Genomic DNA, 51,370 nt, shown 5'->3' with positions numbered 1-51,370 from the left:
CTGGGGAGTACGGTCGCAAGATTAAAACTCAAATGAATTGACGGGGGCCCGCACAAGCGGTGGAGCATGTGGTTTAATTCGATGCAACGCGAAGAACCTTACCTACTCTTGACATCCAGAGAAGCCGGAAGAGATTCTGGTGTGCCTTCGGGAGCTCTGAGACAGGTGCTGCATGGCTGTCGTCAGCTCGTGTTGTGAAATGTTGGGTTAAGTCCCGCAACGAGCGCAACCCTTATCCTTGTTTGCCAGCACGTAATGGTGGGAACTCCAGGGAGACTGCCGGTGATAAACCGGAGGAAGGTGGGGACGACGTCAAGTCATCATGGCCCTTACGAGTAGGGCTACACACGTGCTACAATGGCGCATACAGAGGGCGGCCAACCAGCGATGGTGAGCGAATCCCAAAAAGTGCGTCGTAGTCCGGATTGGAGTCTGCAACTCGACTCCATGAAGTCGGAATCGCTAGTAATCGTAGATCAGAATGCTACGGTGAATACGTTCCCGGGCCTTGTACACACCGCCCGTCACACCATGGGAGTGGGCTGCAAAAGAAGTGGGTAGTTTAACCTTCGGGAGGACGCTCACCACTTTGTGGTTCATGACTGGGGTGAAGTCGTAACAAGGTAGCGCTAGGGGAACCTGGCGCTGGATCACCTCCTTAACGATAAGATTATTGCGATGAGTGTTCACACAGATTGATGGTTTATGTAGTTTAAGAGATGGAACACCCCCCAAGGTGTTCGCCTAAGTGTCCCGTTCGTCTAGAGGCCTAGGACACCGCCCTTTCACGGCGGTAACAGGGGTTCGACTCCCCTACGGGATACCATCTTTAAGTGTTCTTAATCCTTTTAAATGGAAAGTAGAATCTTTAAAAATGGTTTCGAAAGAAACATTGCTCTTTAACAATTTGGAAAGCTGACGAATAACAACAATCCCCTTATCTTTTAGATAAGCGTTGTTATTCAAATAAAAGTTCTCAAATCCTAGTGATTCTTTTTCAATAAAGAATGATTAGGTACCAACACACATTCAAGTGTTCTTGGAAACAACATAACTTCGGTTGTGTTTGTTCACTTTTTGCTTCTGCTTTTTTATAAAAAGCGGAAATAAAGAGTTATTTGAGTCCGGCAAAATCAAAGCTATCTCGCTCATTCAAATAATGAGATAGCGACTTTGGTTGTTTAACGACAGCGCCAAGATTTCTTTTGAAACTCTTTGGGGTTGTATGGTTAAGTGACTAAGCGTACACGGTGGATGCCTTGGCAGTCAGAGGCGATGAAAGACGTAGTAACTTGCGATAAGCCCAGATTAGGTAGTAACAACCTGTGAGTCTGGGATGTCTGAATGGGGAAACCCACTAGCATAAGCTAGTATCATTAACTGAATACATAGGTTAATGAGGCGAACCGGGGGAACTGAAACATCTAAGTACCCCGAGGAAAAGAAATCAACCGAGATTCCGAAAGTAGCGGCGAGCGAAATTGGATTAGCCCTTAAGCTTTTAGCGCGTCAGGTGAAGAGTCTGGAAAGTCTCGCAATAAAGGGTGATAGCCCCGTAACCGACAACGTGCAATCAGTGAAAACGAGTAGGGCGGGACACGTGATATCCTGTCTGAATATGGGGGGACCATCCTCCAAGGCTAAATACTCCTGACTGACCGATAGTGAACCAGTACCGTGAGGGAAAGGCGAAAAGAACCCCTGTGAGGGGAGTGAAATAGAACCTGAAACCGTGTACGTACAAGCAGTAGGAGCCTCCTTTGTGGGGTGACTGCGTACCTTTTGTATAATGGGTCAGCGACTTATATTCAGTAGCAAGGTTAACCGAATAGGGGAGCCGTAGAGAAATCGAGTCTTAACTGGGCGTCGAGTTGCTGGATATAGACCCGAAACCAGGTGATCTAGCCATGGGCAGGTTGAAGGTTGAGTAACATCAACTGGAGGACCGAACCGACTAATGTTGAAAAATTAGCGGATGACTTGTGGCTAGGGGTGAAAGGCCAATCAAACCTGGAGATAGCTGGTTCTCCCCGAAAGCTATTTAGGTAGCGCCTCGGACGAATACTACTGGGGGTAGAGCACTGTTAAGGCTAGGGGGTCATCCCGACTTACCAACCCTTTGCAAACTCCGAATACCAGTAAGTACTATCCGGGAGACACACGGCGGGTGCTAACGTCCGTCGTGGAGAGGGAAACAACCCAGACCGCCAGCTAAGGTCCCAAAGTATAGCTAAGTGGGAAACGATGTGGGAAGGCTTAGACAGCTAGGATGTTGGCTTAGAAGCAGCCATCATTTAAAGAAAGCGTAATAGCTCACTAGTCGAGTCGGCCTGCGCGGAAGATGTAACGGGGCTAAGCTATACACCGAAGCTGCGGCAATAACTTTTTAAGTTATTGGGTAGGGGAGCGTTCTGTAAGCCGTTGAAGGTGAACTGTAAGGTTTGCTGGAGGTATCAGAAGTGCGAATGCTGACATGAGTAACGATAAAGGGGGTGAAAAACCTCCTCGCCGGAAGACCAAGGGTTCCTGTCCAACGTTAATCGGGGCAGGGTGAGTCGACTCCTAAGGCGAGGCCGAAAGGCGTAGTCGATGGGAAACGGGTTAATATTCCCGTACTTCTTACAATTGCGATGGGGGGACGGAGAAGGCTAGGTGGGCCTGGCGATGGTTGTCCAGGTTCAAGTGCGTAGGCTGAAGGTTTAGGTAAATCCGGACCTTCTTAAGGCTGAGACACGACGTCGAGCATCTACGGATGTGAAGTCATTGATGCCATGCTTCCAGGAAAAGCCTCTAAGCTTCAGATTGTAAGGAATCGTACCCCAAACCGACACAGGTGGTCGGGTAGAGAATACCAAGGCGCTTGAGAGAACTCGGGTGAAGGAACTAGGCAAAATGGTACCGTAACTTCGGGAGAAGGTACGCTCTTAGCGGTGAAGTCCCTAGCGGATGGAGCGGCCGAGAGTCGCAGATACCAGGTGGCTGCAACTGTTTATTAAAAACACAGCACTGTGCAAAATCGTAAGATGACGTATACGGTGTGACGCCTGCCCGGTGCCGGAAGGTTAATTGATGGGGTTAGACTTAGGTCGAAGCTCTTGATCGAAGCCCCGGTAAACGGCGGCCGTAACTATAACGGTCCTAAGGTAGCGAAATTCCTTGTCGGGTAAGTTCCGACCTGCACGAATGGCGTAATGATGGCCACGCTGTCTCCACCCGAGACTCAGTGAAATTGAAATCGCTGTGAAGATGCAGTGTACCCGCGGCTAGACGGAAAGACCCCGTGAACCTTTACTACAGCTTGGCACTGAACATTGACCCTACATGTGTAGGATAGGTGGGAGGCTTTGAAGACGGTACGCTAGTATCGTTGGAGCCGTCCTTGAAATACCACCCTTGTAGTGTTGATGTTCTAACTTAGACCCCTTATCGGGGTTGAGGACAGTGCCTGGTGGGTAGTTTGACTGGGGCGGTCTCCTCCCAAAGAGTAACGGAGGAGCACGAAGGTGGGCTAATCACGGTTGGACATCGTGAGGTTAGTGCAATGGCATAAGCCCGCTTGACTGCGAGAATGACAATTCGAGCAGGTGCGAAAGCAGGTCATAGTGATCCGGTGGTTCTGAATGGAAGGGCCATCGCTCAACGGATAAAAGGTACTCCGGGGATAACAGGCTGATACCGCCCAAGAGTTCATATCGACGGCGGTGTTTGGCACCTCGATGTCGGCTCATCACATCCTGGGGCTGAAGTCGGTCCCAAGGGTATGGCTGTTCGCCATTTAAAGTGGTACGCGAGCTGGGTTTAGAACGTCGTGAGACAGTTCGGTCCCTATCTGCCGTGGGCGTTGGAAGATTGAAGGGGGCTGCTCCTAGTACGAGAGGACCGGAGTGGACGAACCTCTGGTGTTCGGGTTGTCATGCCAATGGCATTGCCCGGTAGCTAAGTTCGGAATCGATAACCGCTGAAAGCATCTAAGCGGGAAGCGAGCCCTGAGATGAGTCTTCCCTGGCACTTTAAGTGTCCTAAAGGGTTGTTCGAGACTAGAACGTTGATAGGCAGGGTGTGTAAGCGTTGTGAGGCGTTGAGCTAACCTGTACTAATTGCCCGTGAGGCTTAACCATACAACACCCAAAGGGTTTTGATGGACTCAAAGCAAGAACAGATTGAATGTGTGAGAATTTGAACAGCTTTCCAGATTTTTACCTTTAGCTTTTTAAAGCTGAAAGTAAGCAAGAATTTTGCTTGGCGACCATAGCGTTTTGGACCCACCTGATTCCATTCCGAACTCAGAAGTGAAACGAAACAGCGCCGATGGTAGTGTGGGGCTTCCCCATGTGAGAGTAGGTCATCGCCAGGCTTTAATTATGTTTTCAGACCCTTTTGTTAATAGAAAGCCTGAAAGCAAAACTAGAACCTAGCGTTATTTGAGTAAGACTAAGTTTTAGTAACAATTTGTGGAGAGATGGCTGAGTGGTCGAAAGCACCGGTCTTGAAAACCGGCAACCGTTAATAGCGGTTCTAGGGTTCAAATCCCTATCTCTCCGCCACTATTCGAAACCCCAGCAGAAATGCTGGGGTTTTTCTTTTCTAGTTATCTCCTTTCTCAGTCTACTTTGTCTGTCGTCTCTTGCTATTTTCTTTTAGCCCATCCTGTTCTGCACTGATTAAATATCAATTTCTGTTATGCTCAAATCACACACCGCAATCAAGAGTCTTACTATGCTCAACGACGTTAACCTTTCTGATATTCGCTCCTTTGTCTTGATTGCCCAGTTGGGTAATTTTACTAAGGCTGCGGAAGCACTGAATGTTTCACGCTCTCATGTTTCTCGCCAGATATCGGCATTAGAAGCTCAAATTGGTGTTAGCTTGTTGACTCGAACGACTCGTTCGTTGAAGTTGACCTACGCAGGTGAACGCTTTTATAAACAGTGTGAAACCGCATTGATGCAAGTTGAACAGGCACTTATTGCTGCGATAGATGATACGGAGAATGTGCAAGGGCATATCCGCGTTAATAGTGTCGGTGGTCCATTAGGGGAAGATGTTGTTGCCGATTATATCGCGAAGTTTATGCAGCAAAATAAACACATCACCGTTGAGTTGGATTTTTCGAGTCCACGAATTGATTTGATTGAAGACCATTTCGATGTTGCTTTTCGTATGGGAGAACTCGCCGATGCTAACTTTATCGGTAAACATCTGAGAGATATCGAGATGGTGACACTGACAAGCCCTGAATACATCGCGGCTTATGGTGAACCTGAGCACCCCAAAGACCTATTAGCACACCGTATTCTTCGTGGCTCAGTCACCCGCTGGAGCTATCAAAATATAACCAGCGATGAGAAGCAAGAAGTAGCCGTAACGGCTCACCTTGTGTGTAAGAACGGCAGAGCATTGATCGCGGGGGCCGTTGCGGGAAATGGCATTATCCGAGTCCCTATGATGTATTGCAGACAAGAGATTGAGCAAGGGCTACTAGTGCCTGTGATGGAACAGTGGCAGATTACGCCAGTACCGTTCTATGCTATTTACCATCGCGATAAATATCAGCCGAAACGACAGCAAGCCTTTATTCAGTTTATGCAGGATCAGTTTACGCGTAATTAGCTGATTATTGTTTCCATATGGAAACAGTAATTTGATCTGCATCCTATATATCAACACTGATGAACCTCGTAATATCTGCAGCAACAAAACGGCAGCATACAAAGATTGCTGCTAACCTCATACCGTCAAATGATGATAAATGCTTTGGAGTAGATGATGAAACAATTAGTTGTTATTACAGGTGCAAGTTCTGGTATTGGTGAAGCAATCGCGCGTCGTATGAGCGATGCTGGTCATCCACTTCTTCTTATTGCCCGTCGCATTGAGCGTCTAGAAGCGCTTAATCTGCCGAACACGCTATGTGCAAAAGTAGACGTTACTGACAAAGCCTCTTTTGAAGCTGCCATTGCTAAAGCAGAAGAGACATACGGAGCAACAGATTGCATCGTGAACAACGCGGGTATGATGCTGCTAAGTGAACTCGTAGACCAAGATGCCGCTGAGTGGAAGACAATGTTCGATGTAAACGTCATTGGACTAATGAATGGCATGCAGGCGGTATTGGCGCCAATGAAAGCGCGCAAGTCTGGTACTATCATCAATATCAGCTCAATTGCGGGCCGCAAGACCTTCCCGAACCATGCTGCATATTGTGGTACTAAGTTCGCAGTGCACGCCATTTCTGAAAATGTGCGTGAAGAGGTGGCTGATTCTAATGTTCGCATCACTACGATTGCCCCTGGTGCTGTAGAGACTGAGTTGCTTTCTCACACCACTTCTGATGATATCAAGAATGGCTACGAACAGTGGAAAGAGAGCATGGAAGGTATTTTAGTTGCTGATGATATCGCACGTACTGTTGAGTTTGCTTACCAGCAACCTCAAGGTGTGTGTATCCGTGAGATTGTGGTTGCCGCGACCCGTCAACAGCCATAATGGAATGCATATAGGGCTCATTGCCATTGATTGTTAAGCGCCTATCTTTATTATTGAAAAGCCCGCCGCGGGCTTTTTTCATTTCTATCATCGATACTTTTTCCTCTTACCCTTCTCTTTAGATGTCTTGTTATCTTGGTTAGACTGTTGCTTTGTATTGCCTGGCTTATTTGGGAGTTAAAGTGTCTAAGTTCTCATCCTCATTACCTGAGAGTATTGAGTTGGATGGCGAAAGGTTCTGCGTTGTTAACCATGAAATCATCCAACCGTTGTGGAGTGACTACGGCTATCTTGTTCGTTGTTTTATTGAACATCCACAGATCCCAAGTGTTATCTTAAAGTCTATTCAGTTGCCCTCAGAACCTGCTATAGCGCACCCAAAGGGATGGAATACACCGGCTTCGCATCAACGTAAGCTCGATTCTTATCAAGTAGAATTTAACTGGTATAAGAATTATGCATCACAGCAGCCTTTAGATTGGGTTCCACAATGCTTAATGGCGACCAAAACCAATCAACGTTTAGACTTAATTCTTGAAGACCTTAAGTTAATTGATTGCGCCAATAGCGTTGAAATGCCCTCTCAACGGCATATTAAGTTAGCTATCGAGTGGTTAGCATGTTTCCACGCTTACTGGCTTGGTTGTGCGCCAGAAAGGTTATGGTCGCGCGGTACCTATTGGCACCTCGGCACAAGGCAGAATGAATTTGAAGCGATGCAGCAAGGGCGTCTAAAACAGGCGGCACCGGATATAGCAGAGCGAATATACTCTTGTCGCTACCAAACTTTGGTACATGGTGATGCTAAGTTAGCTAACTTCTGTTTTGATAATGCTCTCTCCAAAACGATGGCCGTGGACTTTCAATATGTGGGGCAAGGTATCGGTGTTCAAGATTTGGTTCTACTGCTAACCAGCGCACTGGACTTTACGGATCCACAACTGTCTATTGAACCATGGGTTGATTACTACTTTGAGCAACTAGAAGCTGCAGTCATTATTTATCACCCCACCATAGACAGTTCAGATTTAGAACGTTGCTGGCGTCCTCTTGTCGGTCTCGCTTGGGCAGACTTTCAGCGCTTTCTGCTTGGTTGGAGCCCGACACATTGGAAAATTAATCCATTTACACAAAACTTGGTGAGTGTTGCTTTAGACAAACACGACCTGTAAAAAAAGCTTCCGATAGGGAAGCTTTAATATGGATCTGAGCACGCCAACTAACTGACTAGCGTTAGTGCTTTTCTTGATACTTCGCCAGCGGCTTTGGTCATATTCTGGTTTTCTAGCGCATCGGCAAGATAGGCGTAATCAGATACGTCGGGGCGTAGGGTTAATGCCGCCTCAAACTGTTTCTGAGCGTCCTGCCAACGAGACTCCCTTAAGTACAGCTGACCCAATGAACTGTGTACGGACGCATTCTTTTCCGTCTTACTAATGACTTGTTCCAATAAAACAATCGCAGGATGGCGATCCGCTAGGTTTAAGCTCGGTATTAATTCGTAGAGCTCATTGATGTGTTGCTTCTTAGTGCTCTCTTTAATTACAGTAAAAGCTTTGTCGTCCGCTTTACGGCTGATCAACAGTTTGACAAAGCATTGAATGAGATGAGATTGCTGTCGCATCTTTTTAGTAAGCGAATTCCAATAGGTCACTAGACCTTCACTACCTTGTTGACCCGCAATATCGTGCATTTGACCACATACGGCTCTCAGTTCAAGTTCGCTCTTTTCGCTATCATCAATCAGTTTGCTTTTCTTTAAGCTAGGCAATAACTCCACCAAGGGTTTCCACTGATTTTGTTTGATGTAGGTGGTTTTTAGTAGATCCTGTACAACCTTATGAGATGGGTGGGAGATAGCCAATGTTTCCAGTGTACTTTGAGCGATCTGATAATTTTCTTCTCTGATTGCTTGTTTTGCTCTTGTCAGTTGTACGGCAAGTTCGGAGTTTTTCTGTTGAGATGCCAGGTCTAAGTAATGCTGACACTTTTCTTTATCCCCTTGTCCCAGAGCGGCTTCAGAAGCGACAAGATAGCAAAGCAACGGCATATCGTGATAACTAGCCCATCGAGTTACCTTTTTCTCGGCTTGTTTCCAGTCACCCTCGAGAAGTTTTAGGATCCCTTCGTTGGTAAAGCGTCGAGAGCGACGCATTTTACGCACGCTGAAATAGTTAAAGGTTGAGGTGCCGGCGTACATCAATTTTTTAAATAGGTACTCAAGGAAAAAGAGTACAGCCAGTGCCGCTATCACGAAGATAACAAGTGTTGTCACACTCATCTCTATGGTTTTATTAGCAATAGAAATCAGCACATAACCTTGCTGACCGGTGTATTGAGTTCCAACGAAGAGTCCTGCCCCCAATACGATAAAGAGGAAGATAATTCGAATCATTATTTATCCTCCGTGATCATGGTAGTCACTTCACGTCTTAGGCGCTGTGAGATGATATCGGCAAGTACGGATTGGGTTTCGAGCTTGACCGGGTAATCAACGTTGATGTTCTGCCCTTCGAGTTTATCTAAAGCCGCCATAAACTGGACCACTTGCTGGCTCTCTGGGTCGAAAAACTTGCTCGTCCAGTCTTTAGCTGTCGCTAAAGAGGTTTGATACATTTCCCCTTGTTCGCGATAGACAGCACGAATAGCGGTTTCTACTTTTGCCTTAATGTTCTCTTGTAGATAGAAGTGTTGGGTTGGAGACAGCAGTGGGATGACATTGCCATCACGAGAACGGAAAGTGATAAAGTGATCGGAAAAATCTTTCAATGATGTGGTCAGATTCGCTTTCCAGTCAGTGACGTCACTAGAAACCTGTTGCTTCTCAACCTTTTCTGCTTCAGGGAGAATGGCGTTAGCTAAAGGCAATTGGTCGACTTGGTTTTGCAGCGCAATCAATCTTAGCACCAGACCGTCTCGGTCTATAATTGGCACGGTGCGAAGTTTTGTGATGTCGTTAGCCATAGATTGACGCAGCGACATCAAACTTGGATCGTTCAGTGCTGCGATACGCTGGTCGGCACTTTCCATAAGGCGAGTGGCACTAACGACATCATGCTCAAGAAACAGCTTTCTACCTGCAAGTTTGACTAAGTAGTCGGCTTCAGCCAATAGCCAATCATTTGGACGGCGACCTTTGACATCGGCAACGGCAAGTTGCAGGCTTTTGATGCTTTTCTGTTGCTGGTTAATCTCGACTTTAACTTTTTCGGTCGCCGCTTGCGCTTGTTCTACCGTCTGTTTTTGAGCTTGCGAGATGGTGTTATCTATTTGACTTTGAGAGGCATTGAGTCTTGCTTCCAAACTATCAATTTTAGCTTGATATTGGTCAGCTTGCTTCTGCATCAAATAGGTCAGCCCGCCACCGAAAAGAATAACGAGAATAATAGCAAGCGTACCGAGAGTGTTGCCTTTCTTTGCTGGCTTTTCTGTAGGTTTTACTTTGGCTTCTTTATTGAGTTCTTTGGTCTCTTCGACCTCAGATGCCTCAGTATTTGCGGTTGACGTTTCTGGTTCGCTTTGACCTTTGTCCTCAGTTGGTGCGGTGACGGGTTGTTTCTCATTAGACAGTTTGGTTTCGTCTTTATTTTTATTCGTCATGCTGAAGTCCTGTTGCTAGACGCTTTAGCGTATCGAGTGTTATTGAGTTTGAGGCACCGTGCATGTTAATTACATGCTCAAATCCTTGGGCCTTAGCTAAACAAGCTATCCGTTCGCTGGGAACGAGTAGCAAAAGTTGTTCGAGCCACTGTTTCTCTGGCTCGGACGTGGCGGATACCAGATGAGTGAGTTGCTCGCCACTGGTGACAACGACAGTATCGACGCCTTTTTGTCGCCACTCCTCAAAGGAGTGACTGGGTATCGGAATCAAATGTCGTTGATATACTTCTAAATATTGGACGTTAGCCCCTAAGTTAGTCAAGTGACTATTAATCAACTCTCGCCCACCGACACCTCGAAGTATGAGTATGTTTTTGCCTTCTACGTCCTGAAGTTGACGCATAGTAACGAGGTGCTCACTCTCTCCTTGTATCGGGTAGTGTACTTTTTGTGGTGTTAGTTTGCTTAATTCTTGTGCAGTTTTTTGACCAATGCCGATATATGTCGCCCTAGTAGACCAATGTATGCCAAGGTTGGAAAATAGCTGTTCACTATAGTGAACAGCATGTTGGCTGACGGCGATAACAATGTCGCAGTTCTCAATATAAGTGATATCGAGAGAGGGGGCTGGATTGAGCTTGATAGCAATCAGTGGATGATGAATAGCATCACCACCCAACTTGATGATGGACTGAGTTAACTCTTGCCCAGCGCGCTCTGGACGGGTTACCAGCACAGTCATCTAGATTCACTCGTGGTCTTGGTATAGGCGCTCTAAAATCTCTTTTGCACCTTCGTTAAGGAGTTGCTTGGCGAGAGTGGTACCAAGAACCTCAGCGTCTTGACGTTTACCCTGAATCTCGCCGCGAACAATTTGAGTACCGTCTGGCTCACCGACTAATGCTTTAAGATGAATATTGTCGCCATCAATAACCGCATAACTACCGATAGGAACTTGGCAGCCCCCCTCGAGTGTCAGGTTCATTGCTCGTTCACAGCGAACGCGGTCAGCGGTTTCTTGGTGATTAAGTGGTTCTAGCAGTTTAATGAGATAATCATCGTCTAGACGGCATTCGATGCCTACTGCTCCTTGACCAACAGCCGGTAATGAGACTTCGGGTTCGATAAAGCTACGAATTCGGTCTTCTAACTCAAGGCGCTTGAGTCCTGCCGCTGCGAGGATAATCGCATCGAAGTCACCGTTATCAAGTTTGCCTAATCGAGTACCGACATTACCTCTTAGCTCTTTGATATTGATGTCCGGGCGCAGTGCTTTGATCTGACATTGACGACGTAAGCTACAGGTGCCGACGGTTGCTCCGTGTGGTAATTCATCAAGGCTAGGGTAGGTATTGGAGACAAAAGCATCTCGTGGGTCTTCGCGCTCACAGATAGTGACTAAACCTAGCCCCTCAGGAAAGTCGACGGGAACGTCTTTCATCGAATGCACTGCGAGATCGGCTCGTCCCTCAAGCATGGCTAGCTCAAGCTCTTTGACAAACAAACCTTTGCCTCCCACCTTAGCTAACGGCGTATCTAAAATAATGTCGCCTTTGGTCACCATAGTGACCAGTTCAACATCCAATCCAGGGTGTGCTGCGATGAGTGCGTCTTTAACAAAATGAGCCTGCCAAAGCGCGAGTGGGCTTTTGCGGGTGGCAATTTTAATCGGTCTGGCATGCGTCATAATTTTCTCTTTGATACGTCTAATGAGTCTAATTGGGTGTAATCCTATCACTGTCCAGTAAGAATAATGAATCATTTCCCAGAGGCTAGGTTTCTCTAACTGATTTAATAGCTTGGGGATTACTCAATGTGTGACTCTTGTCTCATTTGTTGTGGAAGCGGTTGATAGAATTATCCGCTATGATTTGTGCAGTATGCCGAAACGGTCAATGTTCCAATCGCTGTATGTTGTACCGCGATTTGCTTTACCATACATAATAAAAATGATACATTGATCACGTTTTGAAGTGTTGTTTGCTCAAAACCTACGCATTAAAACAACGATACTGAAACTAGGATTACCCTTTGCAGGCTTACACTCACACAATTATCCAACGGCTAGATAATCTTAATCAGCAGCGTATTGATCGTGCGCTGGCGCTGATGGACCTGCAAGGCCAAACCGTTTTCCATCTTATCCCTCTGTTATTTAATTATAACCACCCTGTTGTCCCAGGTTTTTTCAATGCCGAGACGCCAGCGGGTCTGCATAATTTTGTCGCTAATCCAACTCAGCAAAAGTTCATCGATGATACAGAAGTCGCGCTTGGACAAGCATTGCCGCAACCAGAGCAAAGCCAAATATTGGGTCTTTATACGATGGGCAGTACCTCGTCTATTGGTCAGAGTACATCGAGTGATTTAGATATTTGGGTTTGTATCGCCCCAGATATGTCGACTGAAGACAGAGAGAAGCTGAGTAACAAATGCTTACTCATCACTGATTGGGCGAAATCCCAAGGGGTTGAAGCTAATTTCTTCTTAATGGATGAACAGCGCTTCCGTACCAATATTTCAGAAGAGATGACAGGGGATAACTGTGGCTCTTCTCAGCATTTACTCTTGCTAGATGAATTTTATCGTTCAGCGGTAAGGTTGGGTGGACAGCGTCTATTGTGGCAAATTGTCCCGCCTGAGATGGAAGAGTGTTATGAAGAATACGTTGCGCAACTTTGCGCTGGCGGCGAAGTTGACTGCAGTGAGTGGATCGACTTTGGTCGTTTAAATCGCATCCCAGCGGAAGAGTATTTTGGCTCCAGTTTATGGCAGCTATATAAGAGTATCGATTCGCCTTACAAATCGGTGTTAAAAGCCATCTTGTTAGAGGCATACTCTTGGGAATACCCAAATACTCAACTATTAAGCATTGACACTAAGCGACGCTTTTTTGCCAATGATCCTGATTTGTACGGGATGGATGCCTATTATCTGATGCTTGAGAAAGTGACTCGCTACTTAGAGAGGGTGGGTGACGAAACGCGTTTGGATTTAGTGCGTCGCTGCTTCTATCTTAAAACTCATGAGAAGTTATCTCGTGAGTCTGGAGTGGGCTCTGTCGCTTGGCGTCGTGAAGCACTGCTGCAGATGACTCAGGACTGGAATTGGTCTCAAGAGCTTATTGAAGAGCTGGATAACCGACGCAATTGGAAAGTTGAGCAAGTCGTCGTTGTCCACAATGCGCTGCTTGAAGCTCTGATGCTGAGCTATCGTAATTTGATTCAGTTTGCACGCCGTAATGATATTACCTCGGCGATCAGCCCTCAAGATATCAGCATTCTAGCGCGTAAGCTGTATGCGGCTTTTGAAGAACTGCCAGGCAAGGTGACCTTGTTGAATCCGCAAATTTCGCCGGATCTGCATGAGTCAGACCTTACCTTTATCGAGGCAGCTGCGGGTCGAAACTACAAGTCTGGATGGTATCTGTATAAGCAGCCACTGATCCCTGAAAAAATCATCGGTCAGCCACCGTTAGAGCATCACGAGTATCTAAGTAAACTTGTGGCGTGGGCATTTTTTAATGGCTTGATCACAGAAGCGACCAACCTGAACTCCGTAGTGCGTGAAGCGCAGATTGATATCGATAAGTTTTACCAAATGGTGAGTGACTTACGCAATACTTTCTCGTTACGTAAACATCGACCAAGCTTACAAGCGCTGGCGAATCCTTGTGCGATTAGCCAGCTTGCGATGTTCATCAATTTTGAAAATGACCCAACCAGTGAGATCCCCATCAAGGCGAATAAAGTCGATCCTAAGGATATCGATATTTTGAGCTTTGGTGAGCAAGGTAAGAGTTTAGTGGGTTCTGTTGATTTGGTTTACCGCAACTCTTGGCATGAAGTAAGAACCATGCACTTTGTTGGCGATACGGCCATGTTGGATGCGTTAAAGACCATTTTAAGTAAAATGCACCAAGATGCGCTAGCACCAGAGTCGGTCGACGTGTTCTGCTACAGTGAGAACCTGCGTGGTGTATTGAGAAATACCGTTTATCAACTGCTAGCTGAGTGTATTGACCTGCGTTTAAAACCCCTTGACCAAGAGAAACGCCGACGCTTTAAGGCGATCAAACTCGCGAATGAAATGTACGGCTTGTTCTTCGAACGTCGTGGTGTATCGGTTCAGAAACTGGAAAATTCAGTCGATTTCTATCGAAGTATTTCTTCCAACAAACTGAAAGGCTCACCTCTGTTTATGTTGGATAGAGAAGACGCGTATCAGCTACCTGAGATTGTCGATGGATTTGCGAGTGAAGGCTTGATTCAGTTCTTCTTTGAGGATACCGAGCATGGCTTCAATATCTATGTGCTTGATGAGAACAATCAGGTTGAAGTGTACCATCAGATGCGTGGCAGCAAGGATGAGATGATCACCAGTGTGAATAACTTCTATACATCGAACGTGAGTCAGTCTGGTGAGCAGGCAGCGAAGCAGATCAATTTCAATCTGCCTCAATATTATCAGATAGTTCATCCAGAAGAGGGCGACGCATACATCGTTCCTTATCGTAACGATACCTCTCCCTCGACTAAGAACTCAAAAGTTGTCAATGCCTAGAGCTCGGCTCTAGGCCCAATCAATCTCTTCATCAGCGTGTTTGACGCACTCTTGTTTAACCATCTCGATCAATTCCAACCCGGTCTTTGAACAAACCCAAGTATCCTCGATCAATTTAAAGTGAAAACCACCCGATTTGGAAGCCAACCAAATCTCATGCATTGGTTCTTGGCGGTTAATAATAATCTGACTGCGATCTTCAAATTCTAGTGTCATAACATTGCCAGACACCTCGTAATCGATATCTGCTTCAGAGTCATCAATCATCTCTTCGATGATTTGCATCTTTTTATCGACAAGTTGATGAAATTCCGTGTCGTTCATTTCAGTGTTCCTATTGCTTTTCTCATTCTTGGTGCGATTATAGGGGGCATTGAATTAATTATCACGATCAACGCTATGAAAAAGACAATCTCTGCTTTTTTTATTTTAGTTGCGGTGACGTTATCAGGGTGCGGTCAAATGGGACCTCTTTACTTACCTGATGAAGCACCACCAACCAACTCGCAAGCACAATAGCAATATCAAGAATTAAGGGATACAAGCATTGGATTATTTTAACTATCAGGACGATGGTCAACTTTGGGCCGAAAATACGTCACTTACACAACTTGCCTCTGAGTTTGGTACACCTCTTTATGTGTATTCGCGTGCGACGCTAGAGCGTCACTGGAATGCCTTTGATAAATCAGTTGGCGACCATCCACATCTTGTTTGTTATGCAGTTAAGGCAAACTCTAATCTTGGTGTTCTGAATGTACTTGCTCGCCTAGGTTCTGGCTTTGATATTGTATCTGGTGGTGAATTGGAGCGTGTGGTTGCAGCCGGTGGCAATCCAAAAAAAGTGGTGTTTTCTGGTGTGGGTAAAACGGCACAAGAAATGCAGCGTGCGCTAGAGCTTGGTATTAAATGCTTCAATGTAGAATCAGAGCCAGAGCTAGAACGACTGAATGAAGTGGCAAACAAGATGGGTGTTGTTGCGCCAATCTCGCTACGAATTAACCCGGACGTTGATGCAAAGACGCACCCTTATATTTCTACTGGCTTGCGTGATAACAAGTTTGGAATCGCTTTTGACCGTGCGCTTGAGGTATATCAGTTTGCGGCTAGCTTGGAGCACCTCGATGTTAAAGGCATTGATTGCCACATTGGCTCTCAGTTAACCGAGATTGACCCGTTCATTGATGCCACAGATCGTCTTTTAGCTTTGATTGATAACTTGAAAGAGAAAGGCATCAATATTAAGCATCTAGATGTCGGTGGTGGTTTAGGTGTGGTCTATCGTGACGAACAACCGCCTCAGCCTTCAGATTATGCCAAGGCTTTGCTTGCTCGATTGAATAATCACCCTGATCTCGAACTGATTTTTGAACCGGGTCGAGCCATTGCAGCCAATGCGGGGGTTTTGGTGACGAAAGTAGAATTCTTGAAGCACACAGAGCACAAGAACTTCGCGATTGTTGATGCGGCGATGAATGATTTGATGCGCCCTGCCTTATATTCAGCTTGGCAAGACATTGTGCCTGTTGCTCCTCGCGAAGGAGAAGCGGTGACTTACGATTTAGTCGGTCCAATTTGTGAAACCGGCGATTTTATTGGTAAAGACCGTCAATTGGTGCTTGAGGCAGAAGACCTTCTGGCAGTTCGTTCTGCTGGTGCATACGGCTTTGTGATGTCTTCAAACTACAATACTAGACCGAGAGTCGCCGAGATCATGGTGGATGGCGATAAAGCTCACATTGTTCGCCAAAGAGAATCGCTCTCTAGCTTGTGGGAACTCGAAGCGCTTTTACCGGAGTAATAATAGTTTTATGCATTTTCACTTCTCTAAAATGCACGGTTTGGGCAATGACTTTATGGTTGTTGATTGTATTACTCAAAACGTGTTTTTTTCACCAGACTTGATTCGTCGCTTGGCGGATCGTCACACGGGAGTAGGTTTCGACCAATTGCTGATCGTGGAAGCACCTTATGATCCGGAAACGGATTTTCACTACCGAATCTTTAATGCTGATGGTAGTGAAGTAGAGCAGTGTGGTAACGGTGCCCGCTGTTTTGCTCGCTTTGTGCAAATGAAAGGCTTGACCAATAAATACAGTGTCAACGTCAGCACCAAAAAGGGCAAAATGGTGCTTAAAATCGAAGAAAATGGCTTAGTGACCGTGAATATGGGCAAGCCAGAATTTGAGCCGAACAAGATCCCATTCAAAGCCAAACAGAAAGAAAAAACCTATATTCTACGAACTAATGACGCCACGCTGTTTTGTGGTGCGGTGAGCATGGGGAATCCTCATGTCGTCACTGTAGTTGACGATGTGGATACCGCTAACGTAGCAACCTTGGGACCCAGTTTAGAGTCCCATGAACGCTTCCCTGAGCGCGTTAATGTAGGTTTTATGCAGGTGATAAGTCGCAATGAGGTCAAGCTCAGAGTCTATGAGCGCGGAGCGGGAGAGACTCAAGCATGCGGCAGTGGTGCTTGTGGTGCCGTCGCTGTGGGTATTGCCCAAGGCTTGCTAAACGAAAATGTTAAGGTTCACTTAACTGGCGGTGATTTAGATATCTCTTGGAAAGGAGAGGGGCATCCTTTGTATATGAGAGGTGCTGCCGCTCATGTCTTCGATGGTCAGATATCTTGTTAAGTCAATAACAGAAAAATCATGTTGCCTGCCTCTTCCGGCGACATTTGGTTATACTAACGGCGGGTCAGCACCTCACTGACCCGCTATTTTTATGTCGGAATAGAAAGTGTTATGTCGGAAAAGAAAGGGACCGTTTTGTCTGAATTTGAAGCCAATTATCTAACTGAAGAAGTGATCGCTCAATATCTCGCGGATCATCCAGACTTCTTTAAAGACCGAGAGTCGTTAGTTGAGACCCTGTCCTTACCTTGTCATCAACAAGGTACGGTTTCATTAGTTGGTGTCCAACTGCAAAGACAGCGCGAACGTATCGAGGCACTAGAAGAAGAAATCACGACCTTAATGTCTCTGGCAGCACGCAACGATAAAACCTTTTATGAGTTTATGGCTCTGCAAGAGGCGCTATTGAAGTGCAGCAACTTGCCGAGTGTGGTGAGGGCGATTGAAGCCACTGCCCATGACTTAGGCTTGAAAGGCTATGTCAAACTGTTAAACCATAAGGACGACACTCATGCTATCTCTATGGAAAACTGGCAACGCTTTAATACTAATCATTTGAATGGTAAAGCGGCCTATTTAGGACGACTGAGACAGGCAGACCGACAGCTATTATTTGGTCAACACCCAGTGCCAGAAATGGGCTCTTATGTTGTCATGCCTTTGAAGCGTCAGTTTGCTCAAGGTTTCTTGATTTTTTCCAGTGATGAAGGTGGGCATTTCCAACCTGATATGGATACTCTATTCTTAAGACACTTGGCTATGCTAGTTTCTTACCTGTGTGAGAGCCTAGAATGGCAATCAAATGAGGATGTTCATGTCGAATCCCACACTGCCTGACGGTCTTGCTCAACCCCTTGAGCGTTTTTATCAATACCTACATAGCGAAAAAGGCTTAAGTCTGCATACCCAGCGCAACTATCGCCAGCAACTTCATACTATGGCAGAACATTTGGCAACCATGGGGGTGAAAAATTGGCAGCAAGTGGATGCTGGTTGGGTAAGACAACTAGCCAGTAAAGGCATGCGTGAGGGAATGAAAGCCAGTAGTATTGCTACTCGACTCTCGTCACTCAGAAGCTTTTTTGATTTTCTTATCTTGAGAGGTGAGTTGAGTGCGAACCCTGCTAAAGGGGTCAGTGCACCAAGAAAGCAGCGCCCTTTACCCAAAAATCTCGATATTGATGAAGTCACTCAGTTACTTGAGGTGAATGAGGACGATCCTTTAGCCATTCGTGACCGTGCCATGATGGAGTTAATGTACGGTGCTGGTTTGCGCCTAGCTGAGATGATCTCGATTAACGTTAAGGACATTAACACCTTTAGTGGTGAAATCCGTGTCATCGGTAAAGGTGACAAGGAGCGTAAAGTTCCGTTTGCAGGCAAAGCGACCGAATGGGTGAAGAAATGGCTGAAGGTAAGAAGCCAGTTTGCTAAATCGGAAGAGAAAGCACTGTTTGTCTCTAAGCTTGGGCAGCGAATTTCCCATAGAAACGTGCAAAAGCGTATGTCGGAGTGGGGACAAAAACAGTCCTTAGCGAGTCATGTCAGTCCCCATAAATTGCGCCATTCGTTTGCGACTCATATGTTAGAGTCGAGCAGTAACCTAAGGGCGGTGCAGGAGTTGTTGGGGCATGAAAATATTTCTACGACTCAAATTTATACCCACCTTGATTTTCAACACTTAGCTCAAGCGTACGATCAGGCTCACCCAAGGGCTCATAAGAAAAAGGACGACTAAATGCGCTTTTATCGCAATATACCGACGGTTCAGGCCATGACCTTTGATCTTGATGACACCTTGTATGATAACCGCCCTGTCATCCAACGAGTTGAGACGTTAGCGGCAGAGTGGCTGTTTAGCCAACATCCAATCAGTCAAAACTGGACCAAGCAGCAGTGGCAGGACTGTAAACAGCAGGTTTTAAAGCAAGATGACACACTTAAACACGATGTTACCCGTTGGCGCTTTCAGCAACTAAGACAGGGTTTGGGGCATTTGGGTTACGATGATCCTAAAGCTCAATCCGTAGCACAGCAGTTGATCGACATGGTGTTAACTTGGCGCAATGAGTTTGATGTTCCATGTGAAACACACGACGTTTTATCTCAATTGAGTCGCAATATGCCTCTTGTCGCTATTACCAATGGCAATGTTAACGTAGAGAAGATTGGCTTGAGTCACTATTTTTCATTAATACTTAAAGCGGGTCCTGACGGTCGGGCAAAACCAGAGGCGGATATGTTTGATAAGGCGGTTGAGTTTCTAGATCTGCCCAAGCAGCGTATTTTGCATGTCGGCGACCACTGTGTCACGGATGTGGGGGGCGCGAAAAGACATGGGCTACTTGCCTGCTGGTTCAATGATAGAGGCGTGACGCCATTAGAAAGCTCAAGGCTTAAGGTGTTACCTGATATTGAAATATCCTCGCTATCATCTCTATTAACACTACTTCCTTAACGACGACTCTACTCACCAGTGATAACACGGATAGATAGCACCGCAGTTATACGGTGCTATTTTTGTACTGATGACCACTTCGTTCCGCTTGGAAGCAAGCTAGGTAATAATTAAAGAAGGTCATCATCTTGTCTGATTGAGAGGCGTCACCGAGCTGTTCTACCATCTGAGCCGCGACCTCGTAAGTGCATAAATTGCCTTTCTCTTGATTACGTCTCAAGGCGTAACTTGATTCAGTATTACTGCTGATCATCACCTTAGGCAATTGCTTGAGTTCAGGTGTTCTATTTAGCATTTTTTTCGCTTCCTGCCAGGTAGCGTCAAGCACAATAAACTGTGCTTGAGCGATCTCATCAACCGATAAGTCATTGAAGGCGCGACTGTCGTCATCAGGAAATAGCAACATGGGGATACGATCGCTTGCAAGCGCCTGAATAGGCTGTTTGCGTTGCCAGATCTCTACTTCGCAGTGCTTCAATACCTTTTTTGCCAAATGACCAGTGTTCGTAGCTCGGAGTAACTCGTTCTCATGGGTGAGCAAGGTGATATAAAGATCACAAGCGATCTTGGGGATCGCTTGGCAGTAGCAGTTGTGGATAAGTCCACACTGTTTACAAGCGGCGATCATTGAGCCAAGCTCTTGAATAGCACTAAGCCGCCATCAGCGATGGGGTAGAGGATCTCTCCCACCCTTTCATTTTTGGCGATCAGCTTGTCAGCCTCCAAAGTAAACACCCGTTGAGAGACCAAATATTGTTGCTGGTGCCTTGTCATAACCACCAGTACTTGTTTGTTGTTGATCTGCTGCCAAAAGCCACGCTCTTCAATGGCGGGAGTATTGTCACTATATTCATACCGCACCAGTGCCGAATGATCGGTATCTAGATCTAGAGAGACGCTAACCCCCTGTGATTGCGTTGATTGTGCCGTGTAGTTTCCACTCCAGACAAGTGTTGGATCTTGGTTAGATAAGGTTGCACACCCTTTGTAATTGCCGTCGGTGACCGATAGAGAAGCCGCCCAACCGTATAGAGAATCACTCATACCATCCTGACATATCTCATGACTCATGATGAGATTGGCATTGTCGAACTCATAGCGACGGTAATCCGTTGAGCGTTGTGCTTGCTTGAGGAGCAGATTGGTTTTCTCGCCCCCCATCTTAGAAAATTGTGCCTGTTCAGCCTTTTGAAACTCTAATGACCAAAAAGGCTCATTACCAAACACACGGGTCGAGCGCAAAGGCGTCTTACAACGGTTTGGATTCTCAGCGGATAATATATTGATCTGTTCAACCACAAATCGAGCGGTGTAATCGGAGTCAAAGCCTCGGTGGCTTGGTGCTTCAAGATGCCCAATGACTTCCGCATACATCGGCTGGTAAGGAGAGGTGGTCAAAGCGGCGGCTAGGGGTTTGATGTCTGCGGGCAATTGCAGCCAATATTGATGTTGGCTGCCACAAGGCTGGATGGTTTGTACTTCATGACCGATCACCGCCTGACCTCGCAATACAAAAGAAGGGGTGGTAATGGAATCAGGTTGTGCAAGTTCTGCCAATGGTGTTTCAGAGATGTTTTCATCTCCTTGAGGCTTGAATACAGAACACGCTTGCAGCAGTATAAGCGGCAGAATAGTGAGCGCAATTCGCTTAAATTTCATAGTGATTTTCCTGAATCCATTTTACGGTGTGAGTAATTTTTATTATGGCATATTGGTTATTTAAAACAGAGCCCGACGAGTTCTCGATTGACACACTACGAGTTAAAGACGTAGCGTGTTGGGAAGGGGTGCGTAATTATCAAGCACGGAATATGATTCGAGATCAGATTGCTGTGGGTGATTACGTGTTTATTTACCACTCTTCTTGCAAACAGATAGGCGTCGCGGGTATTGCTCAAGTGACCAAATCCGCGTATGTGGATCACTTTCAGTTTGACCCAAGTAGTGACTATTTCGATCCCAAATCCGATCCCGAAAAACCACGTTGGCTAATGGTAGACATTCAGTTTGTGGAAAAGTTTGCTCGAATTGTTCCACTGAGCTTGCTCAAGACTCTGCCTGAGTTGCAGGACATAGCACTAGTGAAACGGGGAAACCGACTTTCTGTCATGCCGGTTTCCGAATCTGAATGGCAGGTGATTTTAAAGCAGGCTCGATCACTCTAAAGAGTGTACAACGCTGTTGTTGTAAACTCATTGCTTTAAAAAACTAATGACTTCAAAAAAACTAATTGCTTTCGAACTATGGCTTTCAAAACTATGGCTTTAAAAACGACCATTGGAGCGCTATCGCTGCAGTAGGTGCTGCTCTAAGTATTGGGCTACCGCATCGTGCTGGTTGGAGCCGATCACTTCATTGTCAGGTAGTGCGGCTTTCACTTTGTTATGTGCCGTCTCCATAACCAGTCCTTTACCTGCCATAGAGAGCATTTCGACATCATTCATGCCGTCACCAAATGCAATGCAGTGATTGAGTTCGAAGCCTAATTTCTGCGCCACCATATCCAATGCATGACCTTTCGAGACACCACTCGCCATTACTTCCAAACACCAAGGGGTCGAGAAAGCAATCGCCAGTTGATCACCAAACGCTTGCTGGAGTTTAGTCTCAATGCCCACCAAATAGTCGTGGTCGTGCTCGGGATGAGTAACGAATATCTTAGCAATCCCCGCGGTTGGTGCATTGGCGGAATCGAACATCTGATAGCTATAATCTTGGTCAGCATGGTATTGGCGCAAGTGTTCATCTTCTCGGCTTACCCACCAGATATCATCTTGGTAGATATGCACCATCAGATGCGGCTCCGCCATGATATTCACGATTGCCTGAACCATTTCTGGTTGGATGTTCTCTGCTAACATCAGGTTATCTTCAATATCGTGTACGCGTGCGCCATTTGAGGTGATCATGTAGGCAGGGATCCCAACGGACTGTCGAATGCCTGCAACATCAATATGGTGTCGACCCGTGGCAAAAATAAAGTTATAGCCTTGTTGATGAAGCGCTTTGAGGGTCTGTTTAGCATAGTCACTTAACCGATGGTTGGGTGATAGCAGCGTCCCATCAAGATCAGAAGCAACAATTTGGATGGACTGATGGTCAAAAGAATCGTTAATTTGGCTCATAATGTTCTCTATTTTAAACCCAGTCCAAAGTTGCGGGGAATGACACTGGACCGGGGATTTTGAGGGTATGTTATTGAAGCAAGACCATTGTATAAGAAACGGGTAGCAAGAAAGAGGGTAAACCTATTATGGTGAGACTTTCCCTATTTTCTGATGGAGCTGCGCTTAGCTTATAAAAAACTGACTTATCGCTTCCAATGCAGGGTTACGATATTGGTCGGCTTCAAACAATATTTCATGTTTCGCTTCGCTCACAGAGAGCAATTGACACGAAGAATTGCTGGCTTTGAGTTTAGAGATAAACTCATCTTGAGCTTGGTTGCTCACAATCGTGTCAGCCCCGGCTTGAACTAGCAGTAGAGGGATAGTGATTTGTTCCGAGTGCTGGAGGCATTTTCGGGAAGAAACCAAGCCTTGCCAAACCCAGCGAGTACTTGGACCACCCAGTTTCATCTTGGGCTTTTGCTCATACAACTCGCGGAACCAACGATAGCGAACCTCACTTTGTGATAGCGGGTTGTCAGCAAAAGGTTTTGGGTTGTAACCCTTGTACCCGGGCGCGTAGGTAGGTTTTGAGTTGCCGTAGGTCATCGCTTGAGCCACTAACGCGGCGATGGGTTTGAGATACCAAGCTAGGTTAACCCCATACATAGGGGCACTGAGGGCGATTTTACTGAATGGATGATGGGCACGAGTCTGAATGTAACGCGTGGCTATGTTGCCGCCCATAGAATGAGCCAGTAGATGGCATTGTTCATATTGAGCTAGATTGAAGAGTTCAATGATCTCGTCCATATCCTGTAGATAATCATCAAAGCTTTCCACATGTCCCATTTCTGGATTGGGTGCCATACGGTCGGATAAACCTTGTCCTCGATGATCGAACGAGTAGATGTTATACCCTTGTTGAAACAGATCAAAAAACAGCTCTTGGTATTTATAGCTTGATTCAATTCGCCCATTGACAACAAAAATTGCCTTAGTGTTTGCTTTGTCAGTGATATGACACCAGAATACATTTACCTTATCACGTGTCGTATGAAAACCTTCTTGGCGTTTTGCCCAAAATGGTGCAATCTGTTTCATCATAACGTCAGTGAAATTATGTTCTTGAGTAAAGGTAAAGTGATCGCCAGTTGATGTTGTCATGGGTGATTCCGTTGTTTGATTCTCATAAAAGCGACGCATATTGAATAGGTTGTGGGTCATCGCTGGTGTCTACCGCCTAAGGATAAGATGAAAATCGTAGTAAGGAAATGAAATGGATTATCATATTTGGCTCGCTTATGTCGTTACCGCTATCGTATTTAGCTTAGCTCCGGGGTCTGGGACGGTGAACTCTATTAGTAATGGTATTAACTACGGAACCAGAAAGTCCTTAATGGCGATAGCGGGTTTACAGCTTGGTTTGTTGTTTCATATTGTTCTCGTTGGCGCGGGTATCGGGGCGATTGTGGCTAAATCTGCGATGGCTTTTACCGTCATTAAGTGGGTTGGCGCGTTTTACCTAGTTTGGTTAGGTATTCAAAAGTGGCGTGATAGAAGCGCCTTGACTACTCAGATAGAAGATAAACCGCTATCCGCATTCTCGATGTTAAAAACCGCTTGTTTTATTAATCTCACCAATCCCAAGTCGATCGTCTTTTTGGTGGCACTTTTTCCACAATTTATAGACCCGAAAGGTGATCAAGCTAACCAACTTCTTATCTTAGGCGCGACAACTATTATTATAGATGGCATGGTGATGCTTGGTTACACGTCTCTTGCTGCGCAAATGGGACGCTTTATTCGCTCACAGAAAGCGATGACAAGAATAAATAAGTTATTTGGCTCCATGTTTGTTGGCTGTGCTGCGTTGTTAGCCACAGCTAAAGCTTAGATTAGGAAGTTATGGAAGCATTCACTACTTACGTTGCAAGACAACCTATTTTCAATGCTCGTTCAATGACCATTGGTCATGAGTTGCTGTTTCGCGATGGCGAAAACAATGCTTTTCCCACCCATGTAGCGCCAGACCGTTCAACCTATCGACTAATTGCAGAAAATTATCTATCGGTAGGGCAAGAGGATGATTCTAAATCTCGATGTTTCATTAATTTTCCTCATCAAAGCTTAGTTCGACGTTTGCCACTCAGTCTTCCCAAAGACACTATCGTGGTTGAAGTGCTTGAAACTTGTACTCCAAATGATGAACTGCTCGAGGCTGTCCGTGAGTTGCGCCAAAACGGCTACTTGATTGCGCTTGATGATTTTGCTTTTAGCGAAGAGTGGGAGCGATTCTTACCTTTTGTCCATATTGTTAAGCTTGATGTGATGGCTATGGGGATAGATAAAGCCTGCGAGTTTGTTGTGAAGCAGCAAAAACAGGGAAGCTCACGCCGTTATCTCGCTGAAAAAGTGGAAACTGACCAAGATTTTCAAGCGGCGAAGCAGGCCGGTTTTAGTTTTTTTCAAGGGTTCTTTTTTAGCAAGCCGATCATAAAAAAACAGGTTTATGTGAGCTCAGAACAGGTGGTTGCCATGGAGTTGTTCCATCAAGTGTGCCTACCTGAAGTGGACTTTGACCGCATCGAGCAAATTGTGTCTAAAGATGTGACTCTGTCTTATAAGCTACTCAAGTTTGTCAATAATATGGGCAATCGACTGGAGACAGAAATCTCATCATTTCGTCAAGCACTCGTCTATCTTGGGCAAGAGCAGTTAAAGCTCTTTGTGTCTCTGGCTGTCGCTTCTTTTGTTTCTCGTGGTAAACCGAAAGCGTTGTATGAACTCTCTCTACAGCGAGCGCACTTTTGCCGCTTAATGAGTCGTCATGAAGGGTTGCGCTCACATAGAGAGCAGGCTTTTATGATCGGTCTATTTTCAATCCTTGATGCCATTATGGACATTCCGATCGCTCAGCTGATGAAAAAAATCCCTCTTGCGGAAGATATCAAGATGGCTTTGCTACGACGCGAAGGACCGTATGGTCAGCTATTGTTGCTTGGTGAGTGTTTTGAATTGGCTGATTGGCAAGGTATGGAAAAACTCAGGGTGCAACTGGGTGTGACTCAAGATGATGTGTTTGCTGCGTTGGCAGATGCTCAGAACTGGACTCAAAAAATGCAGGCTGCTTCCGTTTAGTCGTTATAGTGAGTTTCTTTCGACTAACCGCTCTCAGCTCGTTGAACTTAACCAACAGCGTTAAACCAACGGAGCTGACCGTTCCTAAGTTATTTGAAACTTGAGTTATTTGATATTTAAGCTATTTGATATCTAAACTACTTGAAGTAAAAAATCGTGGAAGGAGTACTATTTCCTTCCACGATTTTTAATGGCTCTGATTGGCTGGTAAAGCATCTAAGATATTTTGATAAGCGACTCGATGGGCTGTCTCTGTAGGTAGTGCATTGAGAAGTGGGAACCAAAGCGCTAATGAGGTGTATTGGTAATCAAAAGAGCCAACAACATCACTGCCGATCATAAACCTATCCGGATAGTCGTTCACCAGTTTAAGCCAGCGTTTGTCTACTTTCCCTTTTGGTATCATTACATCCGCCAAGGACCAAGACGCCAATATTGATAGGTTGGGGTAGTCCGCAAGCAACTTAGAGACGGTAGAGTACAGGAACGCCATATCGAGATTACGTGTTAGTGTCGCTGTAGTGCCGGCATGCGCCCAAATAAAGTGAGTGTCTGGGTGCTGATGCAGCACCTGCTTTAGCTCATCAAGATAAATAGGCTGATTTTCTCGCTGGGAAGTGATGTTGGTGTGCAACAACACGGGAAGTTGATGCTTGGCGGCTAGCGTGTAGACCTTGGTCAAGGCTGGATGATTCGCTCTTGGCTTCTCACCTGGTGTTAATGCAGTCAATAAATCATGTCGCGTAATAATTTCACCAATGCCTTGCCAAAATCCGGGACGATATTCAAGCTCTCGCTCGATATGCTCTGCGGCATTGAGGTCGGTGGTGTTAAAGCCACTTAAGAATGGATGCAGCCGTTTTTGGTCATTTTTAGCAAGAGACTCAATTCCGCGAGCCACTAACTCGTCAGTGTATGAATAGTAATAAACCGGCGTATCATCCCCATAAACAAAGCGCGGTGGCATAGGCTCGGTGCTAGACCACTTTTTGATAACAGGTAAGCCCATGACGATGGAGTGTTCTATATTTAACTTATCCATGTTCGCGATTAGAGCTTGTGTGCCCGCGCTATTTTGGAAGTAGTCAACGAGGTGTACCTCGGCATCATTGATTTTGCCTTGATAGTTTTTTGCGCTGCAAGCTGGAACTATTGCCAAACTAAGTGTCAATATAATGAGTCGATTAAGGGAATGTTTGATCGACATAGAGGTATCCTTACACATTGGTTTGAAAGGTAAATTATCACGACCTTGATGTGGGTTACATCTTTACTTGAATTTACTTAGCTTTAGTCGAATTTTGGCTTTATTTGGGACACAATGATGGAAGTTGATCATCATTGACCACTTAGGCAATGGCCATGATTGAGTGGTAGGAGGAATACGATGTCCGACATTGAACGAGTAGTACTAAGAACAAAGCGTCTTGAAAAGCTGCTTCGTCAACAATATCGAGCCGATGGCAAGGGATTACACCAGTTGGTCACCAGTTGTGAAGAGCGTTTACCGCATCATGTGATCAGTAAGCTGCGTTATATTGCTACGATAAGAAACAAGGTTGTACACGAAGACGATTATAAACTTGAGGATCGCTCCAGTTTCTTGCAGGCCTGCGATGAGTGTGAACAAGAACTGACCCCAAGAAGCAGTCGTTTTATATGGAAAACAGCGGTGGGCTTGATGGCACTCATTACACTCATTGCGCTTGGGTTTTATTATATCCACTGGGAAAAAGTGCAGCATATCATTCTTAAATAATCCTTTGATGTAGCAATAAAGTAGACTCGGTGGTCAAAGACTCGTTACGTGAGAGAGTTCGTCTGGCTCTCGTCTGATTCACACAGTATTAGCCTTTGTTTACCTGATCTAATTGTATAAAAAACCACACAAATCATAAGATAAGTACCATTTTTCATTATTTAAGCTGGACATCACAGTAAGGCCTCATAAACTGGTCGAACTGTGATGTGAAAGGCGGGCTTATGTGGAGTTGGTTAGCGATCTTTTTATCGTGTTTGTTATACCTATTTGCGATAGAAAAAGGCGATAAAACCCGCTGCATTATTTTTAGTTTCCTTTCTCATAGTTTGCTACTTATTCAAATGATTAACAGCAACCCTCACGATCTCTCATGGGGATGGTTTGTCGCGGCGCTCGCCGTTTTCTCGATCAGCAACCTAATTTGGCACGTTTATCACTTAAGAAATATTACTGTGATCGGCTTTTTGGTCGGTGCCTTGATGTATGCAGTGGCATTTGCCATTCCGTTAGATAGCCAACAACTTGTCTTGTGGTTTCCTGTACTGTTTCTCTGCGTTGCCATTGTGACTCTATTGATGCTGCTTCCCAAGTTAGAGTCGTTGCTTATACCCACAACAGTGATGACACTCTGTTTATTGACTTTGGTATGTATGGCGGGAGAGGCTTGGTTAATCGATAGTACAGCGCATGCTTTCTTGGGTTTTGTCGGATCGTTAGTATTGGCGTTGACGGCGATTCTATTTGCTCTCAACGGCTATCGATTCCCGACAAAGCAGGCTCATTATGGGTTAGTTGGCGGGTATTATCTTGCCCATACCTTGATGGTCGCTTCGATATTTGCCTAGCCGATTTGCGCTAGATCATCGCCTTATTATTGCTAATCGCTATGATTCTAGCTTTAGAACACTTCAATTATAACGTTCCAATTATATAGGCACATCATGTCGACAAATGTTCATGCTCACAAAGTACTTAATCTTCTTAAACAACAACCAATGACTCGTGAAAGCTTAGTCGCTGAGGTCAAAGAACAATTTGGTGAAGAAGTCTCTTTCCACACCTGTAGCCGTGAAGGATTTGATTTAGATTCGCTATTTAGCTTTTTTGTTCAAAATCAGAAAGTGGTCGAAAAAGAAGGGGTTTGGCATCTAAACCTAGAGCGTGTTTGCTCTCATTAAGCCTTGTGTGATTATTGTTAAGATAAATAGCCGATTTTAGCTCAGCCTATTGATAATAATGATTTGATGAATGCACCTGTGAACCACTTCAGTATACAATGGCGGCTTTTATTCGCTAGCAGGCTTTACTCATGGATATTCTATCTGCGGCTACCATGCTGTTTCTTATCATGGATCCGCTGGGCAACCTTCCGATTGTCCTCTCTATTCTTAAACACCTAGATCCCAAACGCCGTCGAAAGGTGTTGATTCGAGAACTCTGCTTTGCATTAGTGATTTTGATGCTTTTCTTGTTTGCAGGTAAGAGCATCCTTAGTTTCTTACACGTTGAGCCTGAAACCTTAAGTATCTCCGGCGGTATTATTCTATTTATCATTGCGATTCGGATGATATTTCCTCAGGCTGGCAGCGTCACAGGGTTGGCGGCAGGTGAGGAACCATTTATTGTTCCTATGGCCATCCCGATGCTCGCCGGTCCCTCGGTGATTGCGTCACTTCTGTTGTTGTCATCTCAAAATCCAGATGCATTACAAGAGATGTCCCTAGCGGTCTTGCTTGCCTGGGGAGCGACCTTTTTGATTCTTATGTTCTATGACTTTTTTAATAAGCTGTTGGGTGAACGAGGCTTAAAAGCAGTAGAAAGGTTGATGGGGTTATTACTGGTCATGATCTCCACGCAGATGTTCCTGAATGGAGTGAGGAGCTATATTGGCGGTTAAGGAAATTGCTGGTTAACGAAATGGTTGGTTAACGAAATTGACGGTTAACGAATCTGCAAATCCAATGGATTCAATCTAAAACAGTAAGGCCACCTCAAAAGGTGGCCTTACTGTTTTATTTATTCGCTTTTGTCTTCGGCGGGCGTTTCTTCGGCTGGTGCCATCATATACTTTTGGCGTATATCCAGCAGTGCAAAGATACCAAAAATCAGTATGGAGTACTTTTCCCAAGAGGATAATTTCAACTTGTCCCCAAATGCGCCTAAGAAGATCAGCGTTTGTAAACCATGCATCAGGAATAGAAATGCCCCCATAATGTAAAGGGCAATTGCTCCTTTACCGGGAAACGGATAAAAAATATTTAAAATCAGGATGAACCAAATAAAGGCAAAGCAAAGCTTGGCGATGGTAAGTAATACTTTCACTGTGAATTCCTCTCGAACAGTCGGTAGCTCACTTGGCCCGCTGTCTTCTCTTTTAACATATCCCAATGCTCTGGGATGATATCGAGTTGTAGCTCTTTTTCGGTTTCGATATAGATTAAAGCATTATCGGTCAACCAACCATTCGCTTCTAATCGTTCGACCACCTCAGGTAACAACCCTTGACGGAATGGCGGATCGATAAAAATAACATCAAACCCCTCACTTTGGGGACCTTGCGCCAAGAATGTCAGCGCATCTTGATTAAAGGCTTGAATATTATCGGCTTTAACGAGTTGGATATTACTTTTAAGTTGTTGGTAGGCTTGCGAATTGAGTTCAACCATAGTGACGGAATCGGCTTGCCTTGATGCAGACTCAAATCCTAAACCACCAGAGCCAGCGAACAGATCCAACACCTTTGATTGCGGTATATCTTGTGCTAACCAATTGAACAGTGTCTCTTTAACGCGGTCCGTCGTTGGACGTAACCCTTCTGCGTCATGAACCGGTAGCTTTCTACCGCGCCATAAGCCACTGATGATGCGTACATTCCCGGTTGGGGATGGTTTTTGTGATGGAGTTTGCCTACGACGTCTAACCATAGATTTTTTGACCGCCAATAAAGTGTTACTATATCGAGTTAAAATTAAACTTGAAGTGATGAGAAGCGAAGTGTATCAATCTCTTTGCCAACTTATTACTGCTTTATAGTAAATATTTCAAATTTCATCCCACAAGGACGGATAGCCCTTTCTTGTGATGCGGTGAAATCGAGCTGCAATCTCACGACAGATAGCATTTAGGATAGTTTTAGATGACAGAAAAGAAAAAACGCGGATTACTTTCGTGGCTTGGTTTCGGCGACGAAGAGCAGGAACAGGCGAAATCACCTTCCGTTGAAGAGAATCAAGCTCAAGAAGAGGCTTCATCAGAAGAGTCGAAGCAGGTTGTAGAACAGCCAGTAGCAGAAGAACAACAAGAAGAACAAGATGTTGAAGCGCAACATATTGAAGAAGTGGTTGTTCAGGACGATGAATTAAAAACTGAAGAAACAGAAACAGAAACAGAAACAGAAACAGTCACGCGAATCCAAGAGCAAGAGAAGCCCACCGAAAGCTTCTTTGCCCGTTTGAAGCGTAGCCTAAGCCGAACCAAAGCGAATATTGGCGCTGGCTTTTTTGGTCTGTTTAAAGGCAAGCAGATTGATGATGAGCTGTTTGAAGAGTTAGAGGAGCAGTTGCTGATTGCCGATGTGGGTATGAACACCACGGTGAAAATCATCGACAACTTGACGGAGAAGGCATCCCGTCGCGATCTTAAAGATGGTGAAGCACTTTACGGTCTGCTAAAAGAAGAGATGGCGGAGATCCTTGCTCAGGTCGAAAAACCACTAGAAATCGACAATAAAAACAAGCCATACGTCATCTTAATGGTTGGTGTAAACGGCGTGGGCAAGACAACGACCATCGGTAAGCTTGCCAAACAGTTCCAGTCTCAAGGTAAGAAAGTGATGTTAGCAGCGGGGGATACGTTCCGTGCTGCTGCTGTCGAGCAACTGCAAGTGTGGGGCGAGCGTAATGACGTTCCTGTTATTGCTCAACATACGGGTGCAGATAGCGCGTCTGTTATTTATGATGCCATTGAAGCCGCAACGGCTCGTGACGTCGACGTGGTGATTGCAGATACCGCAGGTCGCTTGCAAAACAAAGCAAACTTAATGGAAGAGTTGCGTAAGATAGTCCGCGTAATGAAAAAAGTGGATGACTCAGCACCTCATGAGATCATGCTGACCTTAGATGCGGGCACAGGTCAAAATGCCATTAGCCAAGCTAAGTTATTTAGTGATGTTGCTCCAGTTACGGGTATTACATTGACTAAGCTTGATGGTACAGCAAAAGGTGGTGTTATCTTTGCTCTTGCAGACCAATTCCAGATCCCTATTCGCTACATTGGTGTAGGGGAAGGAATTGATGATTTGAGACCATTTGAGACTCAAGACTTTATTGACGCGTTATTTAGCCGAGAAGACTAAGTAAAAATCAGGCAAAGCCTCGCTTTGCCTTGAGCGGGCATCCAAATCAGAGGAATGATTAGGTGATCAAATTCGAGCATGTAAGCAAAGCGTATCGTGGCGGGCGTCAAGCTCTGCAAAAGGTAGACTTTCATCTTAGAAAAGGTGAGATGGCCTTCTTAGGTGGTCACTCAGGAGCGGGTAAAAGTACGTTAATGAAGTTGATATGCGCAATCGAAAGACCCACCGATGGCCGTATCCTATTTAATCAGCATGATATTAGTCGCTTACCAACTAAGGACATTCCTTTTTTGCGTCGCAACATTGGTATTGTGTTTCAAGATCATAGATTGCTTATGGATAAGAGTGTCTTTGATAATGTGGCTTTGCCCATGCGAATTGAATCTATCCCTGAACATGAGATCAAGCGACGGGTAAGCGCGGCTTTAGATAAAACGGGATTGCTCGATAAAGCTAAATGCTTACCGACACAGTTATCGGGTGGTGAGCAGCAGCGTGTTGGTATTGCTCGTGCAGTGGTGAATCGCCCTGCCGTTCTGCTTGCTGATGAGCCTACTGGTAACCTTGATCCTGAATTATCAAATAAGGTCATGCAGTTATTTGAAGAGTTTAACCGTGCGGGTGTCTCTATTCTGATCGCGACTCACGATATTCATTTAGTACGCTCCAGACCGCAATATCGTTACCTAGAGCTTAACCAAGGTTTCTTGAGTGAGGTGAGTGATGGTGTCTAAACAGAGAAGAAGCAAGCAGGGTAAGCAGCGACTCAAACCAGAAGGTTTCTTTTCCACTCAGTCGAAGCAAGCCAAAAGTGCATTTCAAACGCTTTGGAAACGTCCACTTGGTCATATTCTGACTCTCGCGGTGATAGCGATGGCACTGAGTGTGCCGAGTTGTTTATATCTCGTCGCGAAAAATATCCTCGCCGTGAACGCGAGTGTCACCTATCAATCTCAAGTGACCGCTTTTATTAGTGAAGGCACACCGGATGCTAAGGTTTTGGTGGCGAAAGATAAAATAGAGACTTGGGATGAGGTTGCCAGTGTTACCTATATCACGCCAGAGCAAGGCTTGGTGGATTTGAGTGAACACTCAGGACTTGAGCAAGCCGTCAGTATGCTTGAAGGTTATGTGTTGCCAGGCGTGTTATTGATTCAACCTAAAGATTTAACGGCAGCGACGGATAGTGCGCTGGTGGAAAAACTGTCTAATTTTCCCGACATCACTGATATTCGACGCGATAAAGATTGGCTTGGTCGTTTTGATGCGATTAAACAGTTAGCGCTGGTTGTGGGTGGCATCTTTTCGGTGCTCATGTTCCTTTCCGTGGTGCTTATCGTTGGCAACACTCTCAGATTTAACGTGTTAGCGAACAAAGAGTCGATTCAAACTATGAAATTGATTGGCGCAACCGATGCGTACATTCTTCGTCCTTATCTCTATACTGGTATGTGGTTTGGTTTACTTGGCGCTATTGTCGCGTGGGCGTTAACAGCACTCGTAACTGTATTAGCCAACAATGCCGTCAGCGAACTTTCCTATCTTTATGACAGCGACTATCGTCTTCTCGGTCTCGGCTGGGATGAGTCTCTTATCATCTTGATGACGGGATTGTTTCTGGGAATGGGGGCTGCTAGCCTCTCAGCAAAACGTCATCTAAAAGAGATTGAACCTGTTTAAGGGTTGCCTGTCTTACTATGAGCGAAATGCCGTCAGTAATGTGCCTAAGCATGGGTGCTGACGGGTTGTGACAATATTGAAACCTAATCTTGCTAGACTATTTTGTACCCATTGGCACTTGTGAACTATCAACGATTGTGCATAATAACTAACCCCTTTGTTGAAATTTACCGTCACTTGACTAAAGTAACGGGCAAGTAAACAAAGTGTCCTGATGAAAGATATACGAGGAAGTGAATGGCAAACCAAGCGTATTCGATGGCTTTAGTAACGCAAGACAGTCTAGACAGCTATATCCGTTCTGCGAATGGATATCCTATGCTGACGGCTGATGAAGAGCGTGAACTTGCGGAAAGATTACACTACAACGGTGAAATTGATGCTGCGAAAGGCTTGATCCTTTCTCATCTACGATTTGTTGTTCATGTCGCTCGCGGCTACTCTGGCTACGGGCTACCAATGGCTGATCTTGTTCAAGAAGGCAACATTGGCTTGATGAAAGCCGTTAAACGCTTTAACCCAGAAGTGGGCGTGAGACTGGTTTCGTTCGCCGTGCATTGGATTAAAGCTGAAATCCATGAGTATGTATTGCGTAACTGGCGTATTGTTAAGATTGCCACGACCAAAGCGCAGCGTAAATTGTTCTTCAACCTACGCAAGTCTAAAAAGCGTCTGGGTTGGTTTAACAACGGTGAAGTTGAAACGGTTGCCAAAGAGCTTGGCGTCGCGCCTGCTGAAGTACGTGAGATGGAATCTCGCTTGGCGGCTCAAGACGCAACGTTCGAAATGCCGACCGATGATGATGACGCAAATACTACTTACACCGCTCCAGCGCTTTATCTTGAAGATAAGAGCTCGGATTTGGCAGAAGACTATGAAGCCCAGAACTGGGAGAATCATACCAACAATCGCCTGAGTCATGCATTGGCCACTCTGGACGAGAGAAGTCAGCATATCGTGCGCTCTCGTTGGTTGGATGATGATAAGTCCACCTTGCAAGATCTCGCGAATACTTATGGTGTATCTGCTGAGCGAATTCGTCAGCTTGAAAAAAATGCTATGAAGAAACTGAAGTCTGCGGTTGGTGAGTTTTAGTCACCAACCAAGTCAACTAATCCAGTTATTACGGTAATCACAATCATATTGTGGTTACCGTTTTTGTATGAGTTGCATTTATTCTCTTCAACCGTACCCCAATTACCTCTGAATTCTGCATATTGAGATAACTTGGGTATAACAATTAATATCTATAGAAGGTATACTTTAAGCTTGATATATCGTAGCCTGTAAAGTATAACCACTAGTTTAGTGGGATATATTTTTATTCCTGTTTGCTGATGGACTTTAAGCTTAAATTAAATTATCAATAGCTATTCATTTTTATTTCTCCCTCCCAATTCCAACTCTCCTTCATTTTATCCTATATAGCGACCACTCTTGTAGGAACTTTCCTTCATTTAATATCGCAATGAGGAAGGCTTATGTAAGTAAAAGATGAAAATAGTACCTTTTCGTACATGTACTATTCCCAATTAAGTTATTAACCGTTAGATTTCGTGCTGAGGATTATTGGGTTAACCCAGTTTGCTTATTTGATTATCGTTCTTATAGCAAAACGGTTTAGGGCAATTTAATTATATTCTCCAAACAAGTCGATGATTTCGATGAGTGGGTTTTGTTATTAATAGTTTTAATGAAAATTAATGTGTTAGATTGAAACTTAATTTTAAATTAAGTAAGAAGGGTACTTTTATGAAAAAACTTGGTTTAGCTGCGCTGTCTGCCGCTATGGTAGCGTCTTTCTCGGCAAGCGCTTCAACGACTTCAGCAACGGCAAGCTGGCAGGGTGTTATCTCAGGTATTGTCGCTGGTGAAACGATTATGATTACTGGTAGAGATGGCGCAGAAGTGGTGCCAATCGGTCAGCTTATGCGTAATACATCAGGCTCGTTGGTAGGTCCTGATATTCAGCTGGAAGCATGGACCAATACAGGTACTGCTGCTACCCCTGTTCCTGGTGAGCTTATCGAAGTCGGCACTACGATCAACGACGATATTGCGGGCGGGGCAACAGCATATTCAGGTCTTGAGTGGCAAGTTACTGATATTGCTACCTTTGTTGAGGGCGCTCCAGTTAATGGTATTGGTTGGACTGTGAACAACGGCAATACAGAAATCGCAGCGTTTGACGGCATGGGTGCCCTAACGTCAGGTACTCTTGCTACTGATAACATCATTAAGGTGAATGTTGCTTCAAGCGATGATACTGCAACTAAAAATGTGATCGATAGCCATTCTGGCAAGGATGCAGCGGTTTCAGTCACGATCGTGCTTACTGGTAGTTAATTTTTCCGCACTATATGATCTGGGCGCATTGCCATGCGCCCATTTATTCTCGTTTTTATCACTGTATTGGGTGCGATTTTAGATGGATATTCTTAAAAGTTTTTTCCGTTGTGAATCGTTACTGGTTTGTAGCGTGAGCTTTGGCATTGTAGTGATGCCTGTGCAAGCGATGCAGACTCGCCAGTTAGACGTTTCAACGAATATTGACCGTTCAATGATGTTAGCTGATACCGTCACACTTGAATTTGATCCAGTGAGCGCCACGCTATTATTTGATAAAAATGCAGGCAAGTTTTTTGACCAACATTTTTCTCTGGCAATTAATAGCACACTCGATAGCCAAGATGATTATGTACAAAATGGCTATCAACTGACTCTTACCGAAAATAACTCTACTTGCTACGACAGCATTAGTAGCACGAGTGCTACGGCGATTGCTGGCTATGAGTCTATTGCAACGGTACATCTCGACTCATTATCTAATCCGATGGTGCTCAATTTCGCCAAGGACATTGCCGCTTTCGGTACTGGCACCACGGCTGGCGTAAAGGCAGCTTCAGAACACTCGATCATTTTGACTTATCCCGTTATCAATAATGATAACGTTCGTTATTGCGAGGGTAATTTTGTCTTGGGGTTTAGATATAACCTATGAAGCCGTTAATTATCGTCTCTTTGAGTGCCATTGTTTCCATAATTTCTGGTTATTCAAATGCCTATGAGAATGTTCCATCAGGGTTCGAGTCTTTTTATGAGCTTAAGTATAAGCAAGTTAAGTTGCGTGATCCTAACGGAAATTATTCCACAGTCAATTTAGAGACTAATCAAAACCATATTCGTCTTAGTCATGATAATCATGATCGCGATTCAATTCGAGAAACCTTACTGTCGTCTAATATTAATCAAGACACGGTAGGTGTGATTGTGTCTGATTTACAACAAGGTATTGATGTTGACTTCAAGCAATGCAGTAAAATAAATATTTCTAAGTGCACACTGCTTCCAGATGAATATGAGTTCTTGTTTGATAACGAAAAGAATTTGTTATTGTTGTTTGTTAACCCCAAACGACTTAATGATAATAATCATTCATCGCAAGCCTTAGATTATTATCAGCCTTATAATCCACAATCGGCAATAATTAATCATCTTTCACTTAATGCGGATAAATTTTCAGGGTCAGACGCTTCATTTCGTGTCAATGATGAGGTTTATGCCAACCTTGGCTACGGCTATCTGCATGCCGATATGCAGTATCAGTCTGTCAGTGAAGAATTTGATCTGTACACGCTAGCCTACCATCTTGATGTTGACAATATGCACGTTAGAGCGGGTCAGTTTCGTAGCTTTGAGCCACTGAATAGTACCGACTTTCTGCGTAGTGCTTCTGCGATCAATGGAACCAAAGAGATCGCCGTAGAAATCGGGAGTTCAAAGAATCTTCTGAGAGGCAAAAGCAACCAATCTAAAGTCTTATATTACTATGCTCCCGCTGTGGGTCGTGTTGTTGTGCGCGATACGACCAATGGTCGTTATTTGGTAGAGCGTAATACCGAGCAGGGGCAACGAGCGTTAAGTTACTCGGAGCTTCCGTATGGTGTGTATGAGGTCGAAGTTGAAGTGCGCAATGGTGAACAAGTTCTTTCACGAGAAACGCATACTATTTTTAATAATCTAACAGACGATTTGGCCGTCAACGATGTTGATTATGCACTTTCGGCTGGAACCTTAGAGAGTAATAACTACTGGGGGGCGGGAAGCACAATCGCGTTTGGTCGTGGTCTGTTTTCGACTAAATTGCATCATTCGACACTCCTTGGTACTGGCTTGATAGTCAGTGATGAAGGTCAGGTTGCAAGTGGTGGTCTATCAGTCGATAGCCCTTGGAATATCAATTTTGACACCGTACTGAATTATGCTTCCACCCACGAGCGTCACTTCAACGCGACGGTTAATGTTGGTCGCCTTGGACTGAGTTATCAACGTTTAAGGGGCTCGGACGAGAATAACTTAGCCAGCACTTTGTTTGGCTATGGCGATTATGAACGTTGGTATGTGAACTATGGATACAGCGTCAGTGGGGTTGGTTTCTTGCGATTCAGTGGTTCTTACAGCCAGCAAGATAGCGAAACCACAGGTATTGAGTATGAATCAACCAACCTAAACACAGGGCTATCTTCACAACTGAACAGTTGGTCACGCATTAATGTTGATCTGGGCTATCAAACTGAAAACGTTATCAAAAGCTTTGATGATGGTGAATTCTATGGCTCGATTTCACTATCTCTGAGTCTAGGGACGCCTGCTGAGTTGACGTGGAATACTCAGTTACATAGCAAGGGACAGGGTATTGATGTGGTTCGTAACAGCCTGACGGCAAATCGTATCTACAATACGGAGTCTACTAATGTTCGTGGCTACGCAGGGCATACTTATCAGGCTGAACGAGGTGACTATTATGATGCGTCTCTATCTGGTCAATATGATAACGACCGTGTCGCTTTGAATGGTTATCTAACCGCAGATAGCAACAACTATAACGGCGGTTCTATTGGATTTAAGACATCAACCATTATGACAGATGGTGATTTGTACCACTCATCGACTCAAGCTTCCTCCTATGCCGTTGTCGACTTGCGACCTACGTCGAGCCTGATTGATGAAAATGAGGGTCTTAAAGGGCATTTAATGGTGGAAGGTGAAAATGGAAATTACCAACGACATGTTCTCTATCGTACATCCACGGCAATTCCTCTGTCTGAATACGGACAGTACCAACTGGACTTAGATACCAGTATTGCTGACTTGCATAATGTGGGTGAACGCTATGTGGACGGTTATTCATTTCCAGGTGGTGTGGTTAAGATGGATGCCAATATCGGTATAACCAAGCGTCTTGTTGCGGGCTTTACCGATATCTTTAACCGCCCAATTCAAGAGCTCTCTTGTAAAGGTATTGGTTGTGTCGATGTGACGCCACTTGTTGATGGAGTGTTCAATATTACGGTGTTGAATCAACAGCCCTTTCATCTGGTCAATGATGATTACGTTTGCGACTTAAATGTCCAGATGTCAGCTAAAGTGAACTATGGCAACAACTACTGCTTCCCAAGTTTATTGTTGGGACAGATTAAGCGACTTACGGATCAAGAAGGAAACAGCAAGGTGATTCAGTACCTAGGCGACTTCCATCAAGATTCCGATATTGCCGAAGCATTGGAAAGGCTGAGCAGCAGTAACATCATGGTGTATTTACAGGAGCATCAGTTCTATTCTTCTATATACATCACATACGAAGATCAAACCTTAATTACTATGGATCAAGCGGACGTGATCGAGTCTCTACTTAGATTTGCTCGAACCGATGAGTCTGTTGATTTAACGCAAAATTAGTGAGGCAATATGAAAAAAACGATATTCACAGCGTTTGGGTTCGCTGCATTGACGCTATCGAATGCGCTTTATGCGATGAACATCGACAAGATGTTGGAGGTGGCTGACAAGGATGGTAATGGGGCTTTTGTCATGGCAAATGACAAGTCATTACCTTACTTCATAGAAAGTGAAGTAAGCGAGCTATTTACAACAGAGCAAGGCACCATAGAGCGTGTTAAGTACGACATTAACAATATTGATGAGTGGGAAATTGCCGTCAGCAACCCTCGATTGGTGATAGAACCGGGTAGAACGCGAAGTATTGGCGTAAAGGCAATTTGTGGTGATAAGTGCGATCTGTCAGAAGATAAAACCTTTGAAGTGACTTTAGTCCCTAAGCCTTATGTGCCAAAGGGAGAAAAGTCCGAGCAGACGGTCACGGTTTTCGTGGGCTACTCAGCAGTGTTTATTATTCCAGCGAAAGAACCGAAGTTGGCTTATGACATCACGCCGATGGGCAAAGACGTGAAAATCCATAACAAGAGTAACACCATGATTAAGGTCGTGATTGATAATTGTAATGGAGAGCATAGCTTGGATTGTCGTCGAACTTACATCTTAATCAAAGGTCGAGCTAAGATACTACCACTGCCACCAGAGGCGGTGGGTAAAGCACTCAATGTCACCGTGTATGACCATTCAGAGCGTCATAAGGAGCAAGTGACGGTTGCTAATTCAAACTAGTAGGTAATGACAATGAGAACAGCGAGCAAAGCATTTTGGATGGTCAAAGCGATAGTGGCTTCGATTTTGTGTGCGCCATTATGGTTGCACGCTGCAACACTCAATATCACCGTTCAAGGCGATTCTGTGACCTATGAAAATGCGAATACCTTTAGTGGTGATATTTACCGAGTCACATCGGCTCAGTCCTATGCGGGACTAGAGCCGACCAACCGTTGGTTTCCATCTGCAACGAAAACAACGCAGACGCTAACATTGAATGGACTGAATGGGGAAACCGTCAGCACGAACATGACTTTGCACGGTTTCGAATATGATTGGGGAGGCGTTTCCCTGACTTCATCAGCGAATACTAATACGGGATTGGAGCCTGGTTTCTGTACCACTAGTTCCACTTCAAGCTCGACGCTGGCGGTATATTCAACCTCAAGTGGTGATACGACGTGTGCTTCATCCATTGAATTGAACAATGCCGCTGCGTTTCAAACGCCTTTCTTTTTTGTCCGTCCACTTTTTAGTGTTGATGATTTAATGACGGCATTGAGCGGGAAGCCAGAAGGCACTTACTCGGCAACATTTCATGTTTCTTTTAAATATTATTACTACAACCAACAATCGGTTCTAACTTACCGTACTTTGTCGATGCCAATCACGCTGATGGTGACGTATATGCCCAATATTTTGCGGTCGTTAAACGTTTATTCCCCTGATGCGGGAGTGATGGAGCCGGAGTACACGCCATCAAATGTGAAAGGACAAACAAGCTATAAAGTTGAAGCGACAGGTTATTTTAATAACGGTCTAAAAATGCAATTTGATACCAGTAAAGATTATCAACTCATGCATGAAGGCGGCGGTAACGGAGCAACCGATAAGATCCCTTACTATATCACCTGTTCAACCTGTTCCGATTATCAACAAATCGTCGTCGATGGAACGGTGACAACGGCTGTGGGAGCCAATAGTGGTGTGGTGACTGCGCCCACTGGAGCCGATAAAAGCACAGTCAACTATGAGCTCACAATTGGTTATGAAAATCGGACCATTGACCAAGTAAAAACAGGTCAATACAGCGATTCCTTTACGGTGCTGTTTGCTGTGGATCTTTAACACGCTTTGAGCGTTGATGAACAATAAAATGTGGTTGATGGTTATTGAGTCAATAAGGGCTGAGATCAAACGATCTTAGCCCTTACTATTTAAGGACGATATATTGCAGATAGGGTGTGGATAAGTCTGTGATAAAATTATTTGGAGTTGAGCAAAAAACGCCATTAGGTAAGCCTTGAGAACAAAATATGAGATGGGGATAGTTTTGTAATTGCTCACAGGAAGATCAGGATCATCACTATATATAGTGGATCGATCGAGAAAAAGTTAGCTTATCAACACAATCCACAAACTTACCCACAACTGGTGAAAAACTATCCACCAATGTTAAACCATGAATGACTTGGGGTCATTATTAGCACTGAATAGTGATAAGATGATGATTCAATAATAAACATTATATCAGCATGAAATTCTGTGCAGTATTGCCAAAAATAACCTCATGCAAGAAGGAGAAGTCACTCATGGAACAGTTTCAACATATTGATGTGTTTCAAGCTCAACAACTCATTGAACAAGACACCGATGCGCGTCTTGTCGACATTCGTGATCCTCAATCGTTTCAGGTCGCTCACCCTGTTGGCGCTTTTCATTTAACCAATGACACTATGGTGGAATTTATCAACCAGACCGAGTTTGAGTCTCCGGTTCTGGTCATGTGTTACCACGGTATTAGCAGTCAAGGTGCAGCTCAATATTTGTTAAACCAAGGCTTTGAACAGGTTTACAGCGTCGACGGTGGCTTTGAGGCTTGGCATCGTGGCAATTTACCGATAGAGAAGATAGAGAAAATAGAGAAGTAGATATGATTCGTCTTATTGTTGTGAATAATCCCAGAATGGCTCAAGGCTTCATTGATTACATGGCGTCACGGAATATTGATGTTCAAATGATGCCTGAAGGACAGGGGCAGTTTGTTCTTTGGTTAGTTAACGATGAAGACCAATTAGAAACCGAAGCCGAACTCAAACAATTTCTGCAACAACCTAATGATGCAAAATATTTAGCCTCGTCTTGGGATATGGCCGAAAGCCGGAAAAATACCTTTCGTTATCAAGGACCCAGCTTGCTCTCTTATGTGCGAGCTAAGGCTGGAGTATTCACACTGGCTATTATGGTGTTGTCGATAGTGGTTTATGGTTTGCAGTCGATAGGCTTTGGTGAGTCTGTTTTTTCGCTATTGCACTTTCCATCATCCGAGGCGGAAGTTTTACAGGTGTGGCGCTGGGTCACACATGCAATATTACATTTTTCAGTGACCCATATTGTTTTTAACTTGCTATGGTGGTGGCAGTTTGGTGGCGACATTGAACAGGAGTTGGGCAGTAAAAAACTACTGGAGATCTTTCTGGTTTCGGCGGCAATATCAGGCTTGGGACAGTACTGGTTCAGCGGCATTAACTTTGGTGGGTTATCGGGCGTTGTCTATGCCCTGATGGGGTATTTGTGGATACTGACCTATTATAGAACAGACATTCAACTGACTATTCCAAAACCTATCATCGGCTTTATGCTGGTGTGGTTAGTGCTTGGCTTTGTTCAACCTTACCTAGCCATCGCCAACGCCGCACACACACTAGGTCTCGTGAGTGGTATGGCGCTAGGTTGGATAGACAGTAAAAGGCTGAAACGTTACTGATAGATATACTTGGTAAACAGGAGATCGGTAATCACGCTCTTTCCCGTTTCAGTGAGCAGCAGATTATTTAAGGTTTCAACTAGATGGCGTCGAGTGGCTTCTCTTCCTGCTAGGGACTTAATGACTTCAGCGTTTTGGCGACCAAGGTGTTCTATGACCGCATCGCGAATAAGAGGCTGATGATGTTCTACAACGGCAAGGTAACTTGAGTCTGCAACCATGATGTCGATACGCACCTGAACATACCCCAGTTTTTTACCTTCGGTATAGAAGTTGGTGGTTAGGTCGGGTTCTAGCGTGAAGTACGCCAGTTTTGCCATAGGCTCTTGTGTAGCATTAGCAAACGTCGACGCCGTCAAGCCAAATATAAGGAAAAATTGGACTAGGTAACGTTTACACATATTTTTTTCTTAAACCCCTGCAAGCTGATATTCCGTATGCTCGTTCTTGTTACAATAGCATGAGACATCTAGAATAGATAAAATTTTTGAACGTCATACTCATTAGTTCAATTGAACAGGGATTGTACGTTTTAAGCGCTTGTTGTTGAATAGCAAAAATGAATAAATCAGTATCTGAATATCGAAAAATTATAAATCAAGCACAGTGGCAGACGCCTGAACAGTTCCAATTTGCTAGCGAACATGTCAAGCAATGGTTGATGGAGCAGGGATCGTTAACTCATAAACTGTTGCAGCAATGCCAAAATCTAACCGTTGATGTCGTGACTAATGCTCAATGCCAAATTGCAGATATTGCTCCGTCGGAGAGCGAGTTATTAGAAGATACCCATTGTTGGTTAAGAGAAGTTGTGCTGCATGGAGATAGCGTTCCATGGTTAGTTGGTCGCACTTTAATGCCTGTTTTAGGGATGGAAATGGGAAATTATAATCTATCACATCAAGGGAACACGCCCTTGGGCGAGACCGTCTTTGCGAGTCAAAATACAGCCCGAGATGCGTTGGAATTAACGCAGGTGACGGTTGATGGTATGCCGTTATACGCACGTCGCTCTCGTATTTGGGTTGATCAGACGCCGATGCTGGTGACAGAACTATTTTTACCCGACGCGCCCATCTATATTGCGGAGAGTCATGAATGGAGCTAGTGAAAGCAAAGGCGTATTGTCGATTGATGCGAATCGATAAACCGATTGGCTCTCTGTTGCTTCTCTGGCCTACGCTCTGGTCGTTAATACTGGCTGCTCAAGGGATCCCCGATCTCCATGTGCTGCTGGTTTTTATTGCTGGTGTTATTATGATGCGCAGTGCCGGTTGTGTCATTAATGACTTTGCCGATCGCAAAGTGGATGGTCATGTTGAGCGAACGAAGGCTCGACCGATACCTTCAGGAGATGTTTCTTCCAAAGAAGCTTTAGCTCTGTTTATTGTTTTAGCGCTACTCTCATTTTTATTAGTGCTGACCATGAATACACTGACGATTAAGTTGTCAGTGGTGGGGTTGGCATTGGCGTTCATCTACCCATTTATGAAGCGTTTTACCCATCTCCCGCAGTTGTTTTTAGGGTTAGCATTTAGTTGGTCTATACCGATGGCATGGGCTGCACAAACCAACGAAATCGGCTCCATGGTTTGGTTATTGTTCGTGATAAACGCTTTGTGGACCATTGCTTATGATACCCAATACGCCATGGTGGATAGAGAGGATGATTTAAAAATCGGCATCAAATCAACAGCAATCCTTTTTGGGCGTAGAGATAAGTTGATTATTGGTGGACTGCAATTAGCCACTCTGTGTTTATTGATTGCAGTGGGCGACTACTACCAAATCAGCACGGCTTATTACTGGAGTCTATTGGTGGCGGCGGGCTTGTTCGTTTACCAACAGTGGTTGATTCGTCATCGAGATCGAGCGCAGTGTTTCCAAGCGTTTCTCAATAACAACCATGTGGGCATGGCGGTAACGGTGGGCTTGCTGGTGGCTTATCTATAATTATTGATGCAGCTAAGTCGACAGTCTGTTTCAAAGACAAAGAGGCCACTGCTAAGCAGTGGCCTCTTTAATTGCAGCCCATTAATGACAGTGAATTAATTCGCAGCGAGATAATTACAACGAAATATCAGGCTCAGGTGATTCGGTTTGATGCACGCTCTCTTCAATGGTCAGGCGTACCTCTGGGTAGAGCAACGAGTAAAGCAACTGCGCTAATTGCTCAGTTTTCTCACGATGACACTCGCCATCATTGTCTAAGTAATCTTGTTCTTTAAGGGTGCTGAATAGTGCAGAGAACACACCTTTATCAAAGAACTCTGGTGCGTTGATACCATGCAGTCGACCAAGGCGCTGTGCAATCTCTTGGCTCTTTTGCTCAAGCTCGGTCTTATCCAGTTCAGGGTAAGTGGCTAATAGGTCGAGCGAGATAGAGTAGCGCTGTAAAGTTTCCGAAATCGTGCGACCTAACAACATCAATGGCTGAGTATTGGATTGGTTAGTCCAAGCAATACCCTCTTCAACATAGATAAGCTTTTGCGCTTGCAGTTCGTCAAGGATCCGATCCGTCATTTGCTCCAACTCATCCTCTTTGATGCTCAAAAACAGCTCTTTTTTAAGGAAAGGATACAGTTGTTGGACATTGTGCTTAATGGTTTCGACCGGTAACTTGCGCATTCTAATCAGGATCTGCGCCACCAGTGATGGCAAAGCAAACAGATGAATAATATTGTTGCGATAGTAGGTCATCAGGATAGATTGATCTCTATCCAGTGAAATAATGTCGCCCAGATTATCCGACTCGATAACAAACTTATCTAACGACTCAGCATGTTCGACTAATTCCAAAGCCGATGATGTTGGCATGGTTGCTGTGCTTGAATAAGGCACATTTTTTAGCAACGCTAAGTAGCACTCAATCTGATTGATGAGACTATCGCGAGACAAAGCGCGTTGACGTGACGCTAACAAGGCAGTGGCACACAGTGTCAAAGCATTGGCTGCTGCCGCGTCGTTGATATTGGTCATCATCTTCGTCGCTAAGTTGTTGACAGCTGGAGCCAACCATTGCGGTTTCTCGCCCCCCATCGGGTTAATATCTTTGGTCCAGTTTGGTGCTTGTTCATTCAAGTATTGATTTAACGGAATCGGCTCACCGAAGTTGACATAACCTTGTCCGAAGTTGCGGAGCTTGCGAAGCGTTCGAATAATTTGGCCGGCATTTTCTTTCTCTTTACGCTTACCACGCAGTTCCTTAGCGTAAGTGCTTACTTCCATTACGTGCTCATAGCCAATATAGACTGGCACTAGCGTCACAGGGCGATTCAGACCTCTTAGCATGGCTTGGACGGTCATTGCCAGCATCCCGGTTTTTGCCTGCAATAGACGACCCGTGCGCGAGCGACCGCCTTCGCTGAAATACTCCACTGAATAGCCTTTAGCAAATAGCTCAGCCAAATATTCTCTAAAGATGGTTGAGTAAAGCTTGTTGCCTTTAAAGCTACGGCGAATAAAGAATGCGCCGCCGCGTCTAAAAATAGGACCGGCTGGGAAGAAGTTGAGGTTAATACCGGCGGCAATATGAGGCGGAACCATGCCTTCTTTGTATAAGACGTAGGACAGGAGCAGATAGTCCATATGACTTCGGTGACAAGGCACATAAACAATCTCATGACCGTCTTGTGCCAGTTTACGCACCGTAGAGGCATTGCTGACATTAATGCCTTGATAGAGCTTATTCCAAAGCCAAGTCATGATGCGATCGCCGCTTCTGACTAACTTATAGGAGAAGTCAGCCGCAATCTCGTCCATGATCTGTAACGCCTCTTTATGTGCTTTTTCTACTGGCACATTGTTTGCGCTGGCATGGTCTTGAATCGCTTGTTCAATGACTTGAGACTTTAACAGACGATTAAATAAAACCTGTCGATTGGGTAAATTCGGACCCGAGGCGGCCAACTTCTGTCTTGAGAAGTGAATCCGGGCAACGCGCGCCAATTTATGTGCGATAGATTGGTCGGTACCGTGAGCGTCGGCCATATAACGTAATGACACCACCGGACTGAAGCGAATCATGCAGTCACGGCCAGATGACAACACAGCCATGGCTTTCTGCATGCCATTCATCGGCTGTAAATAAGGCTTAGCTTGTTCTTCACGACCTGGTTTGCGACCCCAAAGTACGGTGGTTGGTACGACTTGAACATCCAATTGCTTGTCTGTTTCGTGCGCCTTTAACAGCTCAGAAAATAGGGCAATGGACTCATTGGGTACATCTTGGTCGCTGCCAATTAAGGTAGGCTGTGAAGCAATAAAAACAAATCGACTGCGTTTTTCACCATTGAGTTCGATGGGTTCGAATGGGTCTGTTAAACCTAACGCCAGCGCTTGTTTACGTAGAGCCAATAGATCCACTTTGGAACTGAAAGGCAGTGCGTAAACAATTGGTTTGGAGATATCTATGTTGAGATCTTCAATCGGATTCGATGGGATAGCCGTTCCTTTCACAAGCACAGACATAGGCAGCTTGAGAAAAGATCGCAGTAATGATTGTCCTGAAGACATAAAGGTTCACAGCCTCAATTTATTCATAGAAACAATGTCTAGGATTACATCAGAATACGATCGACACTGATGTAATCCTAGACACTAAAATTAATGCTCGCCAAGCATACCAGAAACTGGTCTTACCTTTGAGTGAAAAAAGTCTTTACACAAAACTTTACCGAATAATTTCCGTCGCGCTGGCGGGCTCAACAGGCATTGAGCCCATTCAGTGCGCATATTAAAGCTAACGGCTTGATGATGCAGTTAAAAAATAAACAATTCCCGTTGCAATTCACACATTACTGGATATACTCACAGTTAACTGTATAAAAAGACAGGTGACTTATGAAGCCCTTAACGCCCCGCCAACAGCAAGTATACGACTTAATTAAAGCTAAAATTGATGATGCTGGCATGCCGCCAACCCGTGCAGAAATTGCCAAAGAATTGGGTTTTCGCTCGGCGAATGCTGCAGAAGAACACCTAAAAGCGCTGGCTCGTAAAAAAGCGATTGAGATCATTCCAGGTGCTTCTCGAGGTATCCGATTGCTGATTGAAGAGGCGGCGAATGAAGATGCTGGCTTACCTCTGATTGGTCAAGTTGCTGCCGGTGAGCCTATTTTGGCGCAAGAACATGTAGAAGCACACTATCAAGTTGACCCTAATATGTTTAAACCTCAGGCGGACTTCTTGCTTAAAGTGCATGGCGAGAGTATGAAAGATATCGGTATTATGGATGGCGACTTGCTTGCGGTTCATAAAACGATGGATGTAAGAGATGGTCAGGTTGTTGTCGCACGAGTTGATGATGATGTGACGGTTAAGCGCTTAGAGCGCAAAGGTTCTACCGTATTACTGCATGCAGAAAATGAGGAGTTTTCTCCCATCCAAGTGGATCTCACGTCGCAGCACCTCACCATTGAAGGTATTGCCGTCGGTATTATCCGTAATACGGATTGGATGTAAGTAGTCACTTACCTTTCATCAGGGCGAATCTCAGATAACCGTTGAATGTACACATTCAGGCAGTGGACTGTTACTCAAGTAATGACACCTGTTGGGTTATCTGTTTTTTCCCTCGTTCCCGCCTATAAATCATCGTTTTTTTAGCACTGGCTAACCCACGCAATCGGTTGATGGTAATAATTGTAGAAAAATTGCGCGACTCTGTTTCCATCCATCTCTAGTTTCTGGTATGTTTCGCAGCCTTGTATTGTTCTGGAAGCATTGAAAGGGATAAATTGTGGAAACTTGCCCTTTATGTTCGGCGTTATCCATACAGCACTATCATAGTGATAAAAAGCGTGACTACTTGCAGTGCCAAGAATGTCAGTTGGTGTTTGTTCCTCGCCAGCAGAGGCTGAATGCCGATGCCGAGAAAGAGATTTATGATCTCCATCTTAATGATCCCAACGACTCAGGTTACCGACGTTTTTTATCCCGCATAGTGTCTCCTCTCGCACAGCGTATCTCGCCTCAATCGAAAGGTTTGGACTTTGGTTGCGGACCGGGACCGACTTTGTCGCTGATGTTTGAAGAGCAGGGGCATTTAATGTCGCTGTATGATTTATACTATTACCCAGAATTATCCGTATTGAACTATCAATACGACTTTATTACTGCGACAGAGGTGATTGAACACCTCTATGAACCGAATACGGTTTGGCAACAATGGTTGTCGCTGCTCAAGCCTTCAGGATGGTTAGGTTTGATGACTAAATTGGTGATCGATGTAGAGGCCTTTGCAAACTGGCACTATAAAAATGACCAAACCCATGTGGTGTTTTTTAGTCGAGCTACATTTATCTACCTAGCTCAGCGCGATAATTTAGAAATTGAATTTATTGGCAATGATGTCATTTTACTGAGGAAACTTACGTAATGAGCCGTACGAAAAAATCAAGAAAACCAGGTTCTTCACCAGAACCGGTTATCGTTACTCGCAATCGTACCGAGTCTGATGTTGAAGGTCGCCTGCGCAAGCGTTTAAAAAAGCGCAAAGGTCAAAAATCAGGTAGCCGCCATTCTCAAGGTAGCGGTAGCGCGACCCCAGGTAGCAAGCAAGGGCTAGATCCGCGCTTGGGCAGCAAAAAGAAAATCCCTCTGATTGTTGAAGCGAAGAAGAAACCAAGCAAGCAAGAACGTAGGGTGTCTGCTGAGAAAGAGTTGGAACTGCTTGAAAATGACGCGCAGCTTAATGTACTGCTTGATCGCCTTGATAATGGTGACAAGCTTGGTTTAGGGCTGCAAAAATACGTCGATGAGAAACTCGATCGTATCGAAATATTGATGAAGCAGCTGGGGCTATTCGAAGAGGAAGAGCCAGAGATTGAAGAACCAGAGATGGAAGAAAAAGTCGTGAAGCCAAGCAAGAAGCGTAAAGATGACGCAGAGCTGCTGGCCGATTTTGAAGACCTCGATCTCAATCAGTTCAAAAACTAAAAGGAGTTGTAGTAATGAGTACCATGATGTTGTTAGCTATAGTCGGTGGCGTGATCATTGCCGGTTTAGCCAGTTATGCTGGATACTTGTTACTGCAACTTAAAAAACAGCAACAATTGCAGCAAAAACACCAAAAGTTAGCTATCGATAAGCGCAATGCCAATATCTTTGAAAGTGTGGATACCATTTGTCTCGCGACTATTCAGGGACAATGCGACCTCTCAGAGGCGGCAATTCGACTGTATAACATCATGGACTATGTCCAAGGCGAGAGCAGAATTGATTTTGACCAAGCCTATCCTGCACTGTCAGAACTGTTTCATGTCGTCAAAGAGATGCCACGCGGAGACGCAAGGCAGAGCATGAATAAAAAAGATCGAATGCGAGATAACTTGACGAGACACAAGGCTGAAGGTCGCTTAGAGGCGGCGATTATTGAAGAGGTCAAACAGTTACAGCAACAGGTTAAGCCGCTCAATAATCAAATCCAAATAAAGACAGTCAGTCACTAAAAATAACATTCAGTAACGAGTGATCAATGTATCATTTTTATCATGAATATTAGTGATAACATCACTGCCTAGCGTAATCCGTCACATTATTATGGCACACTAACCAGTCCTTTGATTTTAAAGGAAAGCAATCGGTCATTAGGTGCTTACTGGAAACATTAACATGTCGCAAAGTCATTCAGAAACGAAACAACAAATAGTATGGGATCAGGCTGTTCTCGATAAGTACAACTACTCGGGTCCAAGGTATACATCTTATCCGACGGCGGTTGAGTTTCACGAGGCTTACACGATTTCTGACTACGATATGGCTTGTGCCCAGTATACAGATAGACCGCTTTCTCTCTATATTCATATCCCATTCTGCCACAAGCTTTGTTACTACTGCGGTTGTAATAAGGTCATTACTCGTCATGCCCATAAAGCGGATGAGTACTTGGATATTATTGAACATGAAATCCGCCAGCGAGCCTCTTTATTGCAAGGTCGAACCGTCACACAACTTCACTTTGGTGGAGGCACACCAACGTTTTTAACCAAGCAACAGATCAGTCGCTTGATGGCTATTCTACGTGGTGAGTTTTTCTTTGATGATGGTGCTGAGATTAGTATTGAGGTTGATCCGCGTGAGATAGAGTTGGATGTGCTTGACCACTTGCGTCAAGAGGGCTTCAACAGGCTGAGCATTGGTGTGCAGGACTTCAATAAAGAGGTTCAGCAATTGGTTAACCGTGAGCAAGATGAAGCGTTCATTTTTGCGATGGTCGAGAGAGCGCGTAAGTTGGGCTTCCGTTCAACCAACCTAGATTTGATTTACGGCTTACCAAAGCAGACTCAACAATCTTTTGCTCTTACCTTAGAGCGAGTGCTTGAGATGCGACCGGGTCGTTTATCGGTCTTTAATTATGCTCA

At 44.8% G+C, this 51,370-nt stretch carries 49 protein-coding genes, 2 tRNA genes and 3 rRNA genes (1 of these 54 running past the window's edge); 40 read left to right on the top strand and 14 right to left on the bottom strand.

Annotated elements, in window-relative coordinates:
- The 8 genes from L9Q39_RS13210 to L9Q39_RS13175 all read left to right on the top strand — a co-directional run.
- Positions 1-661 (top strand): 16S ribosomal RNA (locus L9Q39_RS13210); the annotation flags it as partial.
- An 89-nt stretch (positions 662-750) separates the two neighbouring features.
- Positions 751-826, top strand: a tRNA-Glu gene (locus L9Q39_RS13205).
- A gap of 401 nt (positions 827-1,227) precedes the next feature.
- A 23S ribosomal RNA gene (locus tag L9Q39_RS13200) occupies positions 1,228-4,118 on the top strand.
- A gap of 120 nt (positions 4,119-4,238) precedes the next feature.
- Positions 4,239-4,354: ribosomal RNA gene (rrf, locus tag L9Q39_RS13195) — 5S ribosomal RNA — on the top strand.
- 99 nt (positions 4,355-4,453) lie between these two features.
- Positions 4,454-4,544, top strand: a tRNA-Ser gene (locus L9Q39_RS13190).
- Between the two features lie 172 nt (positions 4,545-4,716).
- A complete protein-coding gene (locus L9Q39_RS13185) occupies positions 4,717-5,610 on the top strand; it encodes a LysR family transcriptional regulator (RefSeq protein ID WP_237485487.1) in 894 nt (297 codons plus the stop codon).
- 156 nt (positions 5,611-5,766) lie between these two features.
- On the top strand, positions 5,767-6,486 hold the full coding sequence (locus L9Q39_RS13180; protein ID WP_237485486.1) for an SDR family oxidoreductase: 720 nt from the start codon (positions 5,767-5,769) through the stop codon (positions 6,484-6,486).
- A 182-nt stretch (positions 6,487-6,668) separates the two neighbouring features.
- On the top strand, positions 6,669-7,658 hold the full coding sequence (locus L9Q39_RS13175) for an aminoglycoside phosphotransferase family protein (RefSeq protein ID WP_237485485.1): 990 nt from the start codon (positions 6,669-6,671) through the stop codon (positions 7,656-7,658).
- Positions 7,659-7,705: 47 nt separating this feature from the next.
- Here the strand turns inward: L9Q39_RS13175 and L9Q39_RS13170 are convergent, their stop codons facing one another.
- From L9Q39_RS13170 to hemC, 4 genes are read right to left on the bottom strand one after another with little or no spacing between them, the layout of a single operon-like run.
- Complete coding sequence (locus L9Q39_RS13170) at positions 7,706-8,881, bottom strand: heme biosynthesis protein HemY (RefSeq protein ID WP_237485484.1); 1,176 nt, start codon at positions 8,879-8,881, stop codon at positions 7,706-7,708.
- Positions 8,881-10,086: a uroporphyrinogen-III C-methyltransferase gene (locus L9Q39_RS13165; protein ID WP_237485483.1), complete on the bottom strand. Its 1,206-nt coding sequence runs from the start codon at positions 10,084-10,086 to the stop codon at positions 8,881-8,883. Before L9Q39_RS13165 ends, L9Q39_RS13170 begins: the two co-directional genes overlap by 1 nt.
- Entirely contained in the window at positions 10,076-10,828 is a 753-nt protein-coding gene (locus L9Q39_RS13160; RefSeq protein WP_237485482.1) for a uroporphyrinogen-III synthase, read from the bottom strand. The genes L9Q39_RS13165 and L9Q39_RS13160 overlap by 11 nt, the downstream gene beginning before the upstream one ends.
- A gap of 6 nt (positions 10,829-10,834) precedes the next feature.
- The gene (gene hemC / locus L9Q39_RS13155; protein ID WP_237485481.1) at positions 10,835-11,773 is read right to left on the bottom strand and encodes a hydroxymethylbilane synthase; all 939 of its coding nucleotides are present in this window, start codon (positions 11,771-11,773) and stop codon (positions 10,835-10,837) included.
- Positions 11,774-12,117: 344 nt separating this feature from the next.
- On the opposite strand from hemC, the gene L9Q39_RS13150 reads away from it, so the two are divergent.
- Complete coding sequence (locus tag L9Q39_RS13150) at positions 12,118-14,649, top strand: class I adenylate cyclase (RefSeq protein WP_237485480.1); 2,532 nt, start codon at positions 12,118-12,120, stop codon at positions 14,647-14,649.
- A 9-nt stretch (positions 14,650-14,658) separates the two neighbouring features.
- Here the strand turns inward: L9Q39_RS13150 and cyaY are convergent, their stop codons facing one another.
- Complete coding sequence (gene cyaY / locus L9Q39_RS13145) at positions 14,659-14,973, bottom strand: iron donor protein CyaY (protein WP_237485479.1); 315 nt, start codon at positions 14,971-14,973, stop codon at positions 14,659-14,661.
- Positions 14,974-15,048: 75 nt separating this feature from the next.
- Between cyaY and lptM the strand changes: the two genes are divergently transcribed.
- The 6 genes from lptM to yigB all read left to right on the top strand — a co-directional run bounded on the left by lptM (position 15,049) and on the right by yigB (position 19,749).
- Positions 15,049-15,168: an LPS translocon maturation chaperone LptM gene (lptM, locus tag L9Q39_RS20730; protein WP_435532821.1), complete on the top strand. Its 120-nt coding sequence runs from the start codon at positions 15,049-15,051 to the stop codon at positions 15,166-15,168.
- 28 nt (positions 15,169-15,196) lie between these two features.
- Entirely contained in the window at positions 15,197-16,450 is a 1,254-nt protein-coding gene (gene lysA / locus L9Q39_RS13135; RefSeq protein ID WP_237485477.1) for a diaminopimelate decarboxylase, read from the top strand.
- A gap of 10 nt (positions 16,451-16,460) precedes the next feature.
- Positions 16,461-17,291 (top strand): diaminopimelate epimerase, encoded by an 831-nt coding sequence (dapF, locus tag L9Q39_RS13130; RefSeq protein WP_237485476.1) that lies wholly within the window; start codon positions 16,461-16,463, stop codon positions 17,289-17,291.
- A gap of 111 nt (positions 17,292-17,402) precedes the next feature.
- Complete coding sequence (locus L9Q39_RS13125) at positions 17,403-18,128, top strand: DUF484 family protein (protein ID WP_237485475.1); 726 nt, start codon at positions 17,403-17,405, stop codon at positions 18,126-18,128.
- Positions 18,106-19,029, top strand: coding sequence for a tyrosine recombinase XerC (gene xerC / locus L9Q39_RS13120; protein ID WP_237485474.1), 924 nt, complete (start codon positions 18,106-18,108; stop codon positions 19,027-19,029). The genes L9Q39_RS13125 and xerC overlap by 23 nt, the downstream gene beginning before the upstream one ends.
- A complete protein-coding gene (gene yigB / locus L9Q39_RS13115; RefSeq protein WP_237485473.1) occupies positions 19,030-19,749 on the top strand; it encodes a 5-amino-6-(5-phospho-D-ribitylamino)uracil phosphatase YigB in 720 nt (239 codons plus the stop codon).
- Positions 19,750-19,795: 46 nt separating this feature from the next.
- On the opposite strand, the gene L9Q39_RS13110 is transcribed toward yigB, so the two are convergent.
- Entirely contained in the window at positions 19,796-20,377 is a 582-nt protein-coding gene (locus tag L9Q39_RS13110; RefSeq protein ID WP_237485472.1) for a tRNA-uridine aminocarboxypropyltransferase, read from the bottom strand.
- A complete protein-coding gene (locus L9Q39_RS13105; RefSeq protein WP_237485471.1) occupies positions 20,374-21,408 on the bottom strand; it encodes a COG3650 family protein in 1,035 nt (344 codons plus the stop codon). The genes L9Q39_RS13110 and L9Q39_RS13105 overlap by 4 nt, the downstream gene beginning before the upstream one ends.
- Before the next feature lie 44 nt (positions 21,409-21,452).
- Between L9Q39_RS13105 and L9Q39_RS13100 the strand changes: the two genes are divergently transcribed.
- On the top strand, positions 21,453-21,914 hold the full coding sequence (locus tag L9Q39_RS13100; protein WP_237485470.1) for an EVE domain-containing protein: 462 nt from the start codon (positions 21,453-21,455) through the stop codon (positions 21,912-21,914).
- 120 nt (positions 21,915-22,034) lie between these two features.
- Here L9Q39_RS13100 and L9Q39_RS13095 read toward each other — a convergent pair whose 3' ends face one another.
- Both L9Q39_RS13095 and L9Q39_RS13090 read right to left on the bottom strand, forming a co-directional pair.
- The gene (locus L9Q39_RS13095; protein WP_237485469.1) at positions 22,035-22,874 is read right to left on the bottom strand and encodes a Cof-type HAD-IIB family hydrolase; all 840 of its coding nucleotides are present in this window, start codon (positions 22,872-22,874) and stop codon (positions 22,035-22,037) included.
- A gap of 165 nt (positions 22,875-23,039) precedes the next feature.
- The gene (locus L9Q39_RS13090) at positions 23,040-24,023 is read right to left on the bottom strand and encodes an alpha/beta fold hydrolase (protein ID WP_237485468.1); all 984 of its coding nucleotides are present in this window, start codon (positions 24,021-24,023) and stop codon (positions 23,040-23,042) included.
- Positions 24,024-24,135: 112 nt separating this feature from the next.
- Between L9Q39_RS13090 and rhtB the strand changes: the two genes are divergently transcribed.
- Both rhtB and L9Q39_RS13080 read left to right on the top strand, forming a co-directional pair.
- Positions 24,136-24,753, top strand: coding sequence for a homoserine/homoserine lactone efflux protein (rhtB, locus tag L9Q39_RS13085; RefSeq protein WP_237485467.1), 618 nt, complete (start codon positions 24,136-24,138; stop codon positions 24,751-24,753).
- An 11-nt stretch (positions 24,754-24,764) separates the two neighbouring features.
- Positions 24,765-25,997, top strand: coding sequence for an EAL and HDOD domain-containing protein (locus L9Q39_RS13080; RefSeq protein WP_237485466.1), 1,233 nt, complete (start codon positions 24,765-24,767; stop codon positions 25,995-25,997).
- Between the two features lie 187 nt (positions 25,998-26,184).
- Here L9Q39_RS13080 and L9Q39_RS13075 read toward each other — a convergent pair whose 3' ends face one another.
- Positions 26,185-27,204 carry an amidohydrolase family protein gene (locus L9Q39_RS13075; RefSeq protein ID WP_237485465.1) on the bottom strand — a complete coding sequence of 340 codons (1,020 nt, stop codon included), beginning with the start codon at positions 27,202-27,204 and terminating at the stop codon, positions 26,185-26,187.
- A gap of 180 nt (positions 27,205-27,384) precedes the next feature.
- Between L9Q39_RS13075 and L9Q39_RS13070 the strand changes: the two genes are divergently transcribed.
- The 4 genes from L9Q39_RS13070 to L9Q39_RS13055 all read left to right on the top strand — a co-directional run bounded on the left by L9Q39_RS13070 (position 27,385) and on the right by L9Q39_RS13055 (position 29,656).
- On the top strand, positions 27,385-27,756 hold the full coding sequence (locus tag L9Q39_RS13070) for a DUF4145 domain-containing protein (RefSeq protein ID WP_237485464.1): 372 nt from the start codon (positions 27,385-27,387) through the stop codon (positions 27,754-27,756).
- A 224-nt stretch (positions 27,757-27,980) separates the two neighbouring features.
- A complete protein-coding gene (locus L9Q39_RS13065) occupies positions 27,981-28,604 on the top strand; it encodes a lysoplasmalogenase family protein (protein WP_237485463.1) in 624 nt (207 codons plus the stop codon).
- 96 nt (positions 28,605-28,700) lie between these two features.
- Complete coding sequence (locus L9Q39_RS13060; RefSeq protein ID WP_237485462.1) at positions 28,701-28,937, top strand: YecH family metal-binding protein; 237 nt, start codon at positions 28,701-28,703, stop codon at positions 28,935-28,937.
- Positions 28,938-29,068: 131 nt separating this feature from the next.
- Complete coding sequence (locus tag L9Q39_RS13055; RefSeq protein ID WP_237485461.1) at positions 29,069-29,656, top strand: YhgN family NAAT transporter; 588 nt, start codon at positions 29,069-29,071, stop codon at positions 29,654-29,656.
- A gap of 119 nt (positions 29,657-29,775) precedes the next feature.
- Here L9Q39_RS13055 and L9Q39_RS13050 read toward each other — a convergent pair whose 3' ends face one another.
- Together L9Q39_RS13050 and rsmD are read right to left on the bottom strand one after the other, a co-directional pair.
- Positions 29,776-30,081: a DUF1145 domain-containing protein gene (locus L9Q39_RS13050; protein WP_237485460.1), complete on the bottom strand. Its 306-nt coding sequence runs from the start codon at positions 30,079-30,081 to the stop codon at positions 29,776-29,778.
- Entirely contained in the window at positions 30,078-30,683 is a 606-nt protein-coding gene (gene rsmD, locus L9Q39_RS13045; RefSeq protein WP_237485459.1) for a 16S rRNA (guanine(966)-N(2))-methyltransferase RsmD, read from the bottom strand. The genes L9Q39_RS13050 and rsmD overlap by 4 nt, the downstream gene beginning before the upstream one ends.
- Positions 30,684-30,895: 212 nt before the next feature.
- Between rsmD and ftsY the strand changes: the two genes are divergently transcribed.
- The 11 genes from ftsY to glpG all read left to right on the top strand — a co-directional run bounded on the left by ftsY (position 30,896) and on the right by glpG (position 43,007).
- Positions 30,896-32,113: a signal recognition particle-docking protein FtsY gene (gene ftsY / locus L9Q39_RS13040; RefSeq protein ID WP_237485458.1), complete on the top strand. Its 1,218-nt coding sequence runs from the start codon at positions 30,896-30,898 to the stop codon at positions 32,111-32,113.
- A gap of 62 nt (positions 32,114-32,175) precedes the next feature.
- Positions 32,176-32,847: a cell division ATP-binding protein FtsE gene (gene ftsE, locus L9Q39_RS13035; protein WP_237485457.1), complete on the top strand. Its 672-nt coding sequence runs from the start codon at positions 32,176-32,178 to the stop codon at positions 32,845-32,847.
- A complete protein-coding gene (gene ftsX, locus L9Q39_RS13030; protein WP_237485456.1) occupies positions 32,837-33,793 on the top strand; it encodes a permease-like cell division protein FtsX in 957 nt (318 codons plus the stop codon). Before ftsE ends, ftsX begins: the two co-directional genes overlap by 11 nt.
- 237 nt (positions 33,794-34,030) lie before the next feature.
- Complete coding sequence (rpoH, locus tag L9Q39_RS13025) at positions 34,031-34,888, top strand: RNA polymerase sigma factor RpoH (RefSeq protein ID WP_237485455.1); 858 nt, start codon at positions 34,031-34,033, stop codon at positions 34,886-34,888.
- Positions 34,889-35,545: 657 nt separating this feature from the next.
- Positions 35,546-36,139 (top strand): hypothetical protein, encoded by a 594-nt coding sequence (locus tag L9Q39_RS13020; protein ID WP_237485454.1) that lies wholly within the window; start codon positions 35,546-35,548, stop codon positions 36,137-36,139.
- 82 nt (positions 36,140-36,221) lie between these two features.
- The gene (locus L9Q39_RS13015) at positions 36,222-36,794 is read left to right on the top strand and encodes a hypothetical protein (protein ID WP_237485453.1); all 573 of its coding nucleotides are present in this window, start codon (positions 36,222-36,224) and stop codon (positions 36,792-36,794) included.
- Positions 36,791-39,532, top strand: coding sequence for a TcfC E-set like domain-containing protein (locus tag L9Q39_RS13010; RefSeq protein ID WP_237485452.1), 2,742 nt, complete (start codon positions 36,791-36,793; stop codon positions 39,530-39,532). The genes L9Q39_RS13015 and L9Q39_RS13010 overlap by 4 nt, the downstream gene beginning before the upstream one ends.
- Before the next feature lie 9 nt (positions 39,533-39,541).
- Complete coding sequence (locus L9Q39_RS13005) at positions 39,542-40,258, top strand: hypothetical protein (RefSeq protein ID WP_237485451.1); 717 nt, start codon at positions 39,542-39,544, stop codon at positions 40,256-40,258.
- A 12-nt stretch (positions 40,259-40,270) separates the two neighbouring features.
- Positions 40,271-41,368 carry a hypothetical protein gene (locus L9Q39_RS13000; protein ID WP_237485450.1) on the top strand — a complete coding sequence of 366 codons (1,098 nt, stop codon included), beginning with the start codon at positions 40,271-40,273 and terminating at the stop codon, positions 41,366-41,368.
- A 464-nt stretch (positions 41,369-41,832) separates the two neighbouring features.
- On the top strand, positions 41,833-42,171 hold the full coding sequence (glpE, locus tag L9Q39_RS12995) for a thiosulfate sulfurtransferase GlpE (protein WP_237485449.1): 339 nt from the start codon (positions 41,833-41,835) through the stop codon (positions 42,169-42,171).
- A gap of 2 nt (positions 42,172-42,173) precedes the next feature.
- Positions 42,174-43,007, top strand: coding sequence for a rhomboid family intramembrane serine protease GlpG (gene glpG, locus L9Q39_RS12990; RefSeq protein ID WP_237485448.1), 834 nt, complete (start codon positions 42,174-42,176; stop codon positions 43,005-43,007).
- Here glpG and L9Q39_RS12985 read toward each other — a convergent pair.
- Complete coding sequence (locus tag L9Q39_RS12985; protein WP_237485447.1) at positions 43,001-43,408, bottom strand: flagellar basal body-associated protein FliL; 408 nt, start codon at positions 43,406-43,408, stop codon at positions 43,001-43,003. The two genes, glpG and L9Q39_RS12985, sit on opposite strands and share 7 nt — an antisense overlap.
- 158 nt (positions 43,409-43,566) lie before the next feature.
- On the opposite strand from L9Q39_RS12985, the gene L9Q39_RS12980 reads away from it, so the two are divergent.
- Both L9Q39_RS12980 and ubiA read left to right on the top strand, forming a co-directional pair.
- A complete protein-coding gene (locus L9Q39_RS12980; RefSeq protein WP_237485446.1) occupies positions 43,567-44,115 on the top strand; it encodes a chorismate lyase in 549 nt (182 codons plus the stop codon).
- A complete protein-coding gene (gene ubiA / locus L9Q39_RS12975) occupies positions 44,106-44,960 on the top strand; it encodes a 4-hydroxybenzoate octaprenyltransferase (protein ID WP_237485445.1) in 855 nt (284 codons plus the stop codon). The genes L9Q39_RS12980 and ubiA overlap by 10 nt, the downstream gene beginning before the upstream one ends.
- Positions 44,961-45,074: 114 nt before the next feature.
- On the opposite strand, the gene plsB is transcribed toward ubiA, so the two are convergent.
- Positions 45,075-47,522 (bottom strand): glycerol-3-phosphate 1-O-acyltransferase PlsB, encoded by a 2,448-nt coding sequence (gene plsB / locus L9Q39_RS12970; RefSeq protein WP_237485444.1) that lies wholly within the window; start codon positions 47,520-47,522, stop codon positions 45,075-45,077.
- Between the two features lie 327 nt (positions 47,523-47,849).
- On the opposite strand from plsB, the gene lexA reads away from it, so the two are divergent.
- From lexA to hemN, 5 genes are all read left to right on the top strand, one after another.
- The gene (lexA, locus tag L9Q39_RS12965; RefSeq protein ID WP_237485443.1) at positions 47,850-48,470 is read left to right on the top strand and encodes a transcriptional repressor LexA; all 621 of its coding nucleotides are present in this window, start codon (positions 47,850-47,852) and stop codon (positions 48,468-48,470) included.
- Positions 48,471-48,747: 277 nt separating this feature from the next.
- On the top strand, positions 48,748-49,386 hold the full coding sequence (locus L9Q39_RS12960) for a class I SAM-dependent methyltransferase (RefSeq protein WP_237485442.1): 639 nt from the start codon (positions 48,748-48,750) through the stop codon (positions 49,384-49,386).
- On the top strand, positions 49,386-49,946 hold the full coding sequence (yihI, locus tag L9Q39_RS12955; RefSeq protein ID WP_237485441.1) for a Der GTPase-activating protein YihI: 561 nt from the start codon (positions 49,386-49,388) through the stop codon (positions 49,944-49,946). The genes L9Q39_RS12960 and yihI overlap by 1 nt, the downstream gene beginning before the upstream one ends.
- 14 nt (positions 49,947-49,960) lie before the next feature.
- Positions 49,961-50,458, top strand: a complete 498-nt coding sequence (locus L9Q39_RS12950) for a DUF2489 domain-containing protein (RefSeq protein WP_237485440.1) — start codon at positions 49,961-49,963, stop codon at positions 50,456-50,458.
- Positions 50,459-50,621: 163 nt separating this feature from the next.
- Positions 50,622-51,370 carry the 5' portion of an oxygen-independent coproporphyrinogen III oxidase gene (gene hemN, locus L9Q39_RS12945; protein ID WP_237485439.1) on the top strand. It continues 643 nt past the right edge of the window, so only the first 749 of its 1,392 coding nucleotides appear in the window; the start codon lies at positions 50,622-50,624; the stop codon falls past the right edge of the window.

Origin of the sequence: Vibrio hippocampi (genome assembly GCF_921292975.1) — a bacterium.
Classification (GTDB): Bacteria; Pseudomonadota; Gammaproteobacteria; order Enterobacterales; family Vibrionaceae; genus Vibrio; species Vibrio hippocampi.
The sequence above is the reverse complement of the archived record's forward strand: the minus strand, read 5'-3'. Positions and strand labels throughout refer to the sequence as shown.

Excerpts from the sequence above, each read along its gene's own strand:
- L9Q39_RS13185 (WP_237485487.1), top strand. The coding sequence starts at position 4,717 with ATGCTCAACGACGTTAACCTTTCTGATATTCGCTCCTTTGTCTTGATT.
- L9Q39_RS13180 (WP_237485486.1), top strand. The coding sequence starts at position 5,767 with ATGAAACAATTAGTTGTTATTACAGGTGCAAGTTCTGGTATTGGTGAA.
- L9Q39_RS13170 (WP_237485484.1), bottom strand. The coding sequence starts at position 8,881 with ATGATTCGAATTATCTTCCTCTTTATCGTATTGGGGGCAGGACTCTTC.
- L9Q39_RS13165 (WP_237485483.1), bottom strand. The coding sequence starts at position 10,086 with ATGACGAATAAAAATAAAGACGAAACCAAACTGTCTAATGAGAAACAA.
- L9Q39_RS13160 (WP_237485482.1), bottom strand. The coding sequence starts at position 10,828 with ATGACTGTGCTGGTAACCCGTCCAGAGCGCGCTGGGCAAGAGTTAACT.
- hemC (WP_237485481.1), bottom strand. The coding sequence starts at position 11,773 with ATGACGCATGCCAGACCGATTAAAATTGCCACCCGCAAAAGCCCACTC.
- cyaY (WP_237485479.1), bottom strand. The coding sequence starts at position 14,973 with ATGAACGACACGGAATTTCATCAACTTGTCGATAAAAAGATGCAAATC.
- lptM (WP_435532821.1), top strand. The coding sequence starts at position 15,049 with ATGAAAAAGACAATCTCTGCTTTTTTTATTTTAGTTGCGGTGACGTTA.
- dapF (WP_237485476.1), top strand. The coding sequence starts at position 16,461 with ATGCATTTTCACTTCTCTAAAATGCACGGTTTGGGCAATGACTTTATG.
- L9Q39_RS13125 (WP_237485475.1), top strand. The coding sequence starts at position 17,403 with ATGTCGGAAAAGAAAGGGACCGTTTTGTCTGAATTTGAAGCCAATTAT.
- xerC (WP_237485474.1), top strand. The coding sequence starts at position 18,106 with ATGTCGAATCCCACACTGCCTGACGGTCTTGCTCAACCCCTTGAGCGT.
- yigB (WP_237485473.1), top strand. The coding sequence starts at position 19,030 with ATGCGCTTTTATCGCAATATACCGACGGTTCAGGCCATGACCTTTGAT.
- L9Q39_RS13110 (WP_237485472.1), bottom strand. The coding sequence starts at position 20,377 with ATGATCGCCGCTTGTAAACAGTGTGGACTTATCCACAACTGCTACTGC.
- L9Q39_RS13105 (WP_237485471.1), bottom strand. The coding sequence starts at position 21,408 with ATGAAATTTAAGCGAATTGCGCTCACTATTCTGCCGCTTATACTGCTG.
- L9Q39_RS13100 (WP_237485470.1), top strand. The coding sequence starts at position 21,453 with ATGGCATATTGGTTATTTAAAACAGAGCCCGACGAGTTCTCGATTGAC.
- L9Q39_RS13095 (WP_237485469.1), bottom strand. The coding sequence starts at position 22,874 with ATGAGCCAAATTAACGATTCTTTTGACCATCAGTCCATCCAAATTGTT.
- L9Q39_RS13090 (WP_237485468.1), bottom strand. The coding sequence starts at position 24,023 with ATGACAACATCAACTGGCGATCACTTTACCTTTACTCAAGAACATAAT.
- rhtB (WP_237485467.1), top strand. The coding sequence starts at position 24,136 with ATGGATTATCATATTTGGCTCGCTTATGTCGTTACCGCTATCGTATTT.
- L9Q39_RS13080 (WP_237485466.1), top strand. The coding sequence starts at position 24,765 with ATGGAAGCATTCACTACTTACGTTGCAAGACAACCTATTTTCAATGCT.
- L9Q39_RS13075 (WP_237485465.1), bottom strand. The coding sequence starts at position 27,204 with ATGTCGATCAAACATTCCCTTAATCGACTCATTATATTGACACTTAGT.
- L9Q39_RS13070 (WP_237485464.1), top strand. The coding sequence starts at position 27,385 with ATGTCCGACATTGAACGAGTAGTACTAAGAACAAAGCGTCTTGAAAAG.
- L9Q39_RS13065 (WP_237485463.1), top strand. The coding sequence starts at position 27,981 with ATGTGGAGTTGGTTAGCGATCTTTTTATCGTGTTTGTTATACCTATTT.
- L9Q39_RS13060 (WP_237485462.1), top strand. The coding sequence starts at position 28,701 with ATGTCGACAAATGTTCATGCTCACAAAGTACTTAATCTTCTTAAACAA.
- L9Q39_RS13055 (WP_237485461.1), top strand. The coding sequence starts at position 29,069 with ATGGATATTCTATCTGCGGCTACCATGCTGTTTCTTATCATGGATCCG.
- rsmD (WP_237485459.1), bottom strand. The coding sequence starts at position 30,683 with ATGGTTAGACGTCGTAGGCAAACTCCATCACAAAAACCATCCCCAACC.
- ftsY (WP_237485458.1), top strand. The coding sequence starts at position 30,896 with ATGACAGAAAAGAAAAAACGCGGATTACTTTCGTGGCTTGGTTTCGGC.
- ftsX (WP_237485456.1), top strand. The coding sequence starts at position 32,837 with ATGGTGTCTAAACAGAGAAGAAGCAAGCAGGGTAAGCAGCGACTCAAA.
- rpoH (WP_237485455.1), top strand. The coding sequence starts at position 34,031 with ATGGCAAACCAAGCGTATTCGATGGCTTTAGTAACGCAAGACAGTCTA.
- L9Q39_RS13020 (WP_237485454.1), top strand. The coding sequence starts at position 35,546 with ATGAAAAAACTTGGTTTAGCTGCGCTGTCTGCCGCTATGGTAGCGTCT.
- L9Q39_RS13015 (WP_237485453.1), top strand. The coding sequence starts at position 36,222 with ATGGATATTCTTAAAAGTTTTTTCCGTTGTGAATCGTTACTGGTTTGT.
- L9Q39_RS13010 (WP_237485452.1), top strand. The coding sequence starts at position 36,791 with ATGAAGCCGTTAATTATCGTCTCTTTGAGTGCCATTGTTTCCATAATT.
- L9Q39_RS13005 (WP_237485451.1), top strand. The coding sequence starts at position 39,542 with ATGAAAAAAACGATATTCACAGCGTTTGGGTTCGCTGCATTGACGCTA.
- L9Q39_RS13000 (WP_237485450.1), top strand. The coding sequence starts at position 40,271 with ATGAGAACAGCGAGCAAAGCATTTTGGATGGTCAAAGCGATAGTGGCT.
- glpE (WP_237485449.1), top strand. The coding sequence starts at position 41,833 with ATGGAACAGTTTCAACATATTGATGTGTTTCAAGCTCAACAACTCATT.
- glpG (WP_237485448.1), top strand. The coding sequence starts at position 42,174 with ATGATTCGTCTTATTGTTGTGAATAATCCCAGAATGGCTCAAGGCTTC.
- L9Q39_RS12985 (WP_237485447.1), bottom strand. The coding sequence starts at position 43,408 with ATGTGTAAACGTTACCTAGTCCAATTTTTCCTTATATTTGGCTTGACG.
- L9Q39_RS12980 (WP_237485446.1), top strand. The coding sequence starts at position 43,567 with ATGAATAAATCAGTATCTGAATATCGAAAAATTATAAATCAAGCACAG.
- ubiA (WP_237485445.1), top strand. The coding sequence starts at position 44,106 with ATGGAGCTAGTGAAAGCAAAGGCGTATTGTCGATTGATGCGAATCGAT.
- plsB (WP_237485444.1), bottom strand. The coding sequence starts at position 47,522 with ATGTCTTCAGGACAATCATTACTGCGATCTTTTCTCAAGCTGCCTATG.
- lexA (WP_237485443.1), top strand. The coding sequence starts at position 47,850 with ATGAAGCCCTTAACGCCCCGCCAACAGCAAGTATACGACTTAATTAAA.
- yihI (WP_237485441.1), top strand. The coding sequence starts at position 49,386 with ATGAGCCGTACGAAAAAATCAAGAAAACCAGGTTCTTCACCAGAACCG.
- L9Q39_RS12950 (WP_237485440.1), top strand. The coding sequence starts at position 49,961 with ATGAGTACCATGATGTTGTTAGCTATAGTCGGTGGCGTGATCATTGCC.